Source organism: Paenibacillus agilis (assembly GCF_007786455.1).
GTDB classification, from domain to species: domain Bacteria; phylum Bacillota; class Bacilli; order Paenibacillales; family Paenibacillaceae; genus Paenibacillus_B; species Paenibacillus_B agilis.
The window spans coordinates 403,699-461,369 of sequence record NZ_VNJK01000001.1 but is presented as its reverse complement, the minus strand read 5'-3'; the positions used below and the strand labels follow the sequence as shown (position 1 = coordinate 461,369).

General features: G+C 43.4%; 57 protein-coding genes, 5 tRNA genes and 1 riboswitch (2 of these 63 only partly in view). Of the genes, 11 read left to right on the top strand and 51 right to left on the bottom strand.

Translation table 11 applies throughout. The features are described from left to right. Nucleotides 1-378, bottom strand: the start of a protein-coding gene (locus FPZ44_RS02080) for a deoxyribonuclease IV (protein ID WP_144986937.1). The gene continues 747 nt to the left of window position 1, outside the view; 378 of the gene's 1,125 nt are visible here — the first part of the coding sequence; the start codon lies at nt 376-378; its stop codon lies off the left edge, out of view. 131 nt (nt 379-509) lie between these two features. Here FPZ44_RS02080 and FPZ44_RS02075 point away from each other — a divergent pair, with 131 nt between their 5' ends. Both FPZ44_RS02075 and FPZ44_RS02070 read left to right on the top strand, forming a co-directional pair. Next, nucleotides 510-971 carry a DUF2621 family protein gene (locus FPZ44_RS02075; protein WP_418789161.1) on the top strand — a complete coding sequence of 154 codons (462 nt, stop codon included), beginning with the start codon at nt 510-512 and terminating at the stop codon, nt 969-971. A gap of 142 nt (nt 972-1,113) precedes the next feature. Continuing rightward, nucleotides 1,114-2,013 (top strand): TIGR01777 family oxidoreductase, encoded by a 900-nt coding sequence (locus FPZ44_RS02070; protein WP_261378358.1) that lies wholly within the window; start codon nt 1,114-1,116, stop codon nt 2,011-2,013. A gap of 114 nt (nt 2,014-2,127) precedes the next feature. Here the strand turns inward: FPZ44_RS02070 and FPZ44_RS02065 are convergent, their stop codons facing one another. From FPZ44_RS02065 to FPZ44_RS02020, 10 genes are all read right to left on the bottom strand, one after another. Further along, nucleotides 2,128-3,945: a DUF6382 domain-containing protein gene (locus tag FPZ44_RS02065; protein WP_144986931.1), complete on the bottom strand. Its 1,818-nt coding sequence runs from the start codon at nt 3,943-3,945 to the stop codon at nt 2,128-2,130. A 52-nt stretch (nt 3,946-3,997) separates the two neighbouring features. Then, nucleotides 3,998-4,510, bottom strand: coding sequence for an A24 family peptidase (locus FPZ44_RS02060; protein ID WP_144986929.1), 513 nt, complete (start codon nt 4,508-4,510; stop codon nt 3,998-4,000). Between the two features lie 12 nt (nt 4,511-4,522). Beyond that, nucleotides 4,523-5,569 (bottom strand): pilus assembly protein, encoded by a 1,047-nt coding sequence (locus tag FPZ44_RS02055; RefSeq protein ID WP_144986927.1) that lies wholly within the window; start codon nt 5,567-5,569, stop codon nt 4,523-4,525. Further along, nucleotides 5,526-7,808 (bottom strand): TadE/TadG family type IV pilus assembly protein, encoded by a 2,283-nt coding sequence (locus FPZ44_RS02050; protein ID WP_144986925.1) that lies wholly within the window; start codon nt 7,806-7,808, stop codon nt 5,526-5,528. The genes FPZ44_RS02055 and FPZ44_RS02050 overlap by 44 nt, the downstream gene beginning before the upstream one ends. A gap of 89 nt (nt 7,809-7,897) precedes the next feature. Next, nucleotides 7,898-8,578, bottom strand: coding sequence for a TadE family protein (locus FPZ44_RS02045; protein ID WP_144986923.1), 681 nt, complete (start codon nt 8,576-8,578; stop codon nt 7,898-7,900). A gap of 4 nt (nt 8,579-8,582) precedes the next feature. Beyond that, nucleotides 8,583-8,774: a Flp1 family type IVb pilin gene (locus tag FPZ44_RS02040; protein WP_261378173.1), complete on the bottom strand. Its 192-nt coding sequence runs from the start codon at nt 8,772-8,774 to the stop codon at nt 8,583-8,585. 45 nt (nt 8,775-8,819) lie between these two features. After that, a complete protein-coding gene (locus FPZ44_RS02035; protein ID WP_144986921.1) occupies nt 8,820-9,698 on the bottom strand; it encodes a type II secretion system F family protein in 879 nt (292 codons plus the stop codon). A gap of 33 nt (nt 9,699-9,731) precedes the next feature. Then, nucleotides 9,732-10,529, bottom strand: coding sequence for a type II secretion system F family protein (locus FPZ44_RS02030; protein WP_261378172.1), 798 nt, complete (start codon nt 10,527-10,529; stop codon nt 9,732-9,734). Further along, on the bottom strand, nt 10,526-11,710 hold the full coding sequence (locus FPZ44_RS02025; protein ID WP_144991633.1) for a CpaF family protein: 1,185 nt from the start codon (nt 11,708-11,710) through the stop codon (nt 10,526-10,528). Before FPZ44_RS02025 ends, FPZ44_RS02030 begins: the two co-directional genes overlap by 4 nt. A gap of 149 nt (nt 11,711-11,859) precedes the next feature. Continuing rightward, on the bottom strand, nt 11,860-13,068 hold the full coding sequence (locus tag FPZ44_RS02020; RefSeq protein WP_144986919.1) for a P-loop NTPase family protein: 1,209 nt from the start codon (nt 13,066-13,068) through the stop codon (nt 11,860-11,862). 287 nt (nt 13,069-13,355) lie between these two features. Between FPZ44_RS02020 and FPZ44_RS02015 the strand changes: the two genes are divergently transcribed. Next, nucleotides 13,356-14,204 carry a thermonuclease family protein gene (locus tag FPZ44_RS02015; RefSeq protein ID WP_144986917.1) on the top strand — a complete coding sequence of 283 codons (849 nt, stop codon included), beginning with the start codon at nt 13,356-13,358 and terminating at the stop codon, nt 14,202-14,204. A 204-nt stretch (nt 14,205-14,408) separates the two neighbouring features. Here the strand turns inward: FPZ44_RS02015 and FPZ44_RS02010 are convergent, their stop codons facing one another. Beyond that, nucleotides 14,409-14,951 carry a helix-turn-helix domain-containing protein gene (locus FPZ44_RS02010; protein WP_144986915.1) on the bottom strand — a complete coding sequence of 181 codons (543 nt, stop codon included), beginning with the start codon at nt 14,949-14,951 and terminating at the stop codon, nt 14,409-14,411. Nucleotides 14,952-15,180: 229 nt separating this feature from the next. Between FPZ44_RS02010 and FPZ44_RS02005 the strand changes: the two genes are divergently transcribed. Next, complete coding sequence (locus tag FPZ44_RS02005) at nt 15,181-15,591, top strand: DoxX family protein (RefSeq protein WP_144986914.1); 411 nt, start codon at nt 15,181-15,183, stop codon at nt 15,589-15,591. 169 nt (nt 15,592-15,760) lie between these two features. Here FPZ44_RS02005 and FPZ44_RS02000 read toward each other — a convergent pair whose 3' ends face one another. From FPZ44_RS02000 to FPZ44_RS26715, 3 genes are read right to left on the bottom strand one after another with little or no spacing between them, the layout of a single operon-like run. Further along, nucleotides 15,761-17,674: an FtsX-like permease family protein gene (locus FPZ44_RS02000; RefSeq protein ID WP_144986912.1), complete on the bottom strand. Its 1,914-nt coding sequence runs from the start codon at nt 17,672-17,674 to the stop codon at nt 15,761-15,763. Further along, nucleotides 17,649-18,425: an ABC transporter ATP-binding protein gene (locus FPZ44_RS01995; RefSeq protein WP_144986910.1), complete on the bottom strand. Its 777-nt coding sequence runs from the start codon at nt 18,423-18,425 to the stop codon at nt 17,649-17,651. The genes FPZ44_RS02000 and FPZ44_RS01995 overlap by 26 nt, the downstream gene beginning before the upstream one ends. Nucleotides 18,426-18,441: 16 nt before the next feature. Further along, entirely contained in the window at nt 18,442-18,570 is a 129-nt protein-coding gene (locus FPZ44_RS26715; RefSeq protein ID WP_261378171.1) for a hypothetical protein, read from the bottom strand. A gap of 126 nt (nt 18,571-18,696) precedes the next feature. On the opposite strand from FPZ44_RS26715, the gene FPZ44_RS01990 reads away from it, so the two are divergent. Next, the gene (locus tag FPZ44_RS01990; protein WP_144986908.1) at nt 18,697-19,914 is read left to right on the top strand and encodes a NupC/NupG family nucleoside CNT transporter; all 1,218 of its coding nucleotides are present in this window, start codon (nt 18,697-18,699) and stop codon (nt 19,912-19,914) included. Nucleotides 19,915-19,998: 84 nt separating this feature from the next. Here FPZ44_RS01990 and FPZ44_RS01985 read toward each other — a convergent pair whose 3' ends face one another. From FPZ44_RS01985 to FPZ44_RS01970, 4 genes are all read right to left on the bottom strand, one after another. Continuing rightward, entirely contained in the window at nt 19,999-22,140 is a 2,142-nt protein-coding gene (locus FPZ44_RS01985; protein WP_144986905.1) for a methyl-accepting chemotaxis protein, read from the bottom strand. 196 nt (nt 22,141-22,336) lie between these two features. Next, the gene (locus tag FPZ44_RS01980; protein WP_186785879.1) at nt 22,337-22,630 is read right to left on the bottom strand and encodes a hypothetical protein; all 294 of its coding nucleotides are present in this window, start codon (nt 22,628-22,630) and stop codon (nt 22,337-22,339) included. A 412-nt stretch (nt 22,631-23,042) separates the two neighbouring features. Beyond that, nucleotides 23,043-23,840, bottom strand: coding sequence for an alpha/beta hydrolase family protein (locus tag FPZ44_RS01975; RefSeq protein WP_144986903.1), 798 nt, complete (start codon nt 23,838-23,840; stop codon nt 23,043-23,045). A 153-nt stretch (nt 23,841-23,993) separates the two neighbouring features. Continuing rightward, the gene (locus FPZ44_RS01970; RefSeq protein ID WP_261378170.1) at nt 23,994-25,280 is read right to left on the bottom strand and encodes an MFS transporter; all 1,287 of its coding nucleotides are present in this window, start codon (nt 25,278-25,280) and stop codon (nt 23,994-23,996) included. 266 nt (nt 25,281-25,546) lie between these two features. After that, nucleotides 25,547-25,647, top strand: a riboswitch (purine riboswitch). A gap of 225 nt (nt 25,648-25,872) precedes the next feature. Between FPZ44_RS01970 and FPZ44_RS01965 the strand changes: the two genes are divergently transcribed. After that, nucleotides 25,873-26,448, top strand: a complete 576-nt coding sequence (locus FPZ44_RS01965) for a xanthine phosphoribosyltransferase (protein WP_144986901.1) — start codon at nt 25,873-25,875, stop codon at nt 26,446-26,448. A 93-nt stretch (nt 26,449-26,541) separates the two neighbouring features. Further along, the gene (locus tag FPZ44_RS01960; RefSeq protein WP_144986898.1) at nt 26,542-27,885 is read left to right on the top strand and encodes a nucleobase:cation symporter-2 family protein; all 1,344 of its coding nucleotides are present in this window, start codon (nt 26,542-26,544) and stop codon (nt 27,883-27,885) included. A 60-nt stretch (nt 27,886-27,945) separates the two neighbouring features. On the opposite strand, the gene FPZ44_RS01955 is transcribed toward FPZ44_RS01960, so the two are convergent. The 3 genes from FPZ44_RS01955 to FPZ44_RS01945 form a co-directional block, all read right to left on the bottom strand. After that, entirely contained in the window at nt 27,946-28,887 is a 942-nt protein-coding gene (locus tag FPZ44_RS01955) for a hypothetical protein (RefSeq protein WP_144986896.1), read from the bottom strand. Between the two features lie 115 nt (nt 28,888-29,002). After that, on the bottom strand, nt 29,003-31,765 hold the full coding sequence (locus FPZ44_RS01950) for a M60 family metallopeptidase (protein ID WP_144986894.1): 2,763 nt from the start codon (nt 31,763-31,765) through the stop codon (nt 29,003-29,005). Between the two features lie 378 nt (nt 31,766-32,143). Further along, the gene (locus FPZ44_RS01945) at nt 32,144-32,698 is read right to left on the bottom strand and encodes an NAD(P)H-dependent oxidoreductase (RefSeq protein ID WP_144986892.1); all 555 of its coding nucleotides are present in this window, start codon (nt 32,696-32,698) and stop codon (nt 32,144-32,146) included. A 289-nt stretch (nt 32,699-32,987) separates the two neighbouring features. Here FPZ44_RS01945 and FPZ44_RS01940 point away from each other — a divergent pair, with 289 nt between their 5' ends. Then, complete coding sequence (locus FPZ44_RS01940) at nt 32,988-33,338, top strand: winged helix-turn-helix transcriptional regulator (protein ID WP_144986890.1); 351 nt, start codon at nt 32,988-32,990, stop codon at nt 33,336-33,338. A 108-nt stretch (nt 33,339-33,446) separates the two neighbouring features. Here FPZ44_RS01940 and FPZ44_RS01935 read toward each other — a convergent pair whose 3' ends face one another. The 7 genes from FPZ44_RS01935 to FPZ44_RS01905 all read right to left on the bottom strand — a co-directional run bounded on the left by FPZ44_RS01935 (nt 33,447) and on the right by FPZ44_RS01905 (nt 37,351). Further along, a complete protein-coding gene (locus tag FPZ44_RS01935) occupies nt 33,447-34,307 on the bottom strand; it encodes an imm11 family protein (RefSeq protein WP_144986888.1) in 861 nt (286 codons plus the stop codon). Nucleotides 34,308-34,818: 511 nt separating this feature from the next. Continuing rightward, a tRNA-Leu gene (locus FPZ44_RS01930) sits at nt 34,819-34,903 on the bottom strand. Between the two features lie 46 nt (nt 34,904-34,949). Further along, nucleotides 34,950-35,025 (bottom strand) — tRNA-Lys (locus FPZ44_RS01925). 12 nt (nt 35,026-35,037) lie between these two features. Beyond that, nucleotides 35,038-35,112: transfer RNA gene (locus FPZ44_RS01920), tRNA-Glu, on the bottom strand. 442 nt (nt 35,113-35,554) lie between these two features. Further along, nucleotides 35,555-35,643, bottom strand: a tRNA-Ser gene (locus FPZ44_RS01915). 3 nt (nt 35,644-35,646) lie between these two features. After that, a tRNA-Asn gene (locus FPZ44_RS01910) sits at nt 35,647-35,722 on the bottom strand. A gap of 18 nt (nt 35,723-35,740) precedes the next feature. Continuing rightward, entirely contained in the window at nt 35,741-37,351 is a 1,611-nt protein-coding gene (locus FPZ44_RS01905; RefSeq protein WP_144986886.1) for a bifunctional metallophosphatase/5'-nucleotidase, read from the bottom strand. Between the two features lie 296 nt (nt 37,352-37,647). Between FPZ44_RS01905 and FPZ44_RS01900 the strand changes: the two genes are divergently transcribed. Further along, entirely contained in the window at nt 37,648-38,589 is a 942-nt protein-coding gene (locus FPZ44_RS01900; RefSeq protein WP_144986884.1) for a phosphate/phosphite/phosphonate ABC transporter substrate-binding protein, read from the top strand. 148 nt (nt 38,590-38,737) lie between these two features. Here FPZ44_RS01900 and FPZ44_RS01895 read toward each other — a convergent pair whose 3' ends face one another. From FPZ44_RS01895 to FPZ44_RS01875, 5 genes are all read right to left on the bottom strand, one after another. Further along, a complete protein-coding gene (locus FPZ44_RS01895) occupies nt 38,738-39,574 on the bottom strand; it encodes an alpha/beta fold hydrolase (RefSeq protein ID WP_144986882.1) in 837 nt (278 codons plus the stop codon). A gap of 74 nt (nt 39,575-39,648) precedes the next feature. Further along, nucleotides 39,649-40,446, bottom strand: a complete 798-nt coding sequence (gene phnE / locus FPZ44_RS01890; protein ID WP_144986880.1) for a phosphonate ABC transporter, permease protein PhnE — start codon at nt 40,444-40,446, stop codon at nt 39,649-39,651. After that, nucleotides 40,443-41,267, bottom strand: coding sequence for a phosphonate ABC transporter, permease protein PhnE (phnE, locus tag FPZ44_RS01885; protein ID WP_144986878.1), 825 nt, complete (start codon nt 41,265-41,267; stop codon nt 40,443-40,445). The genes phnE (FPZ44_RS01890) and phnE (FPZ44_RS01885) overlap by 4 nt, the downstream gene beginning before the upstream one ends. Further along, nucleotides 41,264-42,040, bottom strand: a complete 777-nt coding sequence (gene phnC, locus FPZ44_RS01880; protein WP_144986876.1) for a phosphonate ABC transporter ATP-binding protein — start codon at nt 42,038-42,040, stop codon at nt 41,264-41,266. Before phnC ends, phnE (FPZ44_RS01885) begins: the two co-directional genes overlap by 4 nt. A 163-nt stretch (nt 42,041-42,203) precedes the next feature. Further along, entirely contained in the window at nt 42,204-43,790 is a 1,587-nt protein-coding gene (locus tag FPZ44_RS01875) for a DNA-binding protein (protein ID WP_335926077.1), read from the bottom strand. A 199-nt stretch (nt 43,791-43,989) separates the two neighbouring features. Between FPZ44_RS01875 and FPZ44_RS01870 the strand changes: the two genes are divergently transcribed. Continuing rightward, nucleotides 43,990-44,625, top strand: a complete 636-nt coding sequence (locus FPZ44_RS01870; protein WP_144986873.1) for a DUF1361 domain-containing protein — start codon at nt 43,990-43,992, stop codon at nt 44,623-44,625. After that, nucleotides 44,622-44,972, top strand: a complete 351-nt coding sequence (locus FPZ44_RS01865; protein ID WP_144986871.1) for a hypothetical protein — start codon at nt 44,622-44,624, stop codon at nt 44,970-44,972. Before FPZ44_RS01870 ends, FPZ44_RS01865 begins: the two co-directional genes overlap by 4 nt. A gap of 185 nt (nt 44,973-45,157) precedes the next feature. On the opposite strand, the gene FPZ44_RS01860 is transcribed toward FPZ44_RS01865, so the two are convergent. From FPZ44_RS01860 to FPZ44_RS01780, 17 genes are all read right to left on the bottom strand, one after another. After that, nucleotides 45,158-45,919: an N-acetylmuramoyl-L-alanine amidase gene (locus FPZ44_RS01860; protein WP_144986869.1), complete on the bottom strand. Its 762-nt coding sequence runs from the start codon at nt 45,917-45,919 to the stop codon at nt 45,158-45,160. Then, nucleotides 45,912-46,160, bottom strand: a complete 249-nt coding sequence (locus FPZ44_RS01855) for a hypothetical protein (RefSeq protein WP_036604279.1) — start codon at nt 46,158-46,160, stop codon at nt 45,912-45,914. Before FPZ44_RS01855 ends, FPZ44_RS01860 begins: the two co-directional genes overlap by 8 nt. A 3-nt stretch (nt 46,161-46,163) precedes the next feature. Then, on the bottom strand, nt 46,164-46,418 hold the full coding sequence (locus FPZ44_RS01850) for a hemolysin XhlA family protein (RefSeq protein ID WP_028593207.1): 255 nt from the start codon (nt 46,416-46,418) through the stop codon (nt 46,164-46,166). Nucleotides 46,419-46,464: 46 nt separating this feature from the next. Beyond that, nucleotides 46,465-46,602, bottom strand: a complete 138-nt coding sequence (locus tag FPZ44_RS01845; RefSeq protein WP_144986867.1) for an XkdX family protein — start codon at nt 46,600-46,602, stop codon at nt 46,465-46,467. Then, nucleotides 46,595-47,137 carry a hypothetical protein gene (locus FPZ44_RS01840; protein ID WP_144986865.1) on the bottom strand — a complete coding sequence of 181 codons (543 nt, stop codon included), beginning with the start codon at nt 47,135-47,137 and terminating at the stop codon, nt 46,595-46,597. The genes FPZ44_RS01845 and FPZ44_RS01840 overlap by 8 nt, the downstream gene beginning before the upstream one ends. A 12-nt stretch (nt 47,138-47,149) precedes the next feature. Further along, on the bottom strand, nt 47,150-49,678 hold the full coding sequence (locus FPZ44_RS01835; RefSeq protein ID WP_144986862.1) for a hypothetical protein: 2,529 nt from the start codon (nt 49,676-49,678) through the stop codon (nt 47,150-47,152). Between the two features lies 1 nt (nt 49,679). Continuing rightward, nucleotides 49,680-49,961, bottom strand: coding sequence for a ketopantoate hydroxymethyltransferase (locus tag FPZ44_RS01830; RefSeq protein WP_144986860.1), 282 nt, complete (start codon nt 49,959-49,961; stop codon nt 49,680-49,682). Then, nucleotides 49,958-50,542 carry a putative phage tail protein gene (locus tag FPZ44_RS01825; RefSeq protein WP_144986858.1) on the bottom strand — a complete coding sequence of 195 codons (585 nt, stop codon included), beginning with the start codon at nt 50,540-50,542 and terminating at the stop codon, nt 49,958-49,960. Before FPZ44_RS01825 ends, FPZ44_RS01830 begins: the two co-directional genes overlap by 4 nt. Next, the gene (locus FPZ44_RS01820; RefSeq protein ID WP_144986856.1) at nt 50,535-51,620 is read right to left on the bottom strand and encodes a baseplate J/gp47 family protein; all 1,086 of its coding nucleotides are present in this window, start codon (nt 51,618-51,620) and stop codon (nt 50,535-50,537) included. Before FPZ44_RS01820 ends, FPZ44_RS01825 begins: the two co-directional genes overlap by 8 nt. Nucleotides 51,621-51,622: 2 nt before the next feature. After that, nucleotides 51,623-52,048, bottom strand: a complete 426-nt coding sequence (locus FPZ44_RS01815; protein WP_261378169.1) for a DUF2634 domain-containing protein — start codon at nt 52,046-52,048, stop codon at nt 51,623-51,625. 2 nt (nt 52,049-52,050) lie between these two features. Further along, the gene (locus tag FPZ44_RS01810) at nt 52,051-52,293 is read right to left on the bottom strand and encodes a DUF2577 family protein (RefSeq protein ID WP_144986854.1); all 243 of its coding nucleotides are present in this window, start codon (nt 52,291-52,293) and stop codon (nt 52,051-52,053) included. Beyond that, nucleotides 52,293-53,243 carry an XkdQ/YqbQ family protein gene (locus tag FPZ44_RS01805; protein WP_144986851.1) on the bottom strand — a complete coding sequence of 317 codons (951 nt, stop codon included), beginning with the start codon at nt 53,241-53,243 and terminating at the stop codon, nt 52,293-52,295. Before FPZ44_RS01805 ends, FPZ44_RS01810 begins: the two co-directional genes overlap by 1 nt. After that, nucleotides 53,240-53,941, bottom strand: coding sequence for a LysM peptidoglycan-binding domain-containing protein (locus FPZ44_RS01800; protein WP_144986849.1), 702 nt, complete (start codon nt 53,939-53,941; stop codon nt 53,240-53,242). The genes FPZ44_RS01805 and FPZ44_RS01800 overlap by 4 nt, the downstream gene beginning before the upstream one ends. Nucleotides 53,942-53,968: 27 nt before the next feature. Continuing rightward, nucleotides 53,969-55,993 carry a tape measure protein gene (locus FPZ44_RS01795; protein WP_144986847.1) on the bottom strand — a complete coding sequence of 675 codons (2,025 nt, stop codon included), beginning with the start codon at nt 55,991-55,993 and terminating at the stop codon, nt 53,969-53,971. Between the two features lie 187 nt (nt 55,994-56,180). Next, nucleotides 56,181-56,588 carry a phage tail assembly chaperone gene (locus FPZ44_RS01790; RefSeq protein ID WP_028593220.1) on the bottom strand — a complete coding sequence of 136 codons (408 nt, stop codon included), beginning with the start codon at nt 56,586-56,588 and terminating at the stop codon, nt 56,181-56,183. A gap of 14 nt (nt 56,589-56,602) precedes the next feature. Continuing rightward, nucleotides 56,603-57,061: a phage tail tube protein gene (locus tag FPZ44_RS01785; protein ID WP_028593221.1), complete on the bottom strand. Its 459-nt coding sequence runs from the start codon at nt 57,059-57,061 to the stop codon at nt 56,603-56,605. Between the two features lie 17 nt (nt 57,062-57,078). Beyond that, nucleotides 57,079-57,671, bottom strand: the end of a protein-coding gene (locus tag FPZ44_RS01780) for a phage tail sheath family protein (RefSeq protein ID WP_144986845.1). Its footprint extends 727 nt past the window's final position; the window shows 593 of its 1,320 coding nt (coding positions 728-1,320); its start codon lies beyond the right edge, outside the window; it ends in the stop codon at nt 57,079-57,081.

Below are 57,671 nucleotides of genomic sequence, written 5' to 3'. Positions count from 1 at the left end.
TTCCGCAATACGCGCAAGGCCATATTCTGCATCCTTATCTGTATAAGCACCAGGATGAAGAACGATTTGCTTCACACCGATATGATGCGTGCGGCGAATTTCTTCTTGCAAGAAATTCACGGCCAATTCGAACGTGTCAGGCTTGTACGATCCAAGATTAATAATATACGGAGCATGAACGACGATTTCACCGACGCCATTTTTCTCCATTAGCTGCTTGCCTTCTTCAATATATAGTGACTCGATAGGTTTGCGTCTTGTATTCTGAGGTGCACCTGTGTATATCATGAACGAGCTGGAGCCGTATGAAGCAGCTTCCTTTGTCGCTGTAAGCAATCCTTTATCCGAGAATGATACGTGAGAGCCAATTTTCAGCATAATACAACTCCTTTATCAACTAATTGTACCTATTTTACAGGTTATATCGAAATAAATCTAGGAATGCGGTATAATTCGAAGAGTCATATGTAAATTCAGGAAATTCACAAGAGGTGAGCCTAATGCACATCATGTATTCTTTATTTCCTTTAGCAGCAACGCGACCTAGTGACGGGTTTCTTAACACGATCACATTATGGACGTTTATTCTAGTTGGTCTCATGGCTATTGGCGGCTATTTCATGTTTCGCAAGTTCCTTAAAGTTCTTCCTATGCGCGATGGCAAGTCGAAACTTGATTGGCAAAATTATTGGGTAGAACGCAGTCGTCCATTATGGACAGAAGAATCCAAGGCACTGCTAAATCTTTTTGTTGATCCTGTACCCAATGCATTTCGAGACATAGCCAAACATACAATTGCCGCAAAGATCGGTCAGCTTGCGGTGGAGAGCGGTGCATCACAGGTAACGCATGATCATTGTATAGAGGGCTACATCAAGGCTACCCCTCAGCGCGACTATAAATACCTAATCAAGAACTTGAAACGGCATAATATTGATTACAGTGCCTATGAGCACTTACTGCAATCATAATTTTATCAAGTAGATATGCTCGTATTGGCATATCTACTTTTTGTTGTCATAAGCAATAATAATTACTATAATTTGGTGCAACACTTACGAAATTGGTTATGAAGCTAATAGCATAATCGTTAGGGAGTGGTTTCAATTGAAAATGTTACTTAGCGGCGGTACAGGTCTAATTGGAAGAGAGTTAGCTGAAAAATGGCTGCACGAAGGACATGAAGTCATCATACTAACCCGCTCTGTGCCAGCAGTTGACCACTCATCTCGTACGCGGAAACCGATATATCTCACATGGTCTCAGCTAGCTCAGGCGTCCGCAGTCGCTGACGATGTAGACGTTGTTGTGAACTTAGCAGGCGAAACCATTAGTCAGCGGTGGAATGATAAAGCAAAGGAACGAATACGTAAGTCTCGTCTTGAGCCTACACAACAAATAGCGGACTGGGCCGCTAGACGCAATCGAACACTGCCGTTATTGATTTCTGCTTCTGGCTCATCTGTATACGGTAGCTCTGATGGAGAAAGATTCGACGAACAGTCTCCTCCAACAGGACAGGATTTCTTATCCGATGTCGTCCGACAATGGGAAGCAGCAGCCGATCAAGTACCTGCACAACGCACAGTAAAACTTCGCATCGCTCCTGTACTTTCTTCGGAAGGAGGAGCCTTTCAGAAAATATTGCTGCCATATCGGCTAGGAGTTGGTGGACGGATAGGCAAGGGCCAACAACCATTCTCTTGGATTCATATCGATGATATCGTTCGTTTAATCGACTACATCGTTCATGAAGATGCTATAAGTGATGTGGTAAACGCTAGCGCTCCCGAATCCGTTACGAATGATGAATTTGGAAGAACAATTAGCAGGGTTTATCACAAACCTCATTGGCTTCCTGTACCCACTACCGTATTGAAGCTAATGCTTGGCGAAATGTCTATTCTTGTGCTAGAAGGACAACATGTATTCCCTACGAAGGCGCTCAAGCACGGATTCAAGTTCCGATACCCATCTGTAGAAAAAGCGCTGCTTGCCTTGAAAGAAAAATAAGAAGGCTGACCACGTCCACACGAGTCTCAATCCATTTTGATACATCGTTTGACATGACTAAGAAGCCCTGCATAGCCATTTAGCTAACATGCAGGGCCTCACAAAACTAAATCCTCAACGAACATGCGATATTCTAGGCATACGTGCTCTTTTCATGCTTACCCGATACACATAATCGATAATTTGAATACGATCCCCTTCTTGAAGCGGATATTTTTTATATGGAATCAGCATTTCACTTTGCAGTTCAGTCCCATTTTTGGAACCTAAATCTTGAATGACATACTGATCGTCTTGCATATTCAATTCACAGTGCATCTTCGAAATACCCATGAGAGATAAGGCATGATGAACCCCTTGAGATCCCCTACCAATTATAAATGGCCACTCTGTAATCGTAATCGTCTCTTCAATAGTTTGCTCGTCGGAAGCAAGACGTTCTAGTGCAAAAATGATTGGAGCATTAGCGGCCAGATCCCTGGCAGAGGAATCAAGTAGCGTCGTTGCATCAAAATGACCTCCACTCATCAAAGTCGTATGTTCTGACATATCATCATAATGAGCTTCGAGCGAGACTGCCTCCTGCGAGCGATTCGGCGGTACAACAGGCACTGGAATGAAGTTGCTTTTTACTTTTTCATTAGTGGTCGTTGTGGAAGACAACACGGTTGACGGTAACTCTACCGATGCGAAATCCGGAAGCATGCCTGTCGCAGGAGTAACAGTCCACTTTTTCTTTGCGCTCTTGGCATTGTCATGATTTTTGGTATTTCGGAACCATCTCACCATTCCTAAGAACCAACCTTTCCACCATGCAAATCCCATAAATATAGCCACTGCTGTAGCAGAAGAGCTTAAAAGAATACCAATGGAATCACCACTCTCCATATAGCCAAACTTCCATCCCAGCACAGAAATCATTATTGCAATACCCGCTCCAATGATGGGCGACTGTGATTCCAGCGGTTGAAGCTCACCACTATCATCTTCAGAATCAGGTTCCGGCCATGCTAACTGATTCCGATACTCCAGTTCAGCAGAATCTAAAGGATTCGATGAATATGCGTCTGCTTCCAGCTTATAGTCATTCATTGCACGTGCGTTAACCATTCGATTAGACTTCATTTGGCTGGGCATGGAGGAATGCATCTCTACTGCATGATTCGAATAGGAGCGTTCCATTCCACTTGTTGAAGACTTGAACTGCACAGATTGATCAGACTTGTATCTATCATTTTTAGCATGCGATGTACTAGATAGAACACCCATGTCAGTCATATGATTAAACTGCGATCGCTCAGTTGTAGCACTCTCAGAAACAGTCGTACTACTATGCCGTGCACTCGAACCAACCAGTGGTTTAGATATAGCCGCTTGGACGAATTGACGAACTTGAGTAATGGAATAACTGCCGTCGTGCAGCATACGAACCATCTGATGAAAGGTATCTCCTTGCCAAATTGACACACTGCCTGATAGTTGGATAGCAAGACGACAAATACTTTCCATCATACTATTCTCATGCAGTGCCGTTTGTATCGGGATATAAGGCACATGCAGAACTCCCTGTGCAATGCCCCCTTCAATGAATATAAATTGTTCATGAAGCAGCAATTGATTCGGGTGCAGCATGTACGAACGACAATCTTCAACCATTCGCATCAACTGTAGTAACCACTCATACAGCTGCATTTCTGTTAATTTCTCACTACGAAATACCTGTTGAAGCATTTTTTTACCGCTAATATCGAAATAGAGTTCTACATTAAAATCCATTTCTCGTACATCAAGGGTAAGCATCTGTGGAATAGGATGCCGCTGCATCATCTTTATGGCATGCATGTCCAGCTCATCCGATCGTATCGCTGGGTCTCGAATTACTTTCATCATTACTTTACCATCATGAACAAAATCCGCCTTATACCCGTACACAATTGAACTCCTTCCCCGCTCTCAACATGCTCCTCAAATACCGTATCGACTGTTACACAGCATACAGAGAAATTGAATACACCGTTACAGCTGCTGGAGCGACCGCGATCATAAATGGAAATGTAGCTGGTTGACGAATAACATCCTTAATCGGCTCTAAAGACTTTAATCCGATAAGCAGTAACAAGGAATGCAACAACCTTTTTCCTAATGTTCGATATTGATATAACAAAATAGCTAGTGCAATTAACCCACCATATAGGATCGAGAGCATAAAGGTATCCCAGATGAATCCCCCTCCCATCCATGCACCCAATGCAGCAAAAAATTTCACGTCGCCCGCCCCTACTGTCCGCATTACATATAACAAAAACAAAGGTATAAAACCAATCATGATACCTTTAAACACAAATAGTAATCCATCCATTCCAGTCATAATTGAGTGGAATAGCAGAGCACTAACAACTGCGGTTACAGTGAGATAATTCGGTATGATTCGTTTCCTCACATCCGTTAAACAAGCAAAAACAACTAGCAGAGCCCCTATGATATCAGCACCATTCAAACGTCTATCACCTCACTTTACTTTTTTCTCAACATCAAACATCATCGTACTAGAACGCCCATCAGCAGTTCGAACTTCCAGCTGCCAAGTTCCCGGCTTGGTATTCCCTGATATATGCCAAGTCCAACTAACATTGCCGTTGGCATCAGCTTCGGCCCAACCGACATGCTTAGCTTCGCTTGTTCCGCTCTTCCAATAAACAATAAGCTCTACCCGCTCATTCGGCTCAACTTTGGCATCTAGGTTTGCTTTCCCACCTGGGTGAAGCGGCTGCGGAGATAACGTTCCCAATTGAGGTGGTGGTTTATCTTGTGCTGATCCAGATTGTCCATTATTTAAGTTGGGAGGAGGACCATCCCCAATCCATACTCGCTCAGACGCTCGCGCAGTTAATGTAACTTTCTGCATCGTAAAAGGTACCCTCATCGGTAAATCATATTCGATTTGCAGTGAAATAAAGGGAGACTGTTTGCTCTTGATGTCGGGGAACTTCAAATGCGTTACTCTTATTCGGTCAGCGGTCAGCACATGTTGAATGCCGTATCTCGCCAAGAGCGGTTGAAACATCGCCTTCCCAGCAGGTGCTTGTATTTGTTCGCCTAGGTTATGAACCTGACTGCCCACCCACTCCTTACCGGAGCTCATCCAACTAGAGACAGGCTCAGGCAGCGATGCTCCAAATGTATTTACAAATTCAGTAATAAGAAGCTGAGCATTAGCAATTGGAGGTTTGGACATAACTCTTCCGATTGGCCCCATCTCCCATACAGGCGGAATCGCTTCTGCTGCTAATGCTACCGGATACATATGTGTCGCTACCTGCTTCACGCTATTCGTTGCTGCGGATTGTAAAGCCGTGGAAATGACAGCGGCCTGTATCATATAAATAAAGAAAAGAAATAACAGCAATACCATAGGCAGTAGCAACGCTGCTTCAACAATAATGCTTCCGTTCTCATTTGCACGTGATAGTAGTCGTCGTTTCGGGTAAAGGGATCGTACTTGCAGTCGATGACTAATAAGAAAATACAGATGTTTTACTACTCTCGTACTTTCCATTAACAACCTGCCCTCCTAACATCCCACTATGCCCTAGAAGCTTCATCAGCCCTGGCAAAAACCATAATTTCATCTTCGTCCTCAATTGAGTCTCTGCATAAGTTCCGCTTGTTGTAGGATCTGTACCTGTGTTGTAGTGAATAAGCCCCAGCATACGTAGCATCATATCTTCCCTATCCCCATGTGCCATCATAAAAATCCGTAAATGATCCGAATAAGTAAGCTTTATATTTGGCGTATATTTAGAAAGTGGGATTTGGTTCACAGTCACTAACAACTGCATATCTAAAATTGCTTGTGTAATACCATACAATAAAGCTGCAGCAGTAATGAGCAGCGGGTGAACAAGATGCCTATTTTCTACAAAGCCCTCCATCGTTCGAATAGCTAAGCGAGTAGCAAATATCTCACCATAGGCAGCTGCAATATTGCTAAAATGATGATCGAATCCATATAGGATATATTCCAGCTCTTGATTGTGAACGCCTAACGATTCGACCACGCTATTCGGTATATTTACTCCTGAAGTCATAATCGACTGCAGCTTGGTAGGATCATAGGAAGTAAAATACAAAAACGCATATTCATTGCGATACATTCGATCTCTACTACTTGCTAAAATATCACCCATGCCGTTAAACAACGTCGTCATAAAACTCATAGATTCTGAACTCGCCTCACTAGCATCCTTGCTATGTTTAGGAATTCCAGCTTGCTTCATTGCCTCAGACGCATTGAATTGGCGTACGGCTTCAACTTTCTTTCGAACATCAGTAAAGCCTTCTTTGTTCGCTTCCATCTGGTTACCCAAGTTGGTAAAACTGGACAATAAAGCGGCTGCCTCCATCATCTTCTGATCCGCCGCTTTTTTGGTACGTGCGATTTCACTGTCTTTCGCTTTAAGTTCTGCCAACTCTGCTGCACGTTTATCAACCAAATTAGACAGGGCCACGTAGTCTTTATCGTATTGCTTCCATTGCTGAGCCATATTGAACACCGATTGAGCAAGAGGAAGCTTAGTGCCTCCCCCACCTAATGATTGTCCAACTAAGGAAGAGTAGCCTTTAATGCGATCATCCAAATTACTAACTTGTGTCTTTTGCTGAATAAGTTCACGATCATATTCAATAAAGAACTGATCTCTCATGACGAGTTGATCCGCCGATTGTCTAATTTGATTAAGAACTTCTGCCTGAGAGGTGGTACTTCCCGGTTGAGTAGGAACATTTGCACCTCCAACTTGACTATAACCGGGGGGAGGAGAATTAAGCCGAGCTTGAAGTACAATTGTGCTCATCTGACTATTAATCGACCTTGCTTCCTCCAAATTCTTAATGGAGCGATTAACAAAGGATTGGTGCCTGTTTTTCATGTACTCTGACATTTGCTTTAGTTCAAGTGTGGTCGCTTTTGCATCATCTTCATAATCTTTGGTTTCACTCTGATGCTGTTTATTCTTATCTTCAACCAATTGATCAGAGGTATATTTTTTAACATAATCGTTATATTGCATTGCAATATCTGCTGCCGTATTTATAGTCCCAATTGGATTATCAAAGATATGTTGAGGATTATAGAACGCTTGAATTCCGTCAATAATTTTTGTATCTAGCTGCGCATCCGAAAACGCAACACGGGCGTATTTTTGATCTCGAATGACTTCATCCAATAAATGATTACGCTTAGTGTACATTTTCTCTAATTTTTGCATTAGGTCCATTACTTGCGAAGCCTCACCCATAGCATTCGCCATCGGCTTCATCCTCCCAAATATTTCGTATCCGAGCTGAACAGGAGCTTTATATTTCATGTCTTCCATGATTTGATGCTCAAACTCTTCCAAATGCCCAAGCGGACGAGTCACTCCTGTAGAATGACTGTCCACCTCAAGCTGCACCCATGAAAAAGAATTTTGAGATTGCTTAGGTACATGTTGACGAAGAACTTCCTCTACGATCAACGCAGGTTCAGTCTCACCATACGCAAACAATCCATAGCGCTGCTGCAAAACAGGATCAAAAGCCGACATAACCGAGCGGGCTGCGGATTGAGCAATTACTTCTGAACGCCATTCCATCGCTGCAATACGTGCATAGTCTATAAATACCGTCATGACCGTGAATATGACCATAACGATAAATATTAAAAATATAGACACTGCTCCCTTCTGTCGCTTCCAAAACCGCCTTCCTAGTATGCAAAGTTTGCGTACTTGTTTCGCTGCAATTGTACCGTTCATTAACATTGCCCCCTACTCATCCGTTCAACAAATAGAACCCCTATCAAGAATCAAGCACGTTATCACATTTGAAATTAAAATAGTTTCCTTTACGGTGCAGAAGCTCTCTGCACTAGAGAACCCGCTTCTCTTGGAGTTGCCCCAAGAGTTCCGCTCATTTCCGTAAGTTTGACTTGCATATACCTAACAAATTGCACCGTGCGAATAAATTCTGCAGGTTCAACAACAGCTGTTACTGCCGTTCCATCAACCTCAACACGTTTCCCGGACAGACGTTCTAACACATTATCGTTAATGGGCTCTTGCAAATAAGTTGTTACTGTTCGTTCTATTAAGCTATTTCCATATTCCATGCTTCCTTTGTAGGAACTAGGAATTTGTCCAGCGCTTAGCCCTAGCTTCTTCTCAGGCAAGCTACCAGAGGAGCCAGTACTCGGCAATACAATGGAGAAGGCGCTATTCGCGCCGCCTCCTTGAAATACACGGTCGATTAACTTGTCATCGAACGCTCGCCAATACAATTTATCGTAGGTATGCTGTGGAAACATACCTGTTATTGGATGCTTGTTACTATTACTCCAAATAACTCCCGCACGCTCCGAGCTGAGTACGGCACCATGTGCAGTTATGGCCTTTAGGTAAATCATAATTCCTAGAAATAACATGATTAACGTGCACAACAGTATGATAGGAAAAACAATCGAAGCCTCTATCATAATAGCCGCCCCGTCTTCGCGTGATAGCCAACGCCATTTCCTAAATACCCTCATCCCATTAAGGTCCCATCAGGTTCGTCGTCTTTTGCTCAGCGCCCCCTATAATTTTCTTAATAAAGCCAGAAATCTGCTCTCTAAATAAAAGCGCCAAGAAGACAACAACTGCAATAATAACGACTAACTCTACCATTCCTAATCCATCTTCTTCTTTCCAGAAACGTTTCCATTGTGATTTCATTACTTGCAACATATAAATCTCTCCTTTTCATTTTCAAATGGTAAGATACATAGTCAGTTAACCCATCATCATAAGTGCAGGTCCACCGACAACAGCTAGCACAACAAGGAACATCAGCATCATCGGAAATATAAGCTTTGTTGATGCCTCTTCTCCTCTTTTGCGCGCAACAGACTTACGTTTATCCCACAACTGCCTGCCCAAATCCTCCATCGCCAATACGAATGATGAACCACCTCGCTTCTGATTCATCAAAATCGTCGTCGTAAACATAGCAGCCTCTTGAACCGCGCAACGCTTTGAAAATTGCTCTAATGCTTGTGCAAATGAATAACCGTTCTGTACATCCTTCAACATGCGATTCAGTTCAATGTACAGCGGATGACTCAAGTGCTCACCCTTACGTTGAACACATATAGAAAGTGCCTTTTGGACCGTTTCACCTGCTTGCACGAGCAAGCTCAATTTGCTAAGCAGTTCTGGCAGTTCCATCTGTATGTCTTGTTGTTTTTGTACAGACTTGTTTATCATTTCTTTCGACTTCACCAACGGAAGAATGAGTACCAGCATCAATGCGCCCGCAAAATTTACTGGACTGCCATCGGTTATTGCAGGCAAAAGTAATGCTGTCATAGTGCCTATATATGCAATAAGCATTACCTCACCTACGAAAAGACGATACCGAACATAAAAAGCTTGCGGACCGTACAGTTGAAAGATAGCCTGCCTGAGAGAGACGAAAATCGGATGTGTATCCAAAGTTCGTTGAAACTTGCCTGTCAAATGTAAAGCGAACGGCAAGCACGACGTGAGTTTATTAGATGGATCTGCCTGACTAATAATTTCGTTATGCTTCCCTTTTGCTTGCATATGGCCAGCAATAAAGATGACCAGCATCACAGCAAATGCTGCAAACCATAGCCATTGTCCCAACATCCAAAATCACCGTCCTACTCGGTAACGAACGAGTTATACTCGAATGTTCATCATTTTCTTAAGAAGCCATATTCCTATAAAGAGCAAAGCTAATGAGACCGTTGCAAGAATTCTTCCTCCGCCTTCATATAAAGGAGCCATAAAATCTGGTGAGCTAAAGTTAATAAATCCAATAAAGAAAAAAGGTGCCACCATCATCGCTTTCATTTCTAGCCGTTTTTGAGCTATGAGCACCTCAATCTCTTGTACAATATCCATCTTCTCGCTTATAACGGTAGATGTTCTTCGTACCACTTCAACAAGGTCACCGCCCAATCGCTTGCAAGTCACGATAACATCGACAAAGTTCGAAATATCATCCTGATTAGCACGTTGGCTAAAATCCATCATGGCCTTTTCCATAGGCACCCCATTTTCCATTCTAGCTCGTATAATGCGAAGTTCCCGCATCATATCAACTTCGACACCTGGATACAGCATCTTTAAATCATGCGATGCTTCTTTCAGAGCATTTTCGATCGATCTTCCCGCAGACAGTGAAGAAGAGATAGAATGAAGCGCCTGCTTAAACTGAAGTGTCAATTGTGCCCGGCGACGTTCAATGAGTCCACGACATCGAATTCGAGGGTAATATAAACCAAGAGCACCAAAAATGATGATCCCTATTACATGCTGATAAAATAAATAGCCTACAAATGACATACAACCTATACCTATAACAAGTCCAAAAGCATATTCTCCAACAGATTGCTGGTATACCGTGTAATCTGGTAAGCCTTGTTCCTTCTGTTTTTTCATAGAAAAACGTTTCTTGGGTTCGCTTTGCATCATCCCCCCTCCTCATTAGGGCAACGTAATCCAGCCATTTGCAGCTTCCAGCGTTCTTGCAAAGTCCCCTTGCAAGCTAATTTGCCATGCACAACTCCATCTACTTCGCCTTCCTCATCAAATACGTATAGCGGAAAGAGCACAATCTCACCTCCTTCCATACCGATCACCTCCGCAATTTCAAGCACTTTACGCGATCCATCTCGAATACGAGCAAGATGAACGACAATATCAAGGGCTGATGCAATTTGCTGTCTTATAACAGGTAAAGGAAGGCTCGCCCCACTCAGCACCATCGTTTCCAAACGGCTCATCATATCGCGTGCACTATTCGCATGGCCAGTCGATAGACTACCGTCGTGGCCTGTATTCATGGCTTGCAGCATATCAAGGGCTTCAGCGCCTCGGACCTCACCGACAACAACTCGATTGGGCCGCATCCGTAATGAAGCTCGAATAAGATCTCGCATCGGAATAGCGCCTTTTCCCTCGGTATTGGCATTTCGTGTCTCCAAACCAACTAGATTCGGCACTGTTATAATTTGCAACTCTGCAGCATCTTCAATGGTAATAACCCGTTCACTTGAGGGAATATATTGCGACAGTGCATTTAAAAATGTCGTCTTGCCCGAACCCGTTCCTCCGCTAATAAAAATGTTGTACTTTGCCTGGATGAGTGTCTTGAGAAGCTCTGAAGCTTCCTCTGTAATAGCACCCCGCCTTACTAAATCGTCCATCGTCATAGGCTGAGTAGGAAATTTACGAATCGTGACGGTTGGACCTTTGAGTGCTATTGGTGGGAGTACAACATGCACCCGCGATCCATCCGATAAGCGCGCGTCCACAATCGGTGAAGATTCATTTACGACGCGATTAACTTGAGAGACGATCGCTTGAATAATGTCTTCAAGTTTCTCGCGGTTCTCAAACTTCATCTCCAACTGTTCCATTCTTCCATCTCGCTCAATAAATATTTCCTTGTGACCATTAATCATAATTTCTGTTACTGAAGGATCATCCACTAACGGTTGCAATGCGTCTAGCCCACGAAAGCTGTGAAAAACACGCATCACAATCGAATTCATTTCTTGAGAGGTAAGTCGCTTCATCTCAGGGAGTGTAAATAGTACCTGCTCGATTCGAACCTGTAATTGATCATCTTCGAGCTCTTCATCCCACTCCATCTGCTCTCGAACCCGTTCACGAACTATGGCATACAAATGCTCCGCATCACGCAGCTCTTCAACTTGTTCAGATCCATCACGATCACCAGCAATCTCTGCTGCCTCATGGTGCTCATCTCGCTTAGGGCGGAAAGGAAAAGATATACGACTCATATGGCATTCGTCCATCCGCGCCTCGAGAGCCAAGGCAGATGAGTATGAATCAATTCTTCCAAAGCAGCTTGGTACACAGCTGAACTAAACCACTGCTCAGGGCGATGTAACTGTTTCCACTGTGGAATGTAAGGCAAATAGCAATCAACTGAGAGGTCATTACGCTGCCATCGATTAAGCATCACACCCATATACCGATTAACAATGATCTTCCCCTTCATAAGCAATTGCTCATAACAAGAAGGGGCCTCTGATTGCCAGTAATTAAAGCAACGCTCCATTTTATTCATTTGCACCATATCATCAGCGATAACCCACAGTAGCTGATCACTAATCTGAATTGCTGCTTTATTGCGTGTAAGATTCGCATCAACATCTAGTACAATGATGTCGTATCGCTTCGAGCTCTTGAGCCAATGAATTACTTGCTCAATACGCTCACCTGTCAATGCATCCAATTCGGCCTGTGGAATATTAGCCTCGAATGTATCCGCCCGCAAAATGGGAATAGAAACTGTATAGGTGGACGGATCCAGGTCAGATGTACGCATTCGCTGCAAACTGTACAACAGCTGGGAAAAACTATTAGTAGGAAAAGAAATAGGATTCTTGTCTGATGAGAGAGTAAACAAATCCCATTCAGCATGAGCTGACAAGCTCCAATAAAACACTTTGTTACCCATTTCTGCTGCATAGTGAGCAATCTGAAAAGCCAATGTCGTCTTACCAATTCCACCACCACTAGAGCAAATCGTTACAACTCTGCAAGCACCGCTCGACGAAATGCGTTGTCCTTGATTGATATCCTGACTGTCGCTGCTATACCGGGATCCACCTTCATATGCCGCCGACCCTTGTCGCAGCCCTTGCTCGAACAGCTTATCCAGCGGTTGATAGGGTGTAGCTGACGAAACTCCCTCACGTTGTAGCAATGCAGGATCATCGGTCAGGACGAAAATGTTTAGTTTGGATAAAATGTGCGAGGTTTCCACGTCGGCTTCCAGTTGATTCAACCAATCGAGATCGACAACAAACAATCTGCATTCTGGCTGAAGCTTCACATATTGCCAGAGTGTGTCCCATTGAGAAAATACTCGCAACTGCAGTACTTCGCTATATTTGCTATGCTTCCAATAATCGATCAATCGTTCTACCAACTGCTTGTCTGGAAGTGCTACAACCCAATCTTGCTTCAATCGACGCATCGTATCCGCCGCCTTTCCTTAATACTAGTAATCTATTTCCGCTCAACCTTGCCACGTCATTTAGCCATAGACACCAAAGAACACAAAAAAACCGCCACAAAGCATCGCAAATGCAATACCTCGTGACGGTTCTTCCGTTCACCATTTGAAGTTGAAATAACCATATCATATATGGCTAATATTAACAAGGTTTTTTATGTAAATAAACCGCACTTAAAGCATCTCTACATTTGTTGCATTCCTCCTCCCCAATCGGCATACTAGTACGAGAAGGAGCGATACACATCATGATTAAACAACCGAACAATGAAACAACTGCATTATCCAAGCCCTACATAACCAGATTAAACAATCGAAAGCACCTTTTTCTTGGATTGGTCATTTTCGTTTGTATTATGCTTGTCACACAAGGATGCAGCACCAATGCAGGCACAGCATCCAATGATGCTTTCCACAAGAGCATCATTGCTCAGTATCCTGAGCTGAGCAATCAACCTTTTACGAAGACAAAAGTAAAACGCATCGTGGATGGCGATACATTTGTCACAAATGAGGGAGATAAAGTAAGACTTATCGGGGTTAATACGCCTGAGACACACGGCAAAGTACAGTATTATGGCCAAGAAGCGAAGGAATATACGGATAAGCAATTAACAGGGAGCACCGTCTACATGTTCCAAGATGCCGGTAACACAGACAAGTACGGCAGACTGCTTCGATACATTTTTATTGAAAACGATGACGAAATGTTCAATGAACGACTTATTCGTGAAGGTTATGCCAACACAATGACGATACCGCCTAATGTATTATACTCCAAAACATTTACAAAATTAGAACGTGAGGCAAGGAACAACAATCGGGGTTTATGGCAATCATCCAAGTCAAAGTCATCATCCGGACAACGATCCAAGAGCAAAGAAGCCAATTCACTGACTGATAACAATACAAATGAAAAAACTACTTCCGCTCAGGGCAATTGTCAGACTCCAACGATAAAAGGGAATATCAACAAAAATAAAGATAAAATTTATCACCTGCCAGATGGACGCTACTATGAGCAAACAAAGGCAGAAATGATGTTCTGCACGGTAGAAGACGCTGAAGCAGCAGGCTTCCGCGCTTCATCTAACTAGCCTTACAAGAATTGCAGCAATAAAATAGTAGCTATCTCAAACCCAAAAAACTCAAATGTTTCATCTTACAAAAAAAGACCTCTCCTTTTCTAGCAGTGTATAGTGTTACTAACCACTTCACTCTATGTAAGGAAGGTCTCTTTATATTTTATAACTAAAGGCACGGGTGATCCGCACACGCACAGCCCTACTTCTGCTCCCTAGCTACTGAATATCTTCAAAGCTAATATCTTTATACACAGAAATTAAGACGAGTGCCGATTCCTCACCTGTATTCGTCACTTTATGCGGAACACTCGCATTCCAGCTGAATGAATCTCCAGCCTCCAACACTTCCATATCCTCTGCCTGCTCGGCAACGATTTTGCCTTTCAAAACGAAATGACATTCTTCACCCGCGTGCATATTCGTTCCAGTCGTAGCGCCTGGCGGCACCTCGCAAATCATCATCCGCAGCCCGCCTTTTGCAGATAAATGCTCTACTTTCAAATTATCACTGCCTGATGTCGTCTGCTGACGCTCATCTTTGCGGACTACATGCATGCGCTGTTCATTTTTCAGCAGTAGGTAAGGGAGAGGCACATTCAAAAATGTTGCGATGCTCTCTAATGTTGCAATAGAAGGAGATGTTTTGTTGTTTTCTACATTACTTATAAATCCTTTTGATAATCCGGTACCTTCGCATAACTGAGAGATCGTAATCTTTCGCTGTTTCCGTATAGCTCGAATCGAAGCGCCAATATCCACTTTAATCTCCCCTTTTGTTCACTTCTAAAGATAATAGTTTCATTATACTAAAAAAATAATTGACTCAGCAAATTATCTTTGTTATGATTTGTTCACAATAGTGAATTATTATTTATATAACAAAACAAAAAGAGGTGTACAAATGGTTTTTGCCTATTTTTTTGCATAGAAGTTTTGTAATAACGAAATTATATCTACAACAATATAAACTTTGAGAGGATGAAATAAAATGAATGCTACAATAAGAATGAATGTGGTCGCAACAATTATGCGTGTAATTTTAGGAGTTATTTTTACGATGCACGGTCTTGATAAACTTCAAATGGGGCTAGGAAATACAGCTGGTTGGTTCGAGAGCATTGGCTTGCCGGGTACACTTGCTTATGTCGTCGCTCTTATCGAATTACTCGGTGGTATCGCGATGATCGTAGGTTTATTGACTCGATTTGTATCTATCGGTTACGCTGCAATCATGATCGGCGCTATTGTTACGGTTAAGCTTCCTGGTGGATTGATTGGACCTAATGGATACGAGTTAGATTTGGCATTGCTTGCTTTGGCAATTTACTTTATTTTTGCAGAACATATCGGTTACGGTGTAGATCAATTGTTGTTCCGCAAAAAGTCGACTCAAGAGTAAATTAAAATAACAGTGTAAAAAGGTTGAGTGAGAGAGCGAACATGACCATGCAATCATGTCACTCCCTAGGCTCAACCTTTTTGCCAACAAATAAAGCAAATACTACATCAGAAATCCAGAGCTAATCAGCCCTAATATATCTTGTACATCCAGCTCCCATACTCCCCATCTATCTCACTGCCTCACGTAAATGAATCATATAACGCCAGCGAATAACGAAGAAATAAACAATCTGTGCAATCGTGAATCCCGCCAACACTTTGACGGTCTGGCCGACGATAGATAGATTAATAATGCTTTGCAGCGCCGTAAACGCAAACGCACTATGGACAACAGCCACAATAATCGGAATAAAGAACAATAGCAGTAGTTGTGTCGTTGCAATTTTACTAAGCTCTCGATCGGTTAAACCAATCTTTCCAATAGCCTTGTAACGTTCCTTATCCTGCTCCAAGTCCGTGTACAGGCGGAAATATAAGAAGCTGCCTGACGCAATAAAGAATACCGCACCAACAAGTAGTGCCGAGAACATCATAATGCTGAACATTTGCCGCTGAACTGCAACAGATGCAGCTAACGAGCTGAATTCAAATGATATTTCTCTATTTCCAGATCCCATCGTACTTACAGCTTGATCATAATCTTGTTCAATCCCTGCGCCAACTCCAACTGTCTGCTCCCAATCTACCGTTTTGTAACCGTAAATGGTTTCTGGTTTCGCATGATTGGACAATTGCTTGTACATCTCATCCGTTACGATAAGCGCTTCTCCTAATAAGCCTTGATTCGTAATGGGTCCTTCCACTTTATCCGTTGTAGTCAGCTTAATTGAACTCACAGCTAAATACACCGTCTCTGATTCGAAAGGAAATTTAAAATGAATCGTGTCCTTCATATATGGAATGAGCAGCGCTTGTTCACCTGTAACCGATACAATCGGACGCTGTAAGTCAGCTGCAACTTTATTGTAAGTAGATTGTGCAAATACCGTCCATGGCAATCGACCTTCTTTTGCCTTCACCGTTAAAAATTCATAGTCAATCTTGTTATACTCGATCCCTTTCATTTTAAGCAAAGATTCAATCTCGGTAAGATGAGTCTGCTCCATCTGATTGCCCTTCTTGCTCACATAATTCAGATCGTAAACATGCGACTGCACTATCTCGTCTTCCATGACTCCAAACGAAGCCAATGTACCAACTGCGCAAAAAGCAACGGTAGACACAATACAGACCATAAAGAACATACGTGCATTATCCTTCATGCGATAGGCAAGATCAGAAATGGTCAGCATATTCGTTTTGCGTAGAAACAGCCGATCATTGCGCTTTAACAGATGAATAATGAACACACTTAACTGCGTGAACAAGAAATAGGAACCGATAATTGTCATCAAGACTACTGGCAGCATGAGAAAACCGATTGTAACCATGGTTGCCGTATAAGACAGTACATAAGAGGCAACAAGTAGTACCGCCGCCAATAAGGACAAGATCAGAGACGCCTTCGGCTCTGACCTAGGCTTGTTCGTCCCTTGAAGAAGTTGCTGAACTTTACTCTTCCTCACCATAAATTGAGTTAAAAATGATATTACGAAGAACAACACAACAAATGAACTAGCTGTCATGACTAACGCCGATATTGAAATATGATAAGGCAATTGAACCCCCATCGCACTTCCACCAATCACAAAGCCTGCTTTAGCGAGCAGCAATCCAGAGCCGATACCTGTTACAATTGCACCGAATCCGATAATCAAATTTTCTAAGAAAACAAGTCGATTCAGTTGACGCGGTGACATGCCATGTATCATCAGCACGCCAAATTCATGCTGTCTCGTCTTCAAAAATGCCCCTACGGAATAAAGGATAAAGAAGAATGAGAACACGTATACAATCCACTGTGCAATACTCATCGCCTGAACAGCCAACCGTTGCGTGATCCCTTCTTTCATTGCAGGATGCGAGGCAATAACGGAATAGATGAAGAAAATCATTACCGAAAAAGAGCTGCTCAAAAAATAAGCGGCATAGGTCCGTTTATTGCGAAACACATTATTAAACGCGAACTGTCGAAAATTCACGCTCGTCACCTCCAAGCGACGCTAACTCATCCATAATGTGCTGGAAAAATACATTCCGGTTGCCGCCCCCCGAAATCTCATTATAGAAGCTTCCATCCTTCATAAACACAACTCGATCACAGTAACTCGCTGCATAGGCATCATGGGTTACCATCATCATCGTCGTACCGTCCGTCTTGTTAATACTCTCTAGTGTTTCCATTACGTCGCGTGAAGCCTTGGAATCCAAGTTGCCTGTTGGCTCGTCTGCCAACAATAACCTCGGACGATGAATGATCGCACGAGCAATCGCTGTTCGCTGCATTTGGCCGCCTGATATTTCATAAGTACGCTTATCCAAAATAGAAGCAATACCTAGTCTTTCAGCAAGCGCTTGAGCATCCTGCTTCATTTTACGAATGCTCACACCTTCAAGCGTCAGCGGAAGCATCATATTTTCTCGAACCGTTAGCGTATGAAGCAAGTTAAAGTGTTGAAATACAAAACCGAGCTCACGACGCCGAAACACAGCTAATTTTTCTTTTTTAAGCTGGTGCGGATTCATACCATGAATAAGTACTTCTCCGCTAGTAGGAGAATCAATCGTAGAAATAATGTTGAGGAAGGTTGTTTTCCCTGAACCAGAAGGACCCATAATACCTACAAATTCTCCCTCTTTTATTGTTATATTTATGTTGCGCAGCACCTGCGTGGATACTCTGCCCTCATACGTTTTTTCGACATGCTTTACCGTTAATAGTTCGGATACCATCCGTAATCAACCCCTACTACATAATGTTGGATTGGAATTGCTTCGTTTCAGCCTTGTTGTATCCAGCATACGAAATTTGGAAACTTGATGCCGTTGATTTGCCTTTCAAGTTCCTTACACTTTTGTCACGTTGCTCTCGATGCATAAGCAAACCAACTTCCCCAAATACTAGCTGAGACCAATAAAAGCTCAACGGAGCATATGAGAGACCTATTAAGCATGACAAAAGGGCTGTGAACTATAACGCTTATTGGCAGAAAGGTTGTCAGGCATGAACGTATGGGGATTAATCGGAATCGCAGGGCTATTACTAATCGGTTTTTTATGCTCGGAAAATCGCAGTCGAATTCATTGGCGTCCTGTTCTGATCGCACTTGCGATTCAGATGCTGTTCGGATTCATTGTGTTGAAATGGACAGCTGGACGAAATGCACTTAAAGCTGTCTCCAACGGGGTTTCCCAAGTCATTGCATATGCCAATGAAGGGATCTCATTCGTATTCGGCAGTGCGATACCGCCAGCGGGACAAGGCTTTATCTTTGCTTTCCAAGTACTTACGATCGTCATCTTCTTTTCTTCACTTATTGCGGTGCTTTACTACTTAGGCATCATGCAATGGATCATTCGCATTATCGGCGGGGGCTTAAGCAAAGCGCTTGGGACGAGCAAGCCTGAGTCATTATCTGCTACAGCCAACATTTTTGTCGGTATGGTCGAAGCACCATTGCTAGTGAAACCCTATTTAAGTACCATGACACGATCTGAGTTGTTTACTGTAATGACTGGCGGGATGGCTTCCGTATCGGGCTCCGTTTTGGCGGGCTATGCGTTGATGGGGGTTCCGCTAGAGTATCTAATTGCAGCCAGCTTCATGTCAGCTCCAGCCGGTATTTTAGTATCAAAGCTGCTTATTCCTGAAACAGAATCTTATCATCATCACGAAAGCCAAGAGGAAAGTGTAAATGAGAAAACAGCCAACGTCATCGATGCAGCTGCTGCTGGAGCAGTTGACGGACTTCAAATCGCATTGGCTGTCGGCGCGACCTTAATCGCCTTTATTGGCTTAATTGCGTTATTAAATGGCTTGCTAAGTGGAATCGGAGGTTGGTTCGGCTTCCCGAATCTTACGCTGCATAGTATATTGGGATGGATTTTCTCACCTATCGCCTACTTGATTGGCATACCGTGGTCAGAGGCTTCTGTAGCAGGAAGCTTAATCGGGCAAAAAGTTGTCGTTAACGAGTTCGTTGCGTTTTCTGAGCTCGGAAAAATAATCGATCAAATTTCCGCTCGCACGTTGATGATTACGAGCTTTGCCTTATGCGGCTTCGCCAACTTAAGCTCCATCGCTATTCAAATTAGCGGTCTCTCCTCCATGGCACCAGATCGCAGAACACAAATAACGAAGCTGGGGATGAAAGCCGTGCTTGGCGGAACATTGGCCAACTTAATTAGTGCCGCAATTGCCGGGCTATTCTTCGCAGGCTAACCACTTCAATCAACTCATTAAATAAAAAAACAGCCCAGTTCTCCTATAGGAGTTTCTGGGCTGTTTTGCATTTTGCTTATACTATTAAAGATGGCAAACCTGCTCTTCCTCTGAATGATACTGGAATTGCGACAGTGACTGCTGCAGCTCATTGGATACCGATTCAAGCTGATTCGACAAGCCGATAAGCTGCTTGGATACGTTAAGCTGCTCCTGACTAAGTGATGCCACTTCTTCAGACGTAGCAGAAGACTCTTCCGATACAGCACTTACATTACTCATCGCGTCAACAATTACACTTTGTACACGATGGAGTTCTTCAACAGATTGGCCCACTTCATCTAAATGTACATTCATATCCGTCATCCGTTGACCTACTTGCTTGAAGATTTCATCCGTTTCCTGAACCGCTTCCTTCTGCAACTGGAACGTTGGGAATGCTTCATGAAGCGTCTCAACCGTGTCCTTCATTTCTTGTTCAATCCGCTGTGTGATATTCGCAACCATGTTGATAGATTGTCTGGATTGATCCGCCAAGTTATGGATTTCATCCGCGACAACTCTAAAGCCTCTGCCGGCTGCACCTGCACGAGCTGCCTCAATCGTTGCATTCAATGATAATATATTCGTCTGCTTCGTCATATCTTGAAGCACCTTCAACACATTGCGTATCGATGCCGTACTGTTGCTTAATTCATTCACTCGATTCGTTAACAATCGAATCGTATCTTCTACCGCATCCGTACGCTCCTTAAGTGAAGACATATAAGATGCACCAAGCCTACTCGATTGCTGCACAAGGTTGGCAGACTGCTCCATCTTCTCATTTGCATGAACAACAAGTTGGGTTTGCGCTGCCATCTGCTGAGTCAGATCATGTCCACGTTCTGCTTCTGAGGCTAGACTAAGCGCCCCTTTTGCAATCTCTTCCGTAGCCAATGCAATTTCTTCAGCAGCAACCCCAGTGCTCTTGGATGCATGAGTCAACTGCTGAGCGGTATCCAATACATGCCGAGCGCTGCTATCCGTGCGCTTCATGAGCTCTGTAATCTGTTCCATCATTTGATTAAATCCACCGGAAAGCTCACCGATCTCATCCTTGGAGTTTACAGTTGCACGAACGGTAAGCTGGCCGTCTGCCGCTCGACTCATCAAGTTGCGCAGCACAGTGAGCGGTGAAGCAATCATGCGTGTAGCAGCGAAGCCAATAACCATTGCAAATATAGCAGCTACGATAATACTGACGAAGGTGACGATGAGAATGACCTCTGCATCTTCAACCAACACATCCACTGGGATCGTTCCAATAGCTGTCCATTTGTTCTCCTTCGACTCATGATATACCTTCAGTAAATCCGTGTTGTCACTTGAGAGAACATGCTCCGTTCCCGACCACTTTTCTTGTTCTTTGTCAGCTGGAACGAGCCATTCTGGAGCAGACTTTGTTACCAATGCCGCGTCTGGATGGTAAATAAATTGTCCATTACGATTCACAAGCGATAAGCTAGTGCCTTCCCCCATATTGATCGTATTGAACATTTCAGCAAGCGATTGCATATGTATTTCAACAACAACGACGAATTTTTGCTGCTTGGCGAATAGATCCGTCATCAAACGAGAAACAACAATAGTCGGTTCATGAGATTTATTTACACCAGTTAACAGCGTATCCGACCAAACCGCTCGACCTTGATTTTTCACTACCTGCTGCATCCAAGTTGAGTTTTTGACCTCATCGGACAGCTGCACCGTCGTTTCCGTAGAGAATGCTTTGTCATTCGTGCCAACAGGGATCAAGTAAATATCCTCAAGTGCATTATGACCTGCTGTATAACCTTGCAGCGTTTCGCGAATATTTTTCATAGCTTGAACTTGTTCGTAAGAATGTTCTGGTGCGGACAAATAGTTCTTAACCCAATCCGTCAAGTTAGGATCAACCATAATCTGCATACTCATTTTGGAATAGGTATTGAGAACGACGTCCATTTTCTCTACCGCTTGCGTAATCGTCTGGTAGCTCGTTTCAGACACTTTTTGCTCAATAGCCTGTCTAGAAACATAATACGATACAATGCCGACTGCACTTACGAATACCATAATACTGACGACAAACATGAGAAACAGCCTAGTTCCTACAGACCTTGAGGGACGATATTTCGCATAAGAGGCAATCGGCCTAAGCTTAATGCCCTGCATCATTCGTCGCAACATTGAAACGAATTTCATAGTGTTACATCTCCCTTAACTATGTATAGGTTCCTATCCAACTATGTCGTTATCGATATCTGCAATGATTCTCTTGTACTATATATCGGTTTTTCTTGGCAAAAATGTATGTATTCAAGCATTATATATTCGTAAACCAGGCCGTTCACCTTGCCCATTATTCAGCTGGACAAGGTGTTCATGTGCATCTTTCGTACTAGGATTGTTCGGCTAGTTCACGGTCAAATGCTTCTACCATAATTACTTCAGCAACTTCCACCTCACGGTAAAATTGAAAATCAGGATGCTCTTCGACTAACTTGATACGAGCTTCCTCACCAACCTGTTGTGTAATCATAGGCTCATCAGAACCAATGACGACTTGATCCACACGTTCGATCTCTTTATGATCAAAATCAACAACACGAGTCGTTACATCAGCAATGTGCAAATAACGGCCAGGATGATATCCTACATGTTTAAATTCTTTTTTTATAGCAGTGTATTGCATAATCTCTGCCACTCCTTTTCCATTTCTGTATTTCATATATTTCTTTATACAACATCCTCCGCTTAATATCTATGATTTATACGAATGTTGCATATATATTCATACTGAAATCGGTCAAATTTCGACATAATCATAATATAAATAGGCACGCTTCTATAAAACGAAAAAGCAAAAAAGCGCATTTGCTCCTCAACAAATGCGCTTTCGCCGCCGTGTGTTCCTTCATTCGATATCGGGGGATACGAACGTGTCAACACACATTTGAGTAGGTTACCTGTCCTGCCGGAAATCAGACAGTGCCGAATGGAAATATAATCCCATTCAACAACCCTATCAACCTTATTTATATTTTGCCCTAATATTTACCTGTTCTAAAAGTAGACAAATTAAAGTTTCAATGGACGAATTATAGCTAACTTGTTTCTAACTGTAAGAAATCAATAAGCTCCTCCAAAAGTTGAACAGCGTGCACGGATTGACCAAACACGTGATCAGCTCCATCAATCCATCTGAGTCGCGATCCACTCAAAAAGTGGTGCAGCCTATAAGTTGTATAAGGCGGTACTACACTATCATTCGTACCATGTATAATAAGTGCAGGTGTATGAATTTGTGCAGCAGCATCAAGAATACGGAGTGCAGCACGGTCATCAAACAAGCCCTGACCGATCTTCTGTCCATACAATTCCACACAACCATGCTGCAGCAGATGATGCAATTTCTCCCCTTGCAAATCTCTTGCCAATATATCCTGGAAGCCAAGCGCCGGACACAACAACATCAAGCGATCCAACTCATCACCAAGCTGTTCAGCTGCTAACAGGGAAACAACTCCACCTAGACTAAACCCAAGCAAACTAACACGCTTCGGATTAATTCCTTCCATCACTTGAACGGCATCCCATACTGCCAGCATGTCCTGCACTTCTGTAGAAACTGTCATGTCAACGAACTCGCCATCGCTTTCTCCACTTCCTGCGAAATCGAAGCGAACAGTCGCGTAGCCCCGCTTGGCCAGCTCATCACTCAACCGCTTGAACATGAAGTTAGCTTCCGCTTTATGTCCAGTAAATCCATGCCCGAATATAATGGCTGGGACGGAATGATCCGTGACTGGCATAGTGACGATTCCTCGTAAAGTCACATGCTCGCGACGCCATTCTAATGTATGTTTGCGAATCGAATACGCACTTTGATTACTTTCATTCATCGTTTGCCACACTCCTTATCTTATTTCAACTAGATAAACGAGTTATAGATTGGTTTCACCTATCATAGTCGTAGATAGGCCGTGCCTTTTGCGGAAACTAGTCTTTTGATCCTAGTATATAAGCGATATCATTAGTCTTCAACAGGCAACCTATCATTTTGCAGCATAGTTACGCTCCAGCCGTTCGGCCCATAGAAAAATGCCAATTGAGATAATGAGCAACCATCCGCCTGTCACGAACAGGCCCTCTAAACCATAGTGATGATACAAATACGCCCCAATGACACTGCCTGTTACCGCTGCACCAATACTCATGATCATCTGCAGCACTGCCTGGCCACTGGCTCGAAACTTATCCGGTATCGTTTCCATCATATATTCTGCTACGTAAATAAAGAAGAAAGCAATCGCTATCCCTTGCACAGCTTGCAGCAGCATCACTACGACCAGCGAATCCGTCCAAGCTAAAATGAAAGATCGAACGGAGAAAATAACGGCTGAAATCGCTAGCATTGGCAGTGGACGCAACCGATGCCTACTACGTCCAAGATATAGGAAAATAGCTACTTCAACAGCCGCTGGCAGCATCCACCCTAGACCGATATGAACGGACGTACCATTTAGTTCGCGTATAAGAAATCCGAAATATTGATCGTTAAATGAAAATGTCATCTGATAAACAATCATCGCAGCGATAAAGAACATAAACCTTGGTGTCATGACATAAGGAGCGAGATCGCGGATACGCACGTCTTCTTTTGCTATGCCTTGTCCAGCTTTCTTCTCCTTCACTGATTCTTTCTCCTGTTCGCTATGTACATATTGAGGAGATCGAGGATCTCGTATCAAGCAAAGCGTCAGCCAAGTGCATCCAATTAAGCCTATCACAATCCATCCCATCGTTGATTGTCCGGGAAGCAAATCCAATATCCAGCCAATAATTCCAGCTGCAACAGCGAATCCCGCTGCTCCGAAGCCGCGTATCGTTGCAAACGTCTGATTCAGATGCTTCGCTGAGAGCATGACCATACTATCTGTTAAAGACGACACCGGCGCCCATAAAAATTGAAACAATAGTACAAGTCCCATCATAAGCCACAACGATGAAACGTGAAAAATAAAGTAAATGACCACCATTAGCAATAGCATAATTGTCATTAAAATCGATTTAATTCGCGATCGCTTATCGCTGATTAGGCCAAACAAAAAGCTTCCGATCATGCCTACGATAGGAAGCAGTGCATTTTGCAGACCATACATCGCATCCGTATATCCCGAATCCCGATAATACAAAGGGAAAAATGATTGTATCGCTGCAGCTGGCGTGTAGATCATAAACATGTAAATACACAAATAGCGAAACTGCAAGGTGCGAAAACGCTCGGCCCGATTCGCATGCAAATGTGCTGCTTTTGCACGCTGCGTGGACATTTCAACCATTAGTAAGCTCCTCTCCTGAACTGCTATCTCCATTCCATCGTTCTATTGTTATTTTCTATATCTATATTTGTCTTAATGAATATACTCCCATGTCTAGCATTACTACTGTATCATATTTCTTCTATTTAGAAAGATTGGAAGCTGTACAATTATTCCTGAAAATGTGCTCTTTCCTCATTCCTTCGTTTGCAGTATACTTTTTAATAAATAAGTGAACAGGGTTGTTTAAAAATCTCTGTTTGAACTTGTATTTCACGGAAATCCCGAACAATATATTGTTAAACTCACGTATATGTGCAGGAATTGGCCTGCATGTCTCTACCTGGTCACCGTAAATGATCGGACTACGGGGTTAAACTTTCATGGCATATGCATCGCATATGCCTGAGTACAACGATGAACTCCATACAGAGTAATGATGCCGATAACTGTACGCGTAACGATTACAGTATTGCGCAAGCATCCCCTTACTCGGTTGTTCATCTGTATGTTACGATTGAAAGTTCCCGCAGCCCGATAGACCGGCATATACGTGCCAGTGCTATCGGGCTTTTTGTTATTGATACGTCCACAACGAGGAGGATAACGCAGCATGAAAAGTTTAAAAGACAAAATTGTATCCGAAGGTATCGTACTGAGCGATACGGTGCTCAAAGTCGATTCCTTTTTAAATCATCAAATGGACCCGCAATTAATGAAAGAGATGGGCGAAGAATTTGCCCGCCGCTTTGCTGAAGACAAAATTACGAAAGTATTGACCATTGAATCATCAGGAATTGCACCTGCTCTAATGACGGCTCTGACCTTGAATGTTCCGCTTGTATTTGCCCGCAAGCAGAAGTCGCTTACCTTGCGTGAAGATTTGATCGTGGAAAGAGTTCATTCCTTTACCAAAGAAGTAACGAATGATGTTACGGTATCGCGCAAGTACTTGTCGCCTGATGATAATGTCCTAATTATTGATGACTTCCTTGCGGTGGGTGAAGCTGCTCAAGGATTAGCACGCATTACGGAGCAAGTAGGCGCTAAAGTGGCTGGTATCGGCATTGTCATTGAGAAATCGTTCCAAACGGGACGCCACACTCTAATTGAAGCTGGCTATCGGGTAGAATCACTAGCACGAATCGCCTCCTTACATGACAGCAGTGTCCAGTTCATAGAAGAATAAGGATTGCACCTCAATAAATTTGAATGTTAACATCGTTTTCGTTATATTAACTAGTTTCTAAATTTGCAGAGAGATAAAGGAGAATTGTTCCTCATGTCTACAGAAGATCGAGTATTCGCCCGTCACCGACATCCAGCTAAGACGATTTCACTTGGCATACAGCATGTGCTAGCCATGTATGCAGGTGCAGTTATCGTCCCCCTCATTGTAGGTGGAGCTTTAGGATTTACAACGGAACAATTAACCTACCTCGTCGCCATTGATCTGCTTATGTGCGGCGTTGCTACTTTGCTGCAAGTATGGAAGTTTGGCTGGTTCGGCATCGGACTTCCCGTTGTTCTCGGTTGTGCCTTCCAAGCCGTTATGCCCATGATTGCAATTGGCAAGGAGTTCGGTGTTAGCTATATTTACGGTGCGATTATCGTATCCGGACTATTTATTATTTTACTTAGTGGTATATTCGGAAAGCTCATTCGCTTCTTTCCCCCTATCGTTACAGGATCAGTTGTGACCATTATCGGGGTTACGCTTATACCAGTCGCATTCAACGATCTAGCTGGAGGGATTGGTTCTCCGGATTTCGGCAGCGGGGAAAATTTAATGCTTGGGTTCGGGGTACTTCTGTTTATCGTCTTAATGAACAAGCTGTCGACCGGATTTCTACGTGCAGTGTCCATTCTTGTTGGGCTTGTAGCTGGAACGATAGCTGCTATCCTAATGGGAAAAGTCAGCTTCGCTGAAGTACAGGATGCAAGTTGGTTCCATATGGTGAAGCCGTTCTACTTTGGGATGCCAGAGTTCAATGCTACCGCTATTATTACGATGATTATCGTTGCCATTGTCAGTGTTGCTGAATCAACAGGCGTATTCCTTGCACTTGGTAAAATAACAGAGCGTGAACTAACTAGCAAAGACTTGGCGCGAGGCTATCGCGCAGAAGGCTTAGCCATCATGCTTGGCGGTATATTCAATGCCTTTCCTTACACGACCTATTCACAAAACGTCGGCTTGCTGCAAATGAGCCGCGTGAAAACGCGTGACGTAATCGTGGTGGCAGGAATTTTCCTTATCCTGCTCGGCTTTGTACCAAAGATCGCTGCTATTACGACATTGATTCCAAAGTCCGTCCTTGGCGGCGCCATGGTTGCCATGTTCGGCATGGTCGTCTCCTCCGGATTGCGCATGCTCGGTTCTCAAGTTGACTTGAACCGCCATGAGAACTTGCTCATTATCGCTTGTTCCGTCGGCATGGGGCTCGGTGTTACAACGGTACCAACTATGTTCGCTAGACTGCCTGAGATGGTGCAAATTTTGACTGGAAACGGAATTGTGGCAGGAACATTTACAGCTATTATACTCAATCTTGTCTTTAATGGAGTTAAAGAAAACTCACAAGACATCGTTACATCATCCAACAACAGCACTCAAGCTGCCTAACACAGAAACGCCGGCTGCCGCATAAAAGTTATGCGAACAGCCGCGTTTTTTTATTAATCGTTATTTCTTCGTTTTTGGAGGAGGTACTATAAGCAGAGGCTTCCACGTAAGACCTTTGCCCGTTATTTTCCTACGCAGCTCAGACACTTCCTTCAATGACGTCTCACGCTGCTTCTCCAGACCACGAATCGTTGCTGTATTTTGTACGCTTATATCCTTACTCGTACGTTTAATCGTAAGAGCGATAGCTTCCTTAGCATCCGCAGAATCATCTGTTACAGCTTTTACTTCTTCTTCATGAAGATCGGCATACTGCTTTTTTGCCTCCTCTAACGTGCTGTCGCCTCTATTATGTTTCCAGACAGGGCTATGCAATGAATCTTTATCAGACCCACGCTTTAATTTCCACATTGGACTATGCAAATGATCTTCATCTACGGTGTTGTTGAGTTTCCACGCAGAACTGTGAAGTACATCTGGATCAATGTCACGATAGTACTTCCACATCGGGCTATGCAAACGATTCTCATCAATTGCTGTCTCGTAATTCCACATCAAGCTGTGCATCACGTCTGGATCACTGGCTCTCGCATATTTGTTCATTGCATCATGCAAACGCCCCTGATCAACTGCACGTTCATAGTTTTCTATTTTTCGCAGCATTTTTTTATTTTTACTGTACTTTTTCTTTAACGCCTTAATATCCGCCTCAAAATAGTTATCCCATTTCTGCAAATCCTTGTTCACCTTATCGAGCAACTGCTCGTACTGCTGATGACTTCGCTCGAGATATTGCCTATAAGCATCGTCTATGGAATCCTGATAACTCTCATACTCGGCTGCTGTTTTCTTATTATAGGCTCTATATTCATCCCACACTTGTCGCATCCATTGTGTATCCGCTACAACAGCAGCAGCTTGAGCCACTGGCAGCATAACAAATAGAGCAGCTAACATACTGCATACCGCTAACCATGACTTGCGTCTAAAAGATCGTGTCATACGTATTTGTTCACCCCGGCAACATAGTATCGTTATCGAAGTGTATTATATAGCACAATTTTATCCATTCCAATATTTTCAACAAGATTTGTTCTTAAGAACCACTACCATTTTCTTACTTAACTACTTTCCATGCCGACCGCCATTCATTTTGTACATGCTTTCCAGGAACTTCCCCACGCGTCCACCATTTTGCCTCATAGACTTTCCCTTCGTAAGACACTTGATTCCCTTTTACATATGCTTTATTCGGCTGCCATGCAGGTACGGAAGGCGTCACAACTTCAGCATTTCCATCACCTGCTGTTTCTGTGTCAGGCTTAGGTGTTGGCTTTATAGGGACATCTTCACGATACAGCCATATTTGCTCTTTCAAAGCTGGCAGCTGCATTGCGTTTACCTGTACACGAGCATGATCTGTAAATGGGAAGCCCCATTTTTCAAAGAATGGCAGCAAATTCGTGCCGCTGTGCTTCGAGGCCATGACGACAAACAAATCTTTTTCCTGTTGCTCATCTTCAGGCAACTGCGCTCGCGGCAGTTCGCGATATGCGGTGAACAGCTCCGTGTAGAAATCCCAGCCATATGCCATTTGCAACTGCTTGATCATAACGAGCTGAGGGATGAGATCGAGCTGCTTCGAGTCCCCATAACGTTTTGCACCATCAGGAAGCGCGATGTAAGCATTCGCATAATCATAGGCTGATTTGCCAGTGTAATCTTTTTCAAGCAGGCGAGACGGCTTTCCGAAATATTGTTGGGCATAAAGAGAGAATATATTAACCGTCACTTCTGTATTGTCCTTCCACGTCCAAGGATCTTGTTGATAGTTGTGCCCAATTTCGTGCCAGAAGCCCCAGTTATTTTTTAACCCTTCGATGCTGACAGCATCACGTGAATCCACGCCAATATGATACATAATCGGTGCTCCAGCATGCATGTAGCCGCCGCTAATCTGTTTATCAGCTACAAGATGGAAAGGCAAATGGTAGGCACGATGTGGAAGCGGCTTATTCTGCCCTGTACCGTTTAGCTTGTCAAATTGATCAAGTAAGTCGTCCCACGTTTGCAGCAGCTCTGTCGGATTCTCTAAATGGCGAATCTCATCGGCAGGAACCGTTACCAAAATTCGTTCGCCACGAAGTTCAGCCCAGGGCGCGCCTAAGTATCGAATGGATTCTTTCCATTCTTTTTCGTTCGTCTTTGCAAGGTCAAAATAAGGTGCACGAACTGCGCCACTAACATTTACATCCGCTTGAACTGCTTGAGATTGCGCTGGAATAAAATAAATCAAGCCACCATACGGGTTGTTTACTCGATTTTTCCCTGGCTGCAAAGTGTGTCTCAATGAAACAATCGGCGCGCGGTCCCAGCTTTCCTGATCTAGTAAAGTATCTGTATGCGTGCCTACCATAATATCCAATGATGGTGTTCCCGCGGGTACATCTATGGTGATATCCTCACCAGCAGGCGCATATAGGCCTGTGCTAACCCATGGTACAGGAGCCGCATACATGCGAAGCTCATTGGCTGGATAATAATCAAAATTTACTGTAACGCGTTGATCATTTACACGCGGCGCCTGATTATCCACTTTGCCCGGAAACTGATCGGCTAACGGTGACTTTTTTTGATTTATGTCTAGAGAGGTATGATTAAACGAATAAGACAATATAGCACTAGAATATGGCTTACTCTTTACATCGAACGGTAAGGTGATTGCTTGCTGCAGACGCTCGGATTCTTGATCCAGCGTATAGCTTAGTTCCGCGCGATCTGTAAGCGAAGTAAATGTAAGGCGAAGCAAATCGGATGCAAGCGCAAGCTTATCCTCAGCACTAGCTGCTGGCTCACCTACAGCAAGGTCCTCCGCATTCAATCTATTTTCCTCTACAGCTTTCATTTGCGTTAATAGGCAATTCATTTGATAGCTGCGAGATTGTTCTTCTGAAAGTCTTGGTGAACCCGTTCCATCCGACACAGCCGTGTTATCAAGTAAGCTCAAACCAAATGTATTCAGCAGCCTTTGTACAGGATAGTGCATACTCAGCTTGGCTGCTCCCTGAACGTTTGGAATATAATACTCTGGGTAACTTTGAAGGACCCAGCCCTTTAATGCAACAACAACATTGCCACCTTCACGCACATACTGCTCCAGCACATATGCTTCTGCTTCGGTAATGGTTGCGTTAACGATAGCTACGGGAGTAGTCGCCGGATCCAATGGCTGCCCCGTCCATGACGCTACGCTTACATTGTGAATCGGGAGCGCAGGGTGAACAGGTACATTTCCTTTCGAGTAAATACGCAGCTTTCCTTTTCCTTGAAGCGCATCCTCATAACGTGTAACACGGCTCGGTCCAGTTTGGCTTTGCCCTTGCTCCGTCAGCCATAATAAAAGATTGCGCGTAACAATTGCCATCTCGCTGCTGTCATTGCGAGAGAGGTTAATGAAGTCTTCATCACCTGCGGCAATGACTCGACCTTGGCCAAAGCGTGCACCCGCAATAAATGGAGTCGTTGTCGTTGAGGCCGCTACCACAAACGCATCCTCAGTCAACGCACTAACGCCCCCCGTATAGGAACCTGTCTGAGTAGGAATATGAGATAAGTCGCGGTAAAGTAACTCAAGATCTTGAGCTACAGATTCATGTCGAACAGCACTTCGGGTAGTTAAACGATTAGGTGTAGCTAGACGCTCCTGAGAAGCACGGAACTCCCTGTAGACAGAATCTGTGACGGGTGGCTGTGCCACCATTTCGGACAAGGAGCTAGACACACTTGCCGTGGGCGATCCTTGATTAGCGTATGCAATTGGACCGGCGAGGCTTGATAATAAGGAGGTGACACAGAGTGCTGCCCAAACATTTTTGTTCATGGATGACTCTCCTCTCGAATGTTAAATGATAGGGTGAAAGGTTAAATTAACCTTTGTAATATAACATCGGAGTGAAAGACATGATTTAAAATAGTTGCAACGTTCTATTTTTGTAGTTTCTTTGTCCAATAGTGCCTTCAAAAATAGTAGTCAAAGCTACTTTCGAAATATGAATGCAGCACCGACTTTCACCCACATCCAAAATGCCGGTACATCCTATTTTAATAATCACAATAAGTTGCTTCATTCTTATAATAAAAAAACCAACTTAGCTCGAAACCGTGCTAAATTGGCATTCATACAAATGATAATTTATGAAAAATCGATCTCTTCATATTTATAAAGCTCATGGATGATTCACGATACAGCTTCTATTTTTTATACTTGTGCCTTTTCAATAGCATGCACTTGTTCTTCAATATACTTTACATAATTAACCGCACTTTGCCCGATTTGTTCGTCCGACAGATGATACTCCGCTCCATACACTGTAAATATAGGGAGGAATTTCATCCCTGTATAACTGCATGTTGCTTGAAACGGTATGGTAATTTCATTAATCGTAAACGGAATAGCTCCATCATCCCCAAAATCGGATTCTTTTCCACCCAATGATATTGCAAGCCCCAACTTTCTATTACGAAGCTTATCTCCTGTAGAACCATACGCCCAAGCATACGTGAAAACCTCATCAAACCACTGTTTCAATAGAGGCGGAGAGCTGTACCAGTACAATGGAAATTGAAGGACAATACTGTCATGTGCTTCAATTAGCTTCTGCTCCCGTTCTACATCAATTTTTCCATCTGGATAGGTGCTGTAAAGCTCGTGCACAGTTACTAACTCAGGATGTTTTCGCAATTCCTCTGCCCATTGTTTGTTAATGCGAGAAGTCTCTATGTTAGGGTGAGTTACAATAACGAGTGTTTTCATTCGTATCTACTCCTTTTTCCTATGGATTAGTCAGCAAATGGATTAAAAATATTCCATTTGTCATTCCTTGATGATATTATGTGCTACACATAGCAAACTGTTAAGTACGCACTTCAAAGTGCTATACTTACTTAGAAGTACGGTAGGTACTTCCAAGTACCTACCGAGAACATAGTATCTATATTGAACAACAAAAATACAAAGTACCGCATATACACCATGGTGCCCGTAATACATAACATTACTCCCCGTGCTCGTGGAACGCTTATCATCCAATGGAGGTCATCGCATGAAAACATATAATTTCGCAGTTGAAGCAACACTCGATGTAATCGGCGGCAAATGGAAAATTGTCATCCTATGCATTCTAATGAGTGGAACCAAACGAACGAGTGAGCTAAAAAAGTTAATTCCCGAAATAACTCAAAAGATGCTTACCCAGCAGCTCCGCGAGCTGGAAGCAGACAATATTATCGCCCGTACAATTTATAATCAGGTACCACCAAAAGTAGAGTATTCCTTAACGGAATATGGACGATCATTATCCAATGTTCTTGATCTGATGTGCTATTGGGGAGATGTGCATATTAATCATCTACGAAGCTCTGGTGCGGAAATTTCGGTTTTGTATGAGGAATAGAAATAAGAAAAATTGATGAAAAGAAATGCACACTCTATGAGGAAACCACGCAAATAAAAAGGCCTAATATTCCTTGAAGGAATATCAGACCCACTTATAAATACCGATTTATTTAAAAGAAATTAAATTCTTTAACATACTGACAAATGATATTTTCTTTTCTTTCTTTTCTTTAATCCCCCATGTCAGATACAAAATAATCGGTGGGTAATAAATGGGGTTACTCCATTCATAAGTGCCATCCAACAACAAGCGACCAAGCAGTGTGTCATTATTTTCATCAACTCTAAGTGCCCATTTGCCGCTATATGCTAGTGCGCCCTTATTTTTTTCCACATACTTTGATGCTTTTCCAAAGTCGAAGGTTACAATCAACGAATCATTTACTGCCTTACACATAGCTTCATGCTGCGCTTCTTGTTGCTGCCACGAAAATTCAGAATCCCATATTTCAACCAACTGCCAGCCAACTAACTTATCTTCAATTAGCTTTTTTAGCCGATCAGATACGTAGCTATATCCAAGAATTTGTTCACCTTCACGTGCTTTCATTCTAAAAATATCATGTTCTGAGACGATTTCTTCATAAAGCGATAAAGAGTACTGATCTACCCTTTCCGTATCTTGATACTTCTTAGAATTATCGTAATCAATGCAATCCAATACGGTAAGCACATTCATGATATAGCAGCTATCATCCGACTGAAGTGGTAAAAATTCAATTGGCAAACCTGGTATCTGAGATAATACTTCTTTGGTCTTACTACTAACAATTAAAGCACCATTTATATTTGCAAGAAAATCAGACGGCTCTCCATTTTCATCAAATTTTACAGCAAGGGGTGTCCAATCCTCTGATAGCACCTTCCCCTCTTCAACCCAATCATATACCTTCTCACGATCATCCCATTCTACGAATTCCATCCTGCCATAGTGCGGATCTGAGTCTAGTAACCATACTTTCATCATAAAACCCCTTATCTATTCATACCTTGGGTTATCCTTAACATTTCGTTGCTATCTTTTTCGAAACCATAGTTTATGTATCATATCAATACCTACTCATCTTCCCAAGCACACTTCGATAATAAGAAGTTAAAATAAACTCATTAGCCATCATAGCCCGTTTCATTATCTCAATAATTTACCGAGAATGACAATAGAATTATCAATATTTCATCTAAAGTACTGATATATTTATGTATGCTAATAAGTCTACTCGTTCTATTTATTGATCAGAGGATGCGCATTAGTAAAACAAAAAAACTGTTACACAAGGCTTGCATACATCACCCAAAGTATTTTTAACTTCAATCGAAATGCATTAAAGAACACTGAATTTTCGCAAGGGTATACTGTAATTAAAAAGAATTAGGGGAAGTAAAAATAGAGAGAATAGAGGTTGAGCTTCATAGAGTCTCAATATAGAAAAAAACAAAAAAAGCCCTAATTTACAAAAGGCTTGTTACTAAAGTAATTATGGTGCGGTAGACAGGATTTGAACCTGCACGTCCATTGGACACTACCCCCTCAAGATAGCGTGTCTGCCGTTCCACCACTACCGCACATTTATAAAATAAAGTGTCCCGCCTCACCAGTTCAAAAGAAAACTGGTGAGCCATGTAGGACTCGAACCTACGACACCCTGATTAAAAGTCAGGTGCTCTACCAACTGAGCTAATGGCTCTTGCAAGAAAAATGGTGACCCGTAGGGGATTCGAACCCCTGTTACCTCCGTGAAAGGGAGGTGTCTTAACCCCTTGACCAACGGGCCTTGTTCACTTCAAATTACTGTGTCGCTCATCGGCGACAAGTAATACTATATCAGACGCCAACAAGATTGACAACCCCTTTTTTTAATCCTTTTTTATCCAGTTTAAAATCACAAAAATCATCACCTCTTCTGTAGTATGCACACGAAATAAAATGCTATACAAATGCTTTCCTAAACCTGTTGCATAGCCATAAATAGTTCAACACCCTTCCTAACCTAAAAGGAATATGAATAACACTGCACAAACTCAACTTTTTTTACCCACGCCCCCATTACTACCACTACCGCTTATCACCTTTATCAAAGAAAGAAAAAAGGACAGGAGATTAACTCTCCTGTCCTTTACGTGACTATGTATTGCTCTTGCAAATATTGAAAACAAAAAGCCCTAAAACGCAAAAAATCCCTCTCGGGATCTGCGTACGAATGTATAAAAGTTAAATGGCGGAGAAAGGGGGATTCGAACCCCCGCGGCTGTAACACCCTAACGCTTTAGCAAAGCGCCCCCTTCGGCCTCTTGGGTATCTCTCCATATGGCTCCCCGAACAGGACTCGAACCTGTGACAACTCGATTAACAGTCGAGTGCTCTACCAACTGAGCTATCAGGGAAAGACATGAGTAAATATATCATGCCTTGTCTGTAGTGTCAACCCTCTTATTCACAACACGCCAGTTGTTGTTCACTCCACCCTCTATAGTTCCCCGTTCCATAATGTAAGTAACGATCAGCTCAGCCATTTCTGTGGGAATATCTCTTACAATCGGCTTACCTACGAACATAGGATATGAACCTCCACCACCAGCACGATAGTTGTTCATAGCTACATCATAATGAGCTTCCATCTGGACTGGAGAACCTTCAACATCTAGACGTGTTACCCGCTGCCCTTCTGGTCTAGAGATATCCAGCTCATACTCGATACCTTCCCACATATCATAATTGTAATGCTGAGGCTTCGGATATAAGAACGAGTCATTTACCGTTATCTCCCCGTCATCCGTTAGTTTGAAATAACGTGCAGACTGCTCCAGAGCATCTTTCATATTTTGCCCTGTAATGCGTATGACCCGCAGCGTATTCGGATAAATGTAATTGGAAACAACTTCACGCATCGTAATATTTGTGGAGAAACCGGGTGAACTACTATCGAATAAGGAAGTGCATGAAATACACGTCCCCCCGTAGTGCATTTGAACGGTATGAATGAATTCAATTAAGGGATGCTCCTCAATACGCGCTTGCATTGCATCCAAAATACGCATATCACCATTCAGCGTGCCAATTGGCTTATCGAGCCAGCGCTGTGTTTTAATCTCATATGGACGCATCAGCTCAATAATATCGAGATCTGCACAAACTCCGTCAACGCTAAGCAGCTCAAACCGTTTATCTACAACTCGCCACCCCTCAGAACTTTGTTCCAGCTCCAAATCAACTTGAGCCAAATGGCTCCCCTGCATACCAGGTTGGACAACGGACACTCCATGCACTTCTGCAGCTAGCTTGCGGTGCTGATGACCTGTTATCAATACATCAATACCTTTAATCTGCTTACATAGTTGAAAGCCTTGATTCTCTCCTGTGTCTTCCTCTGTCAGTTCCCCTGTTACAATATCTCGCTCAAACCCTCCATGATAGGCAGCAACTACAATATCCACCTGTTCTTGTTCACGCAAATGCTGAACCCATCGCTGTGCAGTTTCCACGGCATCTTTGAACTCCAATCCTTCAATATGAGAAGGAAGTTCCCAAAGTGGCACATATTGTGTAGTTAACCCGACAATACCAACGCGTATGTGATTTGCAAATGTCTTCACGATATAAGGAGGTCCAAAGGATGGCCGATTATCCTGCTTATTAACGGTATTAGCAGATAACCATGGGAAACTTGATTGTTTCACAACATCCCTCAATACATCCAAGCCATAATTAAACTCATGATTGCCAATCACACCTGCATCGTATTGGAGAGTGTTCATACATTTTACTAGCGGATGTATAGAATCACGTTCAATCCGTGCATGTACGTAAGATAACGGCGTACCTTGTATTAAGTCACCATTATCGATGAGCAGCGTATTTGGATTCGAGCTGCGAACGCTATGAATAAGAGTCGCCAACTTAGCAAGTCCAGATTGCTGTAAAGAATGATCTGCATAACTCCAAGGCATCACTGATCCGTGTAAATCACTCGTTGCAAGTATCGTTACTTTGCACGAGTTGTGTCCGGTATTCATCACATATTCGCTCCTAGCCGAAGGAAATTTTTCAGTCAACCATCTATTTCATTCGAATAATTTCAGCTTGAGGCACATCTAATAGAAACGATAGCAACGATTGTTATATCCGTCTAGAGAACTAGTTCATATTTAACAATCAGTGGGCTTTTTTAACAATTTGCTGGTGAAGTTAATCTAATCCTGCATGACATTTAACAAATCTGATCGACGGTTACCTCTACACTATGCTGCATTTCTATTGCCTACTACATTTGTTAACTTAAGCTATGCCAAAATGACTAGGAGGTTGTCTTATGTTTAAGAAAACAGCCATCACAGTTATGACTCTTATCTTTGGATTAAGCCTGTTTACTGGTTGTAGCAATAGCAGCTCCAATACCCCTAAAGACGCGGAGCAGACGAAAGCTTATGTACCTACTGAACTAAAAGTACAATTTGTACCTTCTCAAAATGCTGAAACTCTAGAAGCAAAGGCAAAACCGTTAGAAAAGCTGTTAAGCGACCAACTTGGCATTCCCGTTAAAGTAAGCGTATCCACAAACTACAATACGATTATCGAGGCATTGGCATCCAAACAAGTGGACATCGGCTTCTTACCGCCTAATGCCTACGTTCTTGCTCATGACACAAAGAAAACAGCTGATATTCTGTTGCAGGCGCAGCGTTTTGGTGTGGAAGATGCAACTGGGGCCAATACGACAGAGCTAGTGGACTACTACAAGGCGATGATCGTCGTAAAGAAAGATTCTCCTATTCAAAAAATAGAGGACTTGAAAGGCAAGAAAATTGCTTGGCAGGACGTCACTTCTTCAGCAGGATATGTATGGCCAGCCTATGAAATGAAAAAAGCAGGAGTCGATCCTGATGCCGATGTGACAGGCATTACTGTAAAGGGTCATGACAAAGCATTGCTCGCTGTACTGAATGGTGATGTTGATGCAGCTGCTGTCTTCCAAGATGCCCGCAACATTATTATTAAAGACATCCCAGATATTATGCAGACCACACGTGTCGTTGCCTTTACCTCCCCTATTCCAAATGACACGATTTCCGTTCGTAATGATATGAGCGAAGAGTGGCGTACCAAAATACAAGATGCCTTTATCGCGATCGGCAAAGATCCAGCAGGACAGCAAATTATTTCAGACGTATATTCGCACAAAGGCTATATTAAGTCTGACGACTCCAAGTTCAATATTGTTCGTGATGTAGCTAAGGAAGTGGGATTGAAGTAGAGGAAATGTAAAGTCTTCTAGACCGGATTATCAGATTTATCGGCTAAATGATGACATGAAAAGAAGCCTCCATTCCGCTTAAGCAGCGGTTTTCGAGGCTTTCTTTCACCTATTTCACAGATTTCACAGAAACGATCTCACGCTAAGATTAAAGATGTTTTGCAAAATGTCTTAGCTCGGCATTAAATCGCTTATCAGCTTCCCAAAATGGTGTGTGACCAACGTGATGATAAAATGATGTTTGCGCATGTGAAATAAGTTGGGCATGGCGCTGCGCAGCTGTTTTCGTGACGACTTTATCTTCTACACCGTGAGTAATCAATATAGGCAGCTTCAGCTTGGAGAGCAAATCCTGATTGTCTATCGTACGCGCAAATAGCGCTGAATTAATATGAGGGGGTACAATGGCATTAAAACCAAGAAAGAAATAATAATCTTGTGGAGAATGCTTCTTATATACACATAATGCTAAAAATTTCTCTAGGGAACCGATTCTTGTAGCCGCATCATTAGATGATAACAGCGGGGCCAATTCCATCAGTTCTTTCGTCGTTTCATCTTCGTTATTCGCAGTTATCGAGCGTGTGCATGCCCCGACCAAATGTATACCGCGAACATCTGCTTCTCCATACGTCCGAATATAGTCACATATGACATACCCGGCATACGACCAACCAACTAGGACCGGGCGGTTAAGCGATAACGAATGAATGACCGCATGGATATCTTTTGCCCATACACTTGAATCTGCATATGCATTTTCGGGCTTATCAGACCAACCATGACCTCGTAAATCCATCGTCACGATTCGAAAGTCGTCAGCAAGCTCGGAATCTGTCTGCTTCATCCAGCACAAGCGAGATTGTAATGCACCGTGAATAAATAAGAGCGGCGTACCGTTGGGATTCCCATACTCCTCCACGTGAAGGTTTATACCGTTTCCGCCAACTACTTTATACGTTTTTAACGGTTTTTTATTACTCATGCGTTATCCACACTCCTTTTGGGATAGCCTCTTCATTATTCACTACCACGTAAAGCTAATGAGAAAGAAACAGTCTATACGATTTTTCGCCGCACATAGTTGGAGATTAAATCAACCACACTGACCGTTATAATAATACCGAGCAAAATAATGCCCACCCGTGACCAATTGCGGCTATCCAATGCGAAAATTAAAGGTGTGCCAATGCCTCCCGCGCCAATGATACCTAGTATCGTTGCTGAACGCACATTGATTTCAAATCGATACAACGTATAGGACATAAATTCAGGCAGTACTTGCGGAATAACCGCGTACCATAATACTTGCAGCCTATTTGCTCCACATGCGAGCAAAGCTTCTGCTGGACCACGGTCTATTTTCTCAATCGCTTCCGCATACAGCTTGCCAAGCATACCGATCGAATGCAAACCTAGAGCTAAAATACCTGCATAAGCGCCAGGACCAACCGCTTTTATGAACATAATGGCCATCACAATTTCCGGAAATGTACGGATAAAGCTAAGCACGAATTTGCCCACTCCGCTTGACCATTTCCACCGATTCATGTTCGTTGAAGCCCAAAATGCAAACGGGATGCACAGCACCGCGGAAATGAATGTACCGAGCAACGCGATCGCCAGCGTATCGATCATCCCTCGCAGTAAGTCCTCTCCATCTGCCAAATAGACATAATCCCAATCTGGATTTACGATTCCTTGCATAATAGCAACGGTAACTGTGCCCGCATTTTCTCGTATTCCTGAAAATTCAATGCCTGCGAAAGACCATACGTATACGACCGCAATAACAACCGCAACTAACCACCAACGAATACGCACCCATGGACGCCTTATCAATTGAATGTTTTTCATAGCAGTTTCTCCTGTACGCGATAGCTAATATAGTCGATCACCAACACAATAATGAGTGTCAATAAAATGATCATGCACGCCCGGTCATATCGCAGCTGATCCAGCACCCTAGTTAGCAGTAAGCCAATTCCACCCGCTCCTACAAGTCCAAGCACGCCAGCTGCGCGCACATTGACCTCGAATGTATAGAGTAAGTAGCTGATAAACTGCGCTGTCACTTGCGGTATGACACCGAATCTAATCCATTGCAGCTTATTTGCTCCAACCGCAGTCATTGCTTCGAGTGGGCCTTGATCAATAGCTTCAATCGATTCATAGAGCAGTTTGGAGATAAGACCAAACGAAAAGAGGATTAAGGCAGCCACTCCAGCTACAGCTCCTAGTCCAAATATGGCAACAAATATAGCAGCAAACAACAAATCAGGTACGGTGCGCACAAGATTCAGCAGTAATCTCGCCGGAATATAGAGCCATTTGCTCCTCGTTACATTTCCTGAGGCCAACAATGCTATCGGTATAGCCAGCAGGGCACCCATTGTAGTACCAAGCACAGCCATCTGAACCGTCTCCATCATAGGTGCCCAAATCGTAGTTAGGTAACTCCAATCAGGCGGAAACATTTCGACGAGCAACTTGCCCATCTCCGGCGCTCCCGTCACGAGCTGTGTTAATGTTGCATCTGTACGCTCTGCACTTAACCAGAGCAAAACAATAATAAAGGCAAAGGTCATGATTGACTTCGTTTGAGATGGTTTTACAATGGATGGCGCCCCCTTATTTCCACCATTCGTGGGTGGCGATGTCACGCTTATCGGATTCATAAAGCTTCACCCCCGATGCTTGCTGCCTCCTCGCGCAGCGAACGACCATAAATGTGAGTGAACCGCTCTTCGGTGGCCTCACCTACAGGACCATCAAACACAATCTCACCTGCACGCAGACCAATAATTCTTGTGGCATATTGACGGGCCAAATCGATATCGTGCAAATTGACGACCATCGTAATGCCAAGCTCTTGATTAATTCGCCGCAAGTCATCCATCACTTGCCGTGTCGTCAATGGATCAAGAGAAGCGACTGGCTCATCGGCCAGTATAATCTTCGCTTCCTGCGCTAACGCTCTCGCGATGGATACCCGCTGCTGCTGTCCTCCTGACAGTTGATCAGCCCGTATGTAGGCCTTTTCCTGGATGTTGACTCGCGCTAACGCATTCAATGCCAGCTGGACATCTTCCTTTGGAAATAAACCAAGCAGCGTACGGATCGTTGAATGATAGCCAACCCTTCCTGACAGCACATTTCGTATAACCGAAGAACGCTTAACAAGATTGAAGCTTTGAAAAATCATGCCGATGCTGCGCCGCATATGACGTAGTTCTTCTCCACGCGCATGCGTGATGGACTTACCGTCTACGATAATATCGCCAGAGGTAATTTCATGAAGTCGATTAATCGAACGCAGCAGCGTAGACTTGCCCGCACCAGACAAACCAACAATAACGACAAATTCACCGCTATGTATTGTGACATCCACTTCCTGCAAACCAACCGTTCCGTTTGCGTACAGCTTAGAGACGCGACGAAATTCAATCATCTTGCACGCTCCTCTCTAAAACTTCTTTAGAAATTAAAAGGAAGCGAGCCCTCTCACGCAGACTGGATGCAAACGTTGTGCAAACTGTATACTATGAGGGACTCGCTTCATTTAATTGATGGATGATATAGCTATTTGATGTTATTTAATCATTGTTATCAAATTAAGGCGTAACTGTAATCGAATTAGTCACTACATTCGACTTGCCTGAGCGCAAGCGAATGGATGCTGCACCTGTCTTGCTAGGTTCTGTGCGTACCGTTATCGTTTTGCATCCATTGCCAAGACCATCTGTCTGGAGCGAAACGGCTTGATAGCCATAAGTCGTTGGCCACGTACCATCTGCATTTTGAATTTGTCCAATCTGCTGACCCCCAGCTACATAGATGCCTAGCTGTAAATCCAGCGTTGTATTCGGAGCAGCTTTGCTTACTTTTACACAAACACTGAACGGTTGCCCTGCCTTCACTGATGCTGGATATTCTAGCGTATAGGCTGGGTTAACAGGACCTGGACCCGGTCCTGGGCCTGGATTCGTCGAGCCTGTGTAGCCAAAAGATCCTGGCTTAAAGGAAGACTGATCCCACCACTTGTAACCAGCCGCTGGCACTGCCCACGGTTCAGGCTTCGGCTCTGTGCTTTGTTGAGGAACTTCATAGCTGTGTAGAGCTGTAGCCTGATCGAGTTGCAAGCCAGGTACTTGCGTAAAGTTCGTGTATGCCTCATCATGAGAAAGCCAATTCACAACGTTAACGAGTAATTTCGCGTCATCGACTTCTTTGAAGCCGTCATAGGTCTTTTTCGCTTGACCATTTTCTTCGCGTAAGTATTTAGGTGTAATATCTTCTACAGGTGAAGAGTCACCAATAAACGCAGCCTTACCCTTTGTTACTTTAGAAATGGCAACATACGGACCTTCTGCGACGCCGCCACCGTTATAGATGCCATCGTCTACTGCATGCGGCCATTTGTCAGTCGTTTGCGGGAGATAGACAATCCCTTTTGCGATTGCTGGATTCGTAACAGCCAATGTGGAACCTGCATGCATCGCTACGCCTTGCACGCCTTCTGTAATGCCAAACGATTGCTCTTTCGGTACAATAACATTAGCCGTAACGTTACCAATGGAATTATAGCGGAAACGAACACCAAAGTTGTCAGCAAGCCAGTCAGAGCTGCTTACGCTCTGCATCACAGTAGAACCTGCTTCTTCTGCGCTCATCCCTTTAGCCGGGTTTTCCCAAGCTCCTCGACGGTAGCCGTTGAACACTTCGGAAGAGTCCCATCTGTTTTTGTTGCGATCTGCATTGTAGTGGTCGCTAATAAAAAATATGCTGCCACCTTCTTGAACATACTTGAGTAATGCTGCTTGTTCGGAAGTTTTGTAAGGATTGTTTGCTTCGGGAATAACGAATACATCATAGGGTTGAAGATTTTCGAAGGTAATCGGTGTGGATTGACGCAGCTCTTTAACGTAGTAACCTGAGATTGCTAGGGCTTGGGCAAAATCAGAAAATGCACCATCGATAACCCAATCCGCTGCACCTGCTGTTTGACCATGCGTGTTGTCGAACAATACTTTCTTGCCGTTTGCCGTGCCAACAGGGTTAATAATAGGTGCCGGATCGAGCGGCCCCTCGGCCGAGGCTATCCTTCCATCACTTGCCCATGCAGTAAATAGGGAGAAGGTAAGTGATACGGCGAGGAATGACTTGAACCATTTTGAAGTTATTTTTTTAACCAAAAACAACACCTCCAAGTGGATAAATAAGGTTCTTTCTCTATAAATGTAATTGATATTCGGTGTATGTCAATATCAACGACTACCAGCTCTTACAATAATGTAGAGGACATGCAAAAATGATATCGATATATTAACCATAGTTCGATTAATAGAGTTGGCCAGCTCATTATTTTTTCAATACTTTTGCAGTAAAGGAGATACCCTCATGAATATTCGTTCGAAAGCACGACTTGGCTTTTTCTTGTACATAGGAATGCTTCTCTATTTTGATACGGCTTATTCGTTTATGATATTCAACTTGTTTCTAGCTTTTGCAGCACTGGAACTATCGTATTTGATGCCTCTATTTAAAATAAAAACGAAGCGAGAAATACCTATAAGTTTTCTTTTCTATCTCATTTTCATTCTTATGTCACCCAATGTATTCTATGTCGTCACTGATCTCATTCATTTAAAAAGATTTGATTTTAACTACCGCCAAGGGATCATTGTAATGGAATGGTGGAACTTTTTCGTATTAGTGAGTGGTGTATTGCTCGCTATTTGCTTCTATATCCTTATGACGGATCAGGTTCGACGATTATTGCAATCTTTTCAATTGCGAGCTAGCACGGTTACGTTCGGCATGTTCGTGTTTCTACTGCTCACTAGCTTTGGTATTTTTATTGGCAGGTTTTTGCGGTTTCACTCGATCCACTTGTTTACGGAGCCATGGTCATTAATTGAGCGTGTATGGTACTCCCTAGATCGAAATGCACTATTATTCATTCTCTGGATGACTATATTGCAAGCCATTATCGTTTGGATGTTCGGTCGCAATGAGAAAAGGGGTGAGGAATGATGATTGAAGAATATAAGGCGGGATTCATGTTTAGTGAAGCCTATCGCGGTGAGGACTTGCTAGTGCTACTTGTTTGTCTCTCAGCTACCATACTCCTCTCCCAATTTTATATTGCACGATATATGTATCGACAAGAAAATTCTTGGTGGTGGGCTCTAGTAGGAGGGCTGCTGCCATTCGGACTAAATATTTACCTCTATCAAGTTTTCAAATTTGAAAAGCAGATTGGATATAACTTCGACCACGTACCGCCACAGCAGCGCAGAAGTTGGCGAGTGATGTATACGTTGGCATTGTTGCAATTTATGCTGTTGTTCGTCCTGATTGGCTGGCTTACGTCTCCATAAGCTACGCGGCGACTAGACTAGCTTCTCCAGATTGAGGCTCAAGTAAGCTGAGACAGTTTACTTGAGCCTTTTCTATGTCTGCACAGCTAGCAAGAGATAAGGTGATTATGCTAGCTTGATTATACTCAGGAACTACGGACTATACTACGCACTATTTCGTAATTACTGATCCTTCGAAAAATTCACTATTTCGTTACTATTGATACTTTTTCGCCATCCCATACGACCTGCGCACCAAGCTGTTCGGCTAGGCTTCTTACAGGAGCATACGTGACGCCATCAATTTCAATACCACTATTTACTGCCTTACCATTGACGTTAATTTTAATCGGTTTATGTGTGTTTGTTAGCTTGTCCTGCTGTTTCTGAGGCGGCTTATTGTTCATTGCAGTCAGTTTTAAATAGGAGGCCACACCTTCTACGTGACCTTCAATCAATGCTTCCAGAACGACATCTTGCTTCAGTTTACCTGCATCTGACGCAACATCGACAAATAGATTCTCCGTCAATACGGCTGGCATATTCGATTCACGACACATATGCAGGTCACCACGTTTTTGTCCGCGATCAATAATACCAAGCGGCTTTACACGCTTCATAATTTCGGTATGCACTGTATTTTGAAAATTAGATGTAGCCGACTGTCCTTTACCTATTCCGTTATAAATAAAAGATTCAAAACCACCCGCTCCACCACCTGCATTACAGTGAACGGAAATAAGCAAGTCAGCCTTAGCTGCATTCGCTTTATTTGTACGCTCAGATAATGCCAAATACACATCATTGGATCGGGTAAGAAGACAGCGTACTCCCTCGTATCGTGCTTCCAATCTACGAGCAGCCTCGCTCGCGATATGCAGCGCAATGTCCTTTTCCTTTATACCATTCGCTACCGCTCCAGGGTCTTTACCACCATGACCAGCATCCCATGCAACTAGTTTAACCATTACTATCACTGCCTCCCTTCTTCTTCGAAAATTGATAGGCTCCTGTAGCTGACAATCCTACTACTGAAATTAGGATCAGCTTCTGCTGGATTGATTCTGGCACTAAAATAAAAACAGCTGCCACAAAGACAGCTGCTACATGCGTCCATTTATCTTTCAACCCGAAGCCACGGGCTACACCAACGTATGCCGCCACGAGTGCGGCAAGAGCCATAATATCATTTGACATTGTGATGTCCATTCGTTACACCTTCCCGTCTAATACTAGTCGTACAAGTGCCAAGATAACGGCGCCAATTACGGTTGTGCTTAGCCAAAAGATAGTTCGATCAATGCGATCTATTCGGTAATGTGCGGACCTCACCGATTGCGACGCTTCCAAGCCAATATTTTTCGCCTCTAGCGCCGTATCATAAACGTCATGCATCGAGTCCAACTTCGTCTCGACACGCACGATCCGTTCACGAATTTCTGCTAACATTTGTGTTTGTGGGTCCATATCCATATCTCCTCTTGCAAATTTGGGCGTAAAAATAGCGCTCATCCTAATTGGTAGCGCCTAAAATCTGCAGCCTCTCGGCATCCGTTATAACCTTAAACTTTACATATACCTGCAACTGTGCAACAGTTGCCCATCCACAGTCATAATAATACTTGATACGTTCGTAATCGTTGTTAAACAACTTTACCAGCTCCTTCGAGTTGTAATAATCGAAGCTCTAGAGCAACCAGCGTTGCACCTTGTGCATCATTTTGTGCTTTTAGCTCTATAACTTCCAGTTCACGTGCTACTAATTGCTCACCAAGAGTTTGAACTGTATTGGGCTGTGGCTTTGGTTGAAGCGTGTCTATCTCTGCTTGTGTAAGCCCGTTGCGCCAGTATTTAGTACCATCTATTTGTTCAGGTGGTAGTGGTAAGGGCACGCCACTATCGGGATTGTGTGCAGCTATAGTTTTCTGGTAAATGGCATACGATGCCACATAGGCAGCTTCGGCAGCTCGGTATCCAGCTACATCAAAAATGGGTTCATATAGCCCATCAGGCATGGTTACTGCAACCGTATAGCCTGTTACGACCATCCGCGGCTCCGATGGTGGCGTTGTACCTTCAGAAATCTCTACTTGCTCGACGATATCAAAAACGCCTGTCATGGAGTCCATGACAAGCGTTGGTTCGATGTATTTACCTTGTGGATCGATTATAAATGCTTCTTTCATGGTACCCCTCCTTTATTGTTCGGCTAGGAAAGAAATGTTGTCAAGTGTTAGCCATTGAGTTCCAACTTGTGCGTTTACGTACACATCCCCATTCACCTCTATTGTAATATATGATGTTCTTAAACTTTTTTCTGCAGCGCCTTGATACGACAAGTTAATAAATTGCATTCGTTTTATCGGACGGTAGTCCTTAGGTAGTTTGAATATAACGCGATCCGGCGTACCACTAGCTGCTAAACCTCTTACGTGGACAAAGCCTAAACTATCTTTCAAGTAAGATACAGGAGCGTCTGAGTCAATACCGCGATTAACCCATCCATTTAATAATGTAAGTTTTACCCATGTAACTACTGCGTTAGCATCTACCTTTTGCATCTCCACTACTGACAAGCGGCGCTCAACGTCGCCAGCCTGATCGACTAATTTCGTAACAGTGCCTCGCATATTAGCCACTGCTTTGACGTTGATAGTCGCCGCGAGTGTTGGCGCAAACATCGTATACGTTGCATGATAAGTTGCTGTAGGATCGTAGTTGTGGATAGACGTACGTAACTTTACGAGTCCATATGGATTAATGTTCGACTCATACCATCGGACGTCCTTGCTATTGTTAAAATATACAGCTAGACCCTTTCGTATCTTATGATTAGTAGGCCAAGACGTGTCGCCGATAGCTACAGCAGAAGTAGCTTGACTGACAAACACATTCGCTTTCTCACGAATCACCATACCTGAGTCTATCTCGACAACGTTATCTCCCGTCGTTAGCACCGCACCCGCTTCGTAGTTGGAGACGGGAACGACGGAAGGTGAAGCTTTGAGATATTGTAGTCGGTACGGCGTCCACCCGTCTGCCATTGTAGTAGGCAATTCAGCAGTAGCATCGCGCCACTCACGGCCAACTCCATCAGCACGACGTACCCACCATTTTGTGCCCGTACCGTTATATAAGTTGTTCGCTGGAACATCTGGACTATTACCAGTAGCACCATTGTACATTGTCCAGCCCAGAAAATACGCTTTTATTTCGTCGATTGTAGGTTGGTATGTGTCTCCCCAGCCGCTGTCTTCAGCTTTTACGCCGATACCTAAAAAATCAACACCGGTGGATCCCCAATCTAAACTACTAAAAACATCTACAGCCATTGAAGGCGCTCCTGCGACAACTATTGAACTATCAAACTTCGACACATAAGGAAGGGAACTTCTTAGGACATCTGAAAAGTCAAACTTTACTCGCACACACTTACCTGATGGATAGGTGTTATAATATTTATAGTCCACGGATTCATCAAATCTGACCTTCACCCATTTTTCCAGTACATACGGCAACCCGTCATCGCCTGTATATAGTACGTCGGCATCTGCTCCCGTTACAGGATTGGCCGCAAGCTCAGCCTCGACAGCCCACATACTTCGTTTCTGCGGTTTAAATGATTGTTGCCTTGTGCCTGCGGTAAGCATTGGTTTTTTAAATTCACATGAGGGAAGGTAGTCTTTTTCCCCTTCTCCCGTTACATTACCAAAATGGATACTTATCTGGACGGTTTCTGCTGGAGTAGTAAAGGTAGCCGTTTGTTCCGTCGTGTAAGGAACAATTGACAATTTCCCTATGAGGAGTCCCGAAGCATCCCATGCATTAACGCCGATACGCCCCGTGTGCGCTACGCTTAGTGTGTAGGTTTCCCCCGAATTTGCAGGAAAGAAGTGGTTCACCTCGTCTCTTGCCGCCGTTTTCATGGTAAAGGCAAACGGTTCTGACATTTGTTTAATCCCTGCGTGCATATTCCCCCACTCCGTAAACGGCGGAAGTAAGTTCTCTCCCGTTACGATTGCGTAAGGATTCATTACGTTGGTCATGCCGTCAACGTAAGGATAGCGCCTTTCTAGCTGCTCTGGCGACATTTGTGATAATGCAGCGTACTCCGTCTCTGTCACTTCGTATAAGCGTACATTGTCAACATACGTTGTAATATTTGCTTGTGTTGCACTGCCTACTACTAAATAACTATCAGTACTAGTGTTAACGGACACTAAAGAAAAAATAGTTTCCCAATCAGTAGTCTTATTGTGCTGTACTGGTGATCCTCCGCAATATATACCAGCCTGTCCAGTAACCGAACACTTAACTGTTGCTGCCGCTAGATACTTTCCTCCCAATTTTAGAGCTGTCTTAGCAGGAATAAAATAAGCGATACGTGCCAATGTTCCCGTTACATCAGTGGTTAGTTTAATAGTACCTTTTTCTACGCCAAATGTAGGGTTGCCCGCATCTTTATGTTGATTCCATCCGTAAAGACTATCACACGATCCAATCCGTCCTAGCAGGTTAACGAGTGTCCGTCCCGTTACGTTATCGACCGTGATCGGCGTGTCAATGTTGGATTCTATAACTTGTGTCCCAGGAGTAAATGATAGCGTTCGGGTTTCGTTTACCTCCAACATTTTATGTGCATCAACAACACCTTGCTCAATACGGTTGAAGTCTCTTTCCGTTGGTATATCGTTATACTTCCAGTCTATTTTACCGTTGAAAGCCATTCTACACCTCCTTGATCTTTATGCGCTGTAAAAGCAGTGTGTCAGACGTAATAGGCACAAAGACATTATTTGTACTAATTACTTTATCGTTAGCGTCTCGCAAGTCGATTTTATTTACTGTCTGCACCATGCCTTGCCGCACCATATATTTAATTAATATGTCACTAGCTGTCGCTTCTTTTATTTCAAATTGATCAATTGTATGTGTGTCATTAATAACTACTTTTGTTACACGATTATTGGTGTAGACAGCTAAGTCGTTTAAAAAGTTTGTTGTCATCATTTAACGACTACCTCCGGACCTAAGACTGCAAACGGCGTAGCGCCCAACCGCCATGATGTAGACAACTTTGTTCCTCGATTCAAGACCTGTGATGTAATACTCTCCTGCAAGGTGATCTGATCTTCGAGTGCCGTTGATTGCTGATAAACAATGTTGGCTGGAAGGATCGTCTTTATCGTATGCGCGACTTCCTTAAATAAGCTCGCATCATCAATTGCCGTAGTTACCGTCAAAATGAATTTTTGCACATCAATCGTAGCAAGCGCCCGGCCAGTACCGACCAGATAATCCAACCTCTCCTGCAAATACCTTATCGTAAATGGCGGCTTAGTAGAGTAGCGATTAATGATTCGCTTACGCCTAAAGTCTAAAGATTCTGTAGTAGGATCAGCCTGTATTTTGAGTATGCGTTCGCGCCGCCTTATTCCATCTTCACTTGCCGTAAGTACGTATTGGTCATCTAGCAACTGTTGGACAGCTAGTCTAGCTGCTTGCAACTCTATTTCTTCTGTTTTTGTTAACTCGATCATTTCGAGAATGTCTTCATATAAACGGGGGAGGTAATCTATTAACTTAGACACTTATGACCACCGTCCCCAATTTCGGAATATCGTCTGTGCCTAACGTTATATTGGATACAGCACCATTTAGCTTCGTGTCCAAGACATCCTCAACACCCGTGACAGTTAATAACCGTGCATCAATCTGCGCAATACGAACCACAATTTGATTTTCATCTTTCCATGACTTGCATAGACCTAAAAGGTAGTCTCGAATTGCTTTTTCAATGTCCGCCTGTACTTGTCCCACTGTCACGCCTTGTTGCAGCGTAACTCTCGTAGTTACATTTACAGGGGTGTTAACTACAGCTGCGATTGTAACCTTATGCCCAATAGGAGCAAGCCCATTTCCAAGCCCGCTGCTAACCGTCGGATCTACGAATGTCTGTACTTGTGTCACCAAAGCAGGATCTGGTACATTGTGTTCACTTGTAATGATCGTACATTTAACAGTGCCCCCACCTTGCCATGTTGGATACACCTTGACTCCACCGACCCCGTTTATTTCCTCTATTTCACGTTTGTAGTCAGCAATATTGCCACCGAACGGCTTTTCGTTTACTGCGTTACTATACCTAGCACGCAAAATATCATCTGTCTCTTCATCTTCACCTGGAACTAGCACATCCGTTAGTTCGGCACGAGTTAAGTTGGCAATATAATCGATAGGGAGCATTGCCCCAAACTGTTGATTTCCCTGTGCCCCTGCAGTTTCACACTCCAGTTGATATTGACCTGGTAATATCTTTTCCACAGCTATGAAATTCAGACCCTCAAGTGCAAACCGACTTCCAACTGGAATATCCAACGGGGCATTGGATTCCCCATAAAATAAACCTTTTCGCTGTGCTTTGGTAGCCGCTTCTCGATTAATTCCGAATTCCGCAGTACGTCGCTCCAAAAACGTCCCGTATGCAGTATCTGCATAGGACAAGTTTCGATTTTCGTCTAATTCAATATAGATTTGTGCCAATTCCACTGCCGCGGGTGCAAGCGCATCATAAATGATCGATCCCTCGCGCTTGTCAATTCCGTCAGGCACACGACTTAAGCTACGTTCCAAAATACGTTCATACGTCATATCTGCATAATAGGTCATCGTTAAATAGTCACCTCCTCTTCGATACGCACTTGTCCATAAATAGAAACGACAGTAAACTCTACTGCCGCTGTACGCCTATCTACCAATTCAATATGAAAATCCGTTACATCTGTTATGCGTTCATCTACCAACAGCGCTTCTGTTACGATACGCTTGAGTTCACTGCGCATAACCGCTTCATTCGACCCCATCACAACATTTAATTCAATGCCGTAATTCCAACTGTAAATGAGATAAATGAATCGTTCCGTCTGCAGCACTTTATATACTGCTTGCTTAATCGCTTCTATTTCATCGACAAAGCCTTGAATACGCCCCTTCTGCATATCGAGCCGATACGTACGTGACGTCTGCTCTTCAGGCAACTCCAGCTCTACAGCCGTGATCGGGATGGCTGTCTCAACTTGTTCTGGCAGCAAAGACAATGCTACAACCTCCCCAAGACGACGAACTGCTGACCACCATTGTTTCGCAGCAGCACTACCGTGTCGCCTACAAGAAGTTCAGGCAGGTCACGAGACATAATGACCATATCCCCTTCAATAACAAATCGACTATCTACTAAAAGGTGAATCGGCGTTACTTTCTGTACTTGACCAAACATTACGGCAGCTGGCACGCTAGCTGTATTTGCTTGCATAGAGATGCGTTTTATTTTTTCGCTCAGCATTACATCACCACCAGCTTCAAATTCATCGTTTCCTTCATTACATCATGCTTACATTCATCGACAATGTACCATCCGGACAGCCCAATTCCACTTAACTTCACAAAAATGGAACAGCCTGCACGCACCGTCAAATCAGCGAGTGCCTCCACACTGAGCGATTGCTCGGGACGATTTTTCAGCGCTAGCAAGTTGTCGGCTAGTTTATCAATTTGTGCTTTATTCAGATCTTCATCCACTTTTTCATAATGCTGCAGCACGCCCCATCTTGCCATTGAATGACTATCATGAGCAACGTACACATCACGCTTTCCTGTCTCTTTATTGTCACGGACGAGCTTAATTTGGTTCGCGGTTTCACCGTCTATGTTACTGCTGTAGTCGTAGCTAGTTGCTAAACTATGATCACCAACGATTAAGTTAAGGGTACTTTTTTTCACATCAGAAATACGAAGCTGACCATAATCATCCCACAAATAAAACATTTGCTTGCCGTGAACAAGGGTCAGATCCAGCGCCTTTAAAATGATATCAAACAATGATTTACTATCCTCTACCATGGAAGGGATGACGTAGCCTGTGTTACTTAATTGACCTGTCTTTAGCTTAAAATCACCCGCGATTTGAGCGACGATCTGATCGGCGCTCTTGCCTTTAAATACGTAAGTATCTTTATTTTTCAAATAGCGAAGTTGATCATACGCAACTACTTTCGTTTCGCCATTATCAGACTTTGAATATTTGAACAGATAACCGTAAAATAGTCCCTTGTTGCCATATTTAAATGATAGGATGCCTCCGTGCTCAATCACGATTTGCTTATCGTCCATCATCGTAAATTCAAAAGAAGCAGGGGACCCGACACGTTTCGTATTCCAAGCCACGTCAGTAACTAACGTCGTAATGTCGTAAGCAGTACCCGTTTTTTTGTCTTGATAATAAATTTGGATCATAGCACCAGCACCTGCCCTGAATAAATCGTATATTTCGGTAAACCCGTCCCCTTGTTCCGCTTATCGATTAGCGCTTTATTTTTCGCATACAGCTGAGGATACTTGCTGCCATCACCGTAACGCTTCTTGCAAATGGCCCATAAGCTTTCTCCCTTGACTACGGTATGCGTTTTCGATGCTGGAGGACTACCAGGACGCTTAGCTGCACTAGCTCTTACTTTATTGTCTTTTGTCAGGGTTAGTTGTTTGGGCGAATACGACTTCCATTCTTTTAATTTCAAGCTAAAATAAATATCGCCAATCTCACCGGCACGCTCATCATAGCTCAAATCTTCGATGCCCATGCTAATGTTGATATCTAAATCAGTACCCGTTAAGAGAAACTGAATCGGTAACTGCGCATCTCGAAATATTTGAATGGCCCGAATGCAATTAATAGGAGGGCGAATACGCTTGGTAGGCTCCTCTGACTCCTCAGTTTCAAACAAAAATCCCGATACATAAGGTTCATAATGCGCAGGAAAAAAGGACTCGAATGAAACTTCGCGGAGTCCTTTGCGCTTTAACTTATTAACCTCTCCAATTCCCATTACGGTCACGGTTTCGTTATGTCCGGGAGAGCTTATTTCCAATTTTTCAGGCAAGACGGGAATTTCAATCTTATTACCACCTTGCTTCAAAAACAATTGATAACCCACCCTTGCCACCCCCTCTAAAAATACTTTTTATGAATAGGCTCCTTCGGCACCCATGGCAATCTCATTAGCAAGACGACGCTCCATCTCATTCATTACGTCGTTGACATCTACTTTTTCGCTAATGCTGGCGTTCATCGCAATCGTTGGAGTCATCGTTACAAAGTTTTGTACATAGCGCATTTCAGCTACGTCTTTCATCATCTGCAAATCTTCTTCTCCGATGTCCACTTCGCTGTTCACTTGCCCTACTTCGCCCACTTTGCCGATGTTTGGCATCGTGCCTGCTCCAGCAGCTCCAGCTCCAGTTATCCCAACTTCTCCGCCTCCACCAAGTCCTTTGCCTTTGTCCAATCCGTTCTCTTTCATTGCATCTCCACTAAAACCAGAAGTGATGCCTTTAATCTTATCTTGCATACCTTTCGCCATATCAGAACCTGCCTGATATCCTTTAGTACTAAATTCAGTAATTGACTTCGTTTCCAATCTTTGCGTCACCTTGTAGCCTTCCGGCATTTCACCCAGCCAGTCGTCCATCTGCTTCTGCAAACCTGTTACACTACCGGATAAATTAGAACCAAATACAGCATCAATCGCTTCAGCAATCCGTTTCACGGTATCAAGAACACTATTTGCCAAATTCACAAAAAGTCGCTTAACACTATACACGGGATGGTTAAACACATTCGCAAAAAACTCTACAAACGACGCCCAATAGTTCCATATCCCGACGACAATGTTATAGATAAAAGCATATAACCCAAACAACGCACCGCCTATAAAGCCAATAACTTGATCAAAGGTAACACCCATATTGTTCAAGATGACGATTAACACGCCAATGGCAGCACCAATAAGAAGAATGGGCCAGTTCGCTAACATAAAGGCCGCAAACGCTCTAAGTCCATTCACGACAGCCGCGCTTCCCCATGCCCATAACATTGAGATAGCCGTTACTCCCCACGCCCATATTAACGAAATTAGATACATGATGGCAGTGGTTGCGAGTACGGTTAAAATCGGACCAATAATTGACCAATTGGATTGAACAAACGAAGCTACTGTAGAGATTATGCTTATCAAGCCTTCCACACCACTAGCAATAATCGCGATAGCCACCATAATGCCAGTAACCAGCCCTGCCCCAATATCGCTATTCAAAAAACCGTTAATGCTTTCCATCACTCCAGCAAACGCCATCGTGGCAAAGTTTTGGATTTGGGTCCATGTCGATGCAAACGTACGGGGCATCGTCTTAAACTTCGCTTCAATATTATCCGAAGCCGCAAATAACGAACCCTTAATAATGTCAGCGGTAATCGTCCCTTCGGCAGACATTTTTTTCAGCTCACCGATTGATTTACCCGTAAAGTCCGCGATCGCTTGCGCAATCACCGGCGCATTTTCCATAATGGAACCAAATCCATCCTCTTGCAGCTTGCCCGATGCCATCGCTTGCGTCAGCTGATCCATCCCTGCTTGTTGTTCCGCAGCTGGTGCTCCGCTCGAGGCAAATGACTTCTTCATCAGTTCTGAGAAGGCAACCATTTCTTTGTTGCTGTTAAACGAATCTCCGGCCGTCAATCCGAGCTTCGAGACCGTTCCGACCATATCGCTATAACCGGCTCCTGACCGCTGGGCTGACCCATGCACCATTTTTTGCAAATCCGCATCAGACTGCTTGCCATCGTTGACTGATTGTAATCTAGCATTATTGTTCGTATGCGTATCTACCGCCTGCATTGCTGCACCTGTTCCCGCTGCCAAACTTACGATTGCCTGAGCCATAACAGTTCTAATACCGCCCCACACACTTCTTACTTTTTCAGCGTTTTTCGCCGCTTCTTGTTGCTTCCGATTCAGCATATCCAAACGTTGATTAGTACCGCTAATCGCACTGCTTGTACCTGTGAACATTCGTCCAGGAGATGTCCTTGCACTTTGTGCCTGTAACGTCTGCATCGACCTAATAACGCGCTGCGTCCCTTGTGCCGCACGATTCAATGTATTAGAAAAATTATCGCGTATCGCGAGCGTTGCCGCTATTGTTGACATTCACTCACCTCCTAACGCTTTCGTTTTGCTTTTTCAGCTTGCTTTTTTTCGTTTTCGAGCTGTAAGTCAATGCTTGCATAAATAAAAGCCCGGACGTGCACAGGCTTATCCATGAGCTCATCCGGGCTAATTTTTAATCGATGCAGGGCATAGTGCGCATAGTTCGCTTCACCGTTACCCTGCCGGATTAGTTTTTTGCTTCTTCTACCAACTCATTAATATCTGTCTCGAATCCGTTCAGCTGCTGTACACGCTGTACAAGCTCAGCATATTGACCAGGATTAAACAGCTTATCAATTAGCGCTTCCGCTCCAAGCACACCGAACTTCTTCTGCAATGCCGCATCTTTAAAGTTCGGCTCCACGCAGCAAGAAATCAAAAGACGGTTTGCATACAAATCCGCATCCGTTTCAACATCTTTCTGATGCGTTCGTTTGTTGAAAGTGACTTTTTGACAACTTTTACGAATCTCTTTATTTTCAGCCTCGGTAATACTTTTAATCACAAACGGGAACGGAAATGGCTTGATGCTCACTTCCGTCTGTACTTCCGCCAACACATCATTGTTCATTAAGAAATCTTGCAGTTTACCCATTTATAAAGTCCTCCTTAAATTTTGTTAAACGGCGTCGCAATATCAAAGTCTTCAAATGTGAAGTCTGCTTCTTCATCGAGTGGATCGTCAGAATCGCCATCCAGCTTCGTCAAAATAGTAGAGTCGAGGTTAACCCCAAACAAATTCACCACTTGTTTGCCTGCTGCACTAGCTGGGTCTTCGTTTTCAATCATCATATTAAAATAAACGTCTCGTCCTGTATCTTTATACTGTTTCAGCAAAGAACGGAACAATGGCGTCATATAGTAAATGGTCATACTGCCAGTACCGCTCATCCCTGTTGTCTTATGGCCTGTCATACGCTTGCCAATCGATTTAATTTCGGATTTGCTTTTTTCAATCGTTGCTTCGATTGTCTTTGCGAAAAACAATTCCTCATTGTTCCCGTTAATTTTGGCATATGCTTTGCCCTCTTTACCGTTAATCGTATCTTGTGAATGTAATTTTGCCATTTATATATCCCCCTCTTCTACACAACTTGAACGGTCATGTAGATCTTCTCCATACTATCGTTAGGCTGTAGTACACTATGAACAGCTACATCACGCTTGCCAATCCCTTGCTCAATCGTAATGTCTGCACTATCAAAATTACTAATCGCACCAACCGCTTGATATTGCAGCGCCAATGAAACGAGGTCTGCTTTAAACAATTGACGTCCCGTATCATTATTTGTGACAAGTCCGATATAAGACGCGCCGAAAATACGTGCAACATCGTTGGCCCAGCCATCCATCACACGCATCACACGATTGCTCGTCCAGTCCGGAGACTTACCTCCTCCAAACGTGACCAAGCTATTAATGTCAGAAAGTACGCGTGCTTTGCTGCCTTCGCCGTAAAATACGAACTCTCCCGCCTTGATCGCCGCTTCATACTGGCTCTTCGTATATTTGATATCAACATCGACAGCACCGTCATAGGTCGTGTTTGTTAAGCTTTGATTGATTTCCGCTGCTGCTGTAGCACCAGTTACCCACGCCACTGCTTGATCACCAGAAACGACTGTCGTATCTTCGAGCACGACACCATTTTTTACGCTAATGATACCTTCGTGGTCAG

Excerpts from the sequence above, each read along its gene's own strand:
- FPZ44_RS02075 (WP_418789161.1), top strand. The coding sequence starts at position 510 with ATGTATTCTTTATTTCCTTTAGCAGCAACGCGACCTAGTGACGGGTTT.
- FPZ44_RS02070 (WP_261378358.1), top strand. The coding sequence starts at position 1,114 with ATGTTACTTAGCGGCGGTACAGGTCTAATTGGAAGAGAGTTAGCTGAA.
- FPZ44_RS02055 (WP_144986927.1), bottom strand. The coding sequence starts at position 5,569 with ATGGAAAGTACGAGAGTAGTAAAACATCTGTATTTTCTTATTAGTCAT.
- FPZ44_RS02050 (WP_144986925.1), bottom strand. The coding sequence starts at position 7,808 with ATGAACGGTACAATTGCAGCGAAACAAGTACGCAAACTTTGCATACTA.
- FPZ44_RS02045 (WP_144986923.1), bottom strand. The coding sequence starts at position 8,578 with ATGAGGGTATTTAGGAAATGGCGTTGGCTATCACGCGAAGACGGGGCG.
- FPZ44_RS02040 (WP_261378173.1), bottom strand. The coding sequence starts at position 8,774 with ATGTTGCAAGTAATGAAATCACAATGGAAACGTTTCTGGAAAGAAGAA.
- FPZ44_RS02035 (WP_144986921.1), bottom strand. The coding sequence starts at position 9,698 with ATGTTGGGACAATGGCTATGGTTTGCAGCATTTGCTGTGATGCTGGTC.
- FPZ44_RS02030 (WP_261378172.1), bottom strand. The coding sequence starts at position 10,529 with ATGATGCAAAGCGAACCCAAGAAACGTTTTTCTATGAAAAAACAGAAG.
- FPZ44_RS02025 (WP_144991633.1), bottom strand. The coding sequence starts at position 11,710 with ATGGAGTGGGATGAAGAGCTCGAAGATGATCAATTACAGGTTCGAATC.
- FPZ44_RS02020 (WP_144986919.1), bottom strand. The coding sequence starts at position 13,068 with ATGCGTCGATTGAAGCAAGATTGGGTTGTAGCACTTCCAGACAAGCAG.
- FPZ44_RS02015 (WP_144986917.1), top strand. The coding sequence starts at position 13,356 with ATGATTAAACAACCGAACAATGAAACAACTGCATTATCCAAGCCCTAC.
- FPZ44_RS02005 (WP_144986914.1), top strand. The coding sequence starts at position 15,181 with ATGAATGCTACAATAAGAATGAATGTGGTCGCAACAATTATGCGTGTA.
- FPZ44_RS01995 (WP_144986910.1), bottom strand. The coding sequence starts at position 18,425 with ATGGTATCCGAACTATTAACGGTAAAGCATGTCGAAAAAACGTATGAG.
- FPZ44_RS26715 (WP_261378171.1), bottom strand. The coding sequence starts at position 18,570 with ATGCATCGAGAGCAACGTGACAAAAGTGTAAGGAACTTGAAAGGCAAA.
- FPZ44_RS01990 (WP_144986908.1), top strand. The coding sequence starts at position 18,697 with ATGAACGTATGGGGATTAATCGGAATCGCAGGGCTATTACTAATCGGT.
- FPZ44_RS01985 (WP_144986905.1), bottom strand. The coding sequence starts at position 22,140 with ATGAAATTCGTTTCAATGTTGCGACGAATGATGCAGGGCATTAAGCTT.
- FPZ44_RS01980 (WP_186785879.1), bottom strand. The coding sequence starts at position 22,630 with ATGCAATACACTGCTATAAAAAAAGAATTTAAACATGTAGGATATCAT.
- FPZ44_RS01975 (WP_144986903.1), bottom strand. The coding sequence starts at position 23,840 with ATGAATGAAAGTAATCAAAGTGCGTATTCGATTCGCAAACATACATTA.
- FPZ44_RS01970 (WP_261378170.1), bottom strand. The coding sequence starts at position 25,280 with ATGGTTGAAATGTCCACGCAGCGTGCAAAAGCAGCACATTTGCATGCG.
- FPZ44_RS01965 (WP_144986901.1), top strand. The coding sequence starts at position 25,873 with ATGAAAAGTTTAAAAGACAAAATTGTATCCGAAGGTATCGTACTGAGC.
- FPZ44_RS01960 (WP_144986898.1), top strand. The coding sequence starts at position 26,542 with ATGTCTACAGAAGATCGAGTATTCGCCCGTCACCGACATCCAGCTAAG.
- FPZ44_RS01955 (WP_144986896.1), bottom strand. The coding sequence starts at position 28,887 with ATGACACGATCTTTTAGACGCAAGTCATGGTTAGCGGTATGCAGTATG.
- FPZ44_RS01950 (WP_144986894.1), bottom strand. The coding sequence starts at position 31,765 with ATGAACAAAAATGTTTGGGCAGCACTCTGTGTCACCTCCTTATTATCA.
- FPZ44_RS01945 (WP_144986892.1), bottom strand. The coding sequence starts at position 32,698 with ATGAAAACACTCGTTATTGTAACTCACCCTAACATAGAGACTTCTCGC.
- FPZ44_RS01940 (WP_144986890.1), top strand. The coding sequence starts at position 32,988 with ATGAAAACATATAATTTCGCAGTTGAAGCAACACTCGATGTAATCGGC.
- FPZ44_RS01935 (WP_144986888.1), bottom strand. The coding sequence starts at position 34,307 with ATGATGAAAGTATGGTTACTAGACTCAGATCCGCACTATGGCAGGATG.
- FPZ44_RS01905 (WP_144986886.1), bottom strand. The coding sequence starts at position 37,351 with ATGAATACCGGACACAACTCGTGCAAAGTAACGATACTTGCAACGAGT.
- FPZ44_RS01900 (WP_144986884.1), top strand. The coding sequence starts at position 37,648 with ATGTTTAAGAAAACAGCCATCACAGTTATGACTCTTATCTTTGGATTA.
- FPZ44_RS01895 (WP_144986882.1), bottom strand. The coding sequence starts at position 39,574 with ATGAGTAATAAAAAACCGTTAAAAACGTATAAAGTAGTTGGCGGAAAC.
- phnE (WP_144986880.1), bottom strand. The coding sequence starts at position 40,446 with ATGAAAAACATTCAATTGATAAGGCGTCCATGGGTGCGTATTCGTTGG.
- phnE (WP_144986878.1), bottom strand. The coding sequence starts at position 41,267 with ATGAATCCGATAAGCGTGACATCGCCACCCACGAATGGTGGAAATAAG.
- phnC (WP_144986876.1), bottom strand. The coding sequence starts at position 42,040 with ATGATTGAATTTCGTCGCGTCTCTAAGCTGTACGCAAACGGAACGGTT.
- FPZ44_RS01870 (WP_144986873.1), top strand. The coding sequence starts at position 43,990 with ATGAATATTCGTTCGAAAGCACGACTTGGCTTTTTCTTGTACATAGGA.
- FPZ44_RS01865 (WP_144986871.1), top strand. The coding sequence starts at position 44,622 with ATGATGATTGAAGAATATAAGGCGGGATTCATGTTTAGTGAAGCCTAT.
- FPZ44_RS01860 (WP_144986869.1), bottom strand. The coding sequence starts at position 45,919 with ATGGTTAAACTAGTTGCATGGGATGCTGGTCATGGTGGTAAAGACCCT.
- FPZ44_RS01855 (WP_036604279.1), bottom strand. The coding sequence starts at position 46,160 with ATGGACATCACAATGTCAAATGATATTATGGCTCTTGCCGCACTCGTG.
- FPZ44_RS01850 (WP_028593207.1), bottom strand. The coding sequence starts at position 46,418 with ATGGACCCACAAACACAAATGTTAGCAGAAATTCGTGAACGGATCGTG.
- FPZ44_RS01840 (WP_144986865.1), bottom strand. The coding sequence starts at position 47,137 with ATGAAAGAAGCATTTATAATCGATCCACAAGGTAAATACATCGAACCA.
- FPZ44_RS01835 (WP_144986862.1), bottom strand. The coding sequence starts at position 49,678 with ATGGCTTTCAACGGTAAAATAGACTGGAAGTATAACGATATACCAACG.
- FPZ44_RS01830 (WP_144986860.1), bottom strand. The coding sequence starts at position 49,961 with ATGATGACAACAAACTTTTTAAACGACTTAGCTGTCTACACCAATAAT.
- FPZ44_RS01820 (WP_144986856.1), bottom strand. The coding sequence starts at position 51,620 with ATGACCTATTATGCAGATATGACGTATGAACGTATTTTGGAACGTAGC.
- FPZ44_RS01810 (WP_144986854.1), bottom strand. The coding sequence starts at position 52,293 with ATGCTGAGCGAAAAAATAAAACGCATCTCTATGCAAGCAAATACAGCT.
- FPZ44_RS01805 (WP_144986851.1), bottom strand. The coding sequence starts at position 53,243 with ATGATCCAAATTTATTATCAAGACAAAAAAACGGGTACTGCTTACGAC.
- FPZ44_RS01795 (WP_144986847.1), bottom strand. The coding sequence starts at position 55,993 with ATGTCAACAATAGCGGCAACGCTCGCGATACGCGATAATTTTTCTAAT.
- FPZ44_RS01790 (WP_028593220.1), bottom strand. The coding sequence starts at position 56,588 with ATGGGTAAACTGCAAGATTTCTTAATGAACAATGATGTGTTGGCGGAA.
- FPZ44_RS01785 (WP_028593221.1), bottom strand. The coding sequence starts at position 57,061 with ATGGCAAAATTACATTCACAAGATACGATTAACGGTAAAGAGGGCAAA.